Origin of the sequence: Mumia sp. zg.B21, assembly GCF_019550855.1 — a bacterium.
GTDB lineage: Bacteria > Actinomycetota > Actinomycetes > Propionibacteriales > Nocardioidaceae > Mumia.
This window is the reverse complement of record NZ_JAHWCJ010000002.1, coordinates 956,778-1,012,253: the sequence shown is the minus strand read 5'-3', so window position 1 is coordinate 1,012,253 and position 55,476 is coordinate 956,778. Positions and strand designations below refer to the sequence as shown.

Here is a 55,476-nt window from a genome sequence, read left to right as displayed (position 1 = left end):
TTGCGGTGGGTGAGCACCCGCAGCGCCCCGGAGAAGCTGGTCACCGACCCGGCGCGCGTCGCCTCCTCGTGGCGTCGGAGCGCCAGAGGAACGCCGTACGCCACCCAGATGGCGATCACGGCTGCGAAGATCAGACCGGTACCCACAGATGAACCGTACGTGCTGCGGACGGTCACCCCTGCGGACCTCGCCCGGTGTGTCGCGCGGCGGTTCTTGCGGTGTCAGCGATCGACGCCGGCCGCGTCGGCCCTCGCGATGAGCCCGCCGGGCAGAACCTGCTCGGCGGTGATCGCGAACAGCAGGTGGTCGCGCCACGCCCCGTCGATGTGCAGGTAGCGCGGCGCCAGCCCCACCCGGTCGAAACCGAGCTTGTCGACGATGCGCAGGCTCGAACGGTTCTCCGGACGGATCGCGATCTCGATGCGGTGCAGTCCGAGCGCCTCGAAGCAGTGGTCGGTGGCGAGAGCCACCGCCGTGGTCGTGATGCCGCGACCGGCGTACGGCCGCGCGATCCAGTAGCCGATCTGCGCCCAGCGCGCCGAGCCCCAGGTCATCCCGGACACCGTGACCTGGCCGATCATCTCGTCGCCGCCGCCATACGTCGTCACGAACGGGAGCGCCCGACCCTGGGACGCCTGCTGCCGGAGCGAACGGACCGCCGCGCCGTACGAACGCGTCCCGGACGGCGCCGATCGCGGCAGCGTCGCCTCCCACCGGCCCAGCCAGTCGGACGACTCCTGCCGCAGCCGCGCCCACACCCGTGCGTCACCGCGGCGGATGGGGCGCAGGCCGACGTCGCCGTGCTGAAGCGTCGCCGGCCAGCCCGCGCTCAGGACGCACCTCCGGCGTCACGGACGTGGTCGACCCCGGCCACCTGCTCGACGGCATGGACGAGGACGTCGGCCAGCACGGCCAGCCCGTCGCGCACACCACCGCGCGAGCCCGGGAGGTTCACGACGACCGTCTGATCGGCGACCCCGGCCCGGCCGCGCGACAGCATGGCTGTCGGCACCCCGTGGGCGACGCCGTACGCGCGAATCGCCTCGGCCACGCCCGGAAGCTCGCGGTCCAGCACGTTCGCGGTCGCCTCGGGCGTGGCGTCCGTGGGACTGATCCCCGTCCCGCCGGTGGTGACGACGGCCGCGTGACGCAGGTCGACCGCCTCCCGGAGCGCCTCCTCGACAGGTGGTCCGTCGGGCACGACGAGCGGCTCGTCGACGTCGAAACCCCACTCGCGCAGGGCCTGCACGATCATCGGTCCGGTGGTGTCCTCGTAGACTCCGGCCGCGGCGCGGTTGGAGCAGGTGATCACGAGCGCCTTCACGTCGACCAGTCTCCGCTCTTGCCGCCCGACTTCGCGCGGACCCGGACCTCGGCGATCACGGCGTGCTTGTCGACCGCCTTGATCATGTCGACGACGGTGAGGGCCGCGACGCTGACCGAGGTCAACGCCTCCATCTCGACACCCGTCCGTCCCGTCGTCCGCACGGTCGCTGCGATCTCGACGCCGTCATCGACGACGTCCAGGTCGACCTCGACCCCGGTGATCGCGAGCGGGTGGCACAACGGCACGAGGTCGGGCGTGCGCTTGGCCGCCATGATGCCGGCGACCCGCGCGACCCCGAGCGCGTCGCCCTTCGGCACGTCACCGGACCGCAGGAGCGCCACGACCTCGGGGGTCGTCCGGACCATCCCGGTGGCGCGGGCCTCGCGACGGCTCTCGTCCTTGGCGGAAACGTCCACCATCCGTGCGGCACCCTGGTCGTCGACGTGGGTCAGACGCGGCTCGCCCATCAGAAGTCCCTGTCCAGGACGAGGACCTTCGCCGTGTCGCCGACGTGCAGCGCCGTCTCGTCCTCGTCGACGGAGATCAGGCAGTTGGCCCGCGCCAGGCCGGCGATCAGGTGGGATCCGGGGCCGCTCACGGGCGTCACACGGGCGCCGCGGGGTGAGACCTCGAACCAGCCGCGAAGGTACTGGCGGCGACCGGCAGGCGAGCGGATCTCCTCGGTCATGGTCGCCTGGATCAGCGGGCGGCGGTACGGGAGCCTGCCCATCATCCGCCGGAGCATCGGGAGGACGAAGACCTCGAACGACACGTACGACGACACCGGGTTGCCCGGCAGCGTGACGATCGGCGTCCGGTCGTCACCGACGGTGCCGAAGCCCTGTGGCTTGCCGGGCTGCATCGCGACCTCGCAGAACTCGACGGTCCCGAGGTCGGACAACGCGGCCTTCACGACGTCGTACGAACCCTTGCTGATCCCGCCGCTGGTGATGACGAGGTCGGCGCGGACGAGCTGGTCGGAGAGCACGTCGGCGAACTCACGGGGGTCGTCGGAGGTGATGCCGACCCGGTAGGCGATCGCACCGGCCGCCCTCGCGCACGCGGCGAGCATGTAGGAGTTGCCGTCGTAGATGGAGTCGTAGTCCAGGCGGGCACCAGGCTCACGCAGCTCGGTCCCGGTCGACAGGACCACGACGCGCGGGCGCGGACGCGCCTTGAGCCGGGCGAAACCGAGCGAGGCGAGGAGCCCCACCTCGCGCGGGCCGAGCACGGTGCCGGCCTCCGCGACCAGCTCACCCGCGGCCACGTCCTCGCCGGAGGGGCGGACGTTCTCGCCGGCCCGACGGGCCTGGTAGACCTGCACCTCGGCGTCGCCGCCGTCGGTCAGCTCGATCGGCACCACCGTGTCGGCCCCGGACGGCAGCGGTGCACCGGTCATGATCTTGACCGCGGTCTTGGAGGTCAGCGCCATAGGCGTGCTGGAGCCGGCGGCCTGCTCGCCCACGACGGGCAGCCGCACCGGGAACTCCCGGTTGGCACCGTGCACGTCGACCGCACGGACGGCGTAGCCGTCCATCGCGGAGTTCGTGAACCGCGGGAGGTCGATCGGGCTCACGACGTCGTCCACGAGCGGCAGGCCCATGGACTCCAGCAGCGGCTGCTCGTACGGCTGGAGCGGGCCGATCAGGTCGAGCAGCTTCGCGAGGTGCTCGTCGACGGTACGCATGAGCGACAGCCTAAGACCCTTCGAGCACCGTTCCGTCGTCGATCGTCCCCGGTGAGCCCTCGGCGGGCACCGTGACCTCCCCGACGACACGGACGCCGGCCCCGAAGGTCCAGTCCCCCTGCACCGTGAACGCCGTGGCGTCGGCCAGCGAGACAGGTCCACGGGGGAACCGCGCGTCGAAGTCGCGGACCAGCTTGTAGTGCTTCTTGTCGAGCCTCACCAGCGGCGCGTCCTCGCGGCGCGCGACGAGGTGGAAGTCCTCGTCGAGGTCGTAGAAGTCCGACCGGACCAGCAGCAGGTCGTCGGTCGTCTTGACCGGCAGGAAGCGTTCGCGCTCCACCTCGATGGCGACGGCACCGTCGAAGACCTCGACCGCCGCACCCATCGCGGACTCGACCTGGATCACCTCCGGCGAGGTCGGGTCCGTCGGGTCGACGGTCTTGACGTTCTTGATCAGCGGGAGCCCCAGGACGCCGTCGCGCGCCTCGATGACGGCCGCGAGCGCCTCGAGGTCGAACCAGAGGTTGTTGGTGTGGAACCAGCGGTGGCGGGTGGTGTCGTCGGCGAGCGCCTGGTCCTCCTTCGGCGTCTGTGCCGTCTCGCGCAGCACGAGCCGACCGTCGGACTTGCGACGGACGAGGTAGCCGCCCTTGACGTCGGCCGGAGTACGGCGGCACACCTCGGCGGCGTACGGCGCGGAGGACTGCGCGAACCACCCGGCCATCCGCGGGCTGGGATAGCTGCCGAGGTTGTCGGAGTTCGAGACGGAGGCGTAGCGGTACCCGGCCTCGATCAGAGCCGCGAGCGTGCCGGACGCGTCGAGCGCGGTGTAGAGGTCTCCGTGGCCGGGCGGAGTCCACTCCAGAGTCGGGTCCTTCGGCCACGACACCGGCGTGAGGTCGTCGGCACGCAGCTTGGGCTCCTTGTTCTGGAGGAAGTCCAACGGAAGGCCCTCGACCGGGACGTCCGGGTGCTGGGTCAGCGCGTCCAGCGTGTCCTCGCGGGTCCGGAAGCTGTCCATCAGGATCAGCGGGAGGTCGGTGTCGTAGACGCTGCGCACGCGCCGTACCTGCTCCACCACGATGTCGAGGAACGTCCGCTCGCCACGGACCGGCAGCAGCGACTTGGCCTTGTCCATGCCCATCGAGGTCCCGAGCCCGCCGTTGAGCTTGATGACGACCGTGCGCGCCAGAGCGTCGCGCATCTGGCTCTCGTCCACCTGGGCGTCGGCCAGCCTCGGCGGCGGGTCGAGCGGGTCGATGTCGGACTCGTGGATCATGCCGGTCGCGCCGGCCTCAAGCTCGGCGTAGTGGTGGGCGAAGACCTCGATCGCCCGAGGAGGGACTCCCGCCGCCACCATCGTCTCCCGAGCAGCGGTCAGTCCCTGTTCACTCATGCCGCTCATCGTAGGCACTACCGTCGTCGTGTGACGGACAAGAGACTGCTGCGCGAGCAGCTGCTCGAGGCCCGCGCCGACCTCGACGAGGCCGCGGTGGCAGCCGCCGGCACGGCCCTGGGCCGTCGCGCCCACGCTCTCGTCCGCGAGCACGCCGGACGTTCGGTGGCGGCGTACCTGTCGGTCGGTCGGGAGCCGCCCACCTGGCCGCTGCTCGACGCGCTGCTCGCCGAGGACGTCGAGGTCGTCGTCCCCCGGGCGCTCCCCCGCAGGCAGCTGAGCTGGGTCCGGTACGCCGGCCGGGACGCGCTGGTCATCGGTCGGTTCGGCATCCCCGAGCCTCGTGGCGAGGCAGTCCCCGACGCCCTGGCGGGCACCGACGTCGCGATCGTGCCCGCGCTCGCGGTCGACGCCGCCGGGTTCCGTCTCGGCCGCGGCGGCGGCTACTACGACGAGGCGCTCGCGTCGTGCGAGCGTCCCCTGCGGGTCGCGCTCGTCTACGACCACGAGCACGTCGACGACGTCCACCCGGAGGCTCACGACCAACGCGTCGACGTGGCGCTCAGCCCGGCCAGGACCGTCGAGCTGCCTCCGCGCTGACGAGGTCGCTCAGTGTTCGAGCCGGGGCGTCAGCGTCAGCTCGTCGTCGGCCGCCGCCTTGACCTTCTCAGGCGAGAACGGCCAGGCCAGGGTCTTGCCGTCCGCCCACAACGAGGTCTGGTCGACGTAGTTGCCGTGGAACGCGTGCCCGGAGACGCCCGTCAGGTTGATCCACCGTGAGCGGTCCAGGTCGTCGAGGTCGACGACCATCCGCATCGACGGCACCGCGGTCACCTCGTAGCCCTTCGCCGCGTCCCACGCGGTCGCGTCGACGAGACCGGACCCGCCGGCGACAGCGTACGGCCCGCGGTTGAACAGCCGCTCGACGAGCGCGATCCCCGACGTCCCGAGCGTCTGGTTCTCCAGAGTCAGCGTGTGCACCCGTCCCCACGTCCACCGGGTGGGATCCAGCGACTGCAGCCGCGTCATCTCGTCGCGGGCGTCCCGCATCGCCGTCCGAAGGACGTCGTCGCGCGTCTCGCGCTCCCGCTTGGTCGTCCGATCGTCCCACCAGCTGCTGTCGGGTGCGTTGAGGAGCCGGCGGACCACCTCGAACCAGCGCTCGCCACCCGCCGGCCACACGTCCTGGGGCAGGTCGTCGTGGAACGTGCGGGCCAGCAGGTTGCGCCACACCGAGGCGAAGTAGGCAGCGGCTCCGGAGTCGCGGTCCTGCTTCATGTCCCAGTCCCGAAGGAGGTCCTGCCCGTCGGCGTAGTAGCCCGAGCCGAGGTCGACCTCGAGGAGGTACGGCATCAGGGTGTTGGCCTGGCTGTTGTAGGTGTCGTTCTGGATCCGGGACATGTCGTCGACGTCCAGCTTGGACGTCGACGACAGGAGGTCGATGATCCGCTGGCTGCGGTAGCCGGCCGCCTGCCCGGTCCCGATCAGGTACGGGTACTGCCGGCCGATCACCTGCTGGTTGGCCGAGACCACGTAGCCCTCGGCAGGGTTGAGGACCGACGGCAGCTCGGCGTACGGGATGAAGCCCTTCCAGCGGTACGTCGGGTCCCAGCCCGGGACCGGCCACCGACCGTCGCCGCGCGCCCGGATCGGGATCGAGCCCGGCGCCTGGTAGCCGATGTTGCCCGAGCGGTCGGCGTAGACGAGGTTCTGCGACGGCACGGCGAAGTGGCGAGCGGCCTTGCGGAAGCCTGCCCAGTCGCTGGCCTTGCCGATGCCGAAGACGGCGTCCATGGTGCGTCCCGGTGTGAGGGCGGTCCACTGCAGCGAGACGCCGAACTCCGTCCCGCCTCCCTCCCGCTCGGCGACGTCCTCGAGCGTCTCGTCGACGTCGGAGAGGACAGGGCCGTGCCGGGTCTCGCGGACGGTGATCGTCTCCGGCTCGTCCTGGCCCGCGACCTCGAACGTCTCCGTCCGGCGGATCAGCGGACGCCACGTGCCGTCGTACAGATAGCGGTCACCCTCGATCCGCTCGACGTAGAGGTCGGTGACGTCGGCGTACATCGTGGTGAACCCCCAGGCGATGTCGGCGTTGTGGCCGATCACCACCCCTGGCATGCCGGAGAACGTGAATCCGGCGACGTCGAACGGGCAGTCGTCGTCGACCACGCGGCAGTGCAGGCCCATCTGGTGCCAGATGCCGGGCATGCTCGGCGCCAGGTGGGGGTCGTTGGCCAGGATCGGCTGACCCGTCGCGCTGCGCTCGCCGGAGACCGCCCACGCGTTGGAGCCGGTCCCCTCCCCGAAGCCGAGCAACGTCGGAAGGCCCGCGGCGACCTGGGAGACACCCCGCATCGACCCGACGAGGTCCTTCAGGCCGTCGGCGTCGAGTGCGGGGGAGACCGACGACGACTCGTCGACGGCCGCCACCGCGTCCGCGCTGTCCGGAGCCGCCTCCGCGCGGTCGGTGTCGGCGTTGCGTCGGCGACCAGCCGACTGGTCGAACGCGTCACCGTCCACCGTCCCCCGGGTCACGATCGGGTCGTGCCGGCGGAACGGGAAGCCCGGATAGAGGGTGTCGACCTGCGAACGGGTCAGCTTCTCGGTCGAGAGCACCCGGTCGATCTCGTCGCCCATGTTGCTGCGCAGGTCCCACGCCATCGCCTTGAGCCAGGCCAGCGAGTCGACCGGTGTCCACGGCTCCGGCTCGTAGTCGGGACCGGTGAGCGCGAGGACGGAGTACTCGAGGCCCAGCGCCGCGGGCTCGCGATCGCCGACGTAGGCGTTGACACCACGGGCGTACGCCTCGAGGTAGCGACGCGTCGACGGCGACACCTTGGCGAGCTCCTGCTCGGCGACCCGCCGCCAGCCCATCGTCCGTACGACCTTGTCGGTCTCGAGAGCCGACTCGCCGAAGAGCTCGGCAAGCCGGCCGGCCGTGACGTGGCGACGGAAGTCCATCTCGAAGAAGCGGTCCTGCGCGTGGACGTAGCCCTGCGCCAGGAACAGGTCCTCGGCGGTGTCGGCATAGACCTGCGGGATGCCGCGGTCGTCACGCAGGACCTCCACCTCGGCACTCAGCCCGGGGATCTGGACGGAACCGGTGCGGTCGGGGAACGGCCGACGCACGGTCACCACGGCGACCGCCGCCATCGCGACGAGAGCGACCGCGAGGACGATCGCGACGACCACGACGAGGCGCCGGGTCAGGACAGGACGGAGTCGCAGGGCCAGGGCACGCACCTGTGCATTGTGCCGCTCACGTCCCTCCGCCGGCACGGCGGGACGGGTCACGGACCTCGGCGCGGACTTCTCCGACCAGCTCCTCGAGGACGTCCTCGAGCATCACGACCCCCAGCTCGGCGCCGTCGTCGCCCACCACACGGGCCATGTGGGCGCCTCTCTGCTGCATCAGGCGGAGAGCGTCGTAGAGCCGCGACCCTCGGCGTACGGAGCCGAGCGGGCGGATCCACTTCGCCGGGATCGGGCGTGTCGCCTCCGAGACCTCGAGCGCGTCCTTGATGTGCAGGTAGCCGACGAGCGCGTCGTGGGAGTCGGTCACCGGGAAGCGCGAGTAGCCCGTCCGGGCGCAGGCCTCCTCGACGTCGGCGCGGGTCGCCCCGACCGGGACCGCGACGAGCTCGCCGCGTGGCAGCAGGACCCGCTCCACCGTGCCCGCCTCGAAGCCGAGCGCTCCGGACACCAGCTCGTACTCCTCGGAGTCGAGCAGACCCTCGCGGTGCGACTCGTCGATCAGACCGGCGACCTCGTCGGAGGTGAAGGTGCTGCCGACCTCGTCCTTCGGCTCGAGACGGGCCAGGCGGACGGCACCGTTGGCGATCGCGTTCAGCGCGACGACGAACGGCTTCAGCAACCAGATCATCCCGAGCATGAACGGTCCGAGCCACAGCACGGCCCGGTCGGGACCGGCCAGTGCGATGTTCTTCGGGACCATCTCGCCCAGCACGACGTGCAGGTAGGTGACGATCGCCATCGCGATCACGAAAGAGATCGGGTGGACGAGCGCGTGGGGTACGGCGAGCGCCTCGAAGAGCGGCTCGAACAGGTGCGCGATGGCGGGCTCGCCGACGGCACCGAGCCCGAGGGAGCAGAGCGTGATGCCGAGCTGCGCGGCGGCCATCGCGAGGCTGACCCGCTGCATCGCGCGGATCGCCAGCCTGGCGGGTCTCGAGCCCGCGCGCGCCTTCGGCTCCAGCTGGGTGCGGCGCGCGGAGATCAACGCGAACTCGGCGGCGACGAAGAGCGCGTTGAGGGCGAGCAGCACGATGACGAGGAGGATCGCGAGCAGGGGGTTCATCGGCCGTCCTCCTCGTCGTCGTCGACCGGGTCCGCGTCGACGACGAGGATGACGCGGTCGATCCGACGACCGTCCATCCGGTCGACCCGCAGCCGGACCGCGACGGTGGTCACCTGCTCGCCCGCGACCACGGGCACCACGAGCGAGACCACGTCACCGACCGTCGCCAGTCGGCCGAGGTGCTGCACGATCAGGCCGGCGACCGTCTCGTAGTCGTCGCCCTCCGGCAACGGCACGCCGGTCTGCGCACGCACCTCGTCGGGACGCAGCATCCCCGACAGCACCCAGGTGCCGTCGGGCCGTGACCGCAGCTGCGCCGACGCGCGGTCGTGCTCGTCGGAGATGTCGCCGACGAGCTCCTCGACGAGGTCCTCCAGCGTCACGACGCCGTCGGTCCCGCCGTACTCGTCGAGCACGACCGCGATCTGGAGCCGCTGCTCGCGCAGCAGGACCAGCAGCGGATCCAGCTCGATCGAGTCCGGGACCGTCAGTGCGGGCGACGCGAGCTCCGCGAGGCGGACCGTGCGCCGTCGGTCGGGGGGTACGGAGACCGCGTCCTTGACGTGGACGACGCCGACGAGGTCGTCGAGGTTCTCGCCGATCACCGGGAAGCGCGAGTGCCCTGAGGACCGCACGGCGTCGACGAGGTCCTGCGCGGTGTCGCGGCGGTCGAGGAACTTCACCCGGACCCGTGGCGTCCGGACGTCGGCGGCCGTGCGGTCACCGAACTCGATCGACCGGGCGACTAGGTCGGCCGTCGGACGGTCCAGCGCGCCCTCGTCGGCCGACCGCCGCACCAGCGAGCTGAGCTCGTACGGCGAGCGCGCCGACCGCAACTCCTCCTGCGGCTCGATGCCGATGCTGCGGAGCAGCGCGTTGGCGGACCCGTTCAGAGCGCGGATGGGCAGCGCCATCGCGGTCGTGAACCCGCGCTGAAGGCCTTGCACGGCACGAGCGGTGGCCATCGGCGCGGTGAGCGCGAGGTTCTTGGGGATCAGCTCGCCCACGAGCATCGTGACGAAGGTGCTGAGCAGGAGCGCCACCAGGTAGGACGTCGCCGACAGCGAACCGCCGGTGATCCCCGCTCCCTCGAGCGGCCCGCGCAGGAGCTGGCCGATCGCCGGCTCGGCGAGGAAGCCGATCACCAGGTTGGTGATCGTGATGCCCAGCTGGGCGCTGCTCAGCTGGGTCGACAGCGTCCGAAGCCCGCCGAGCAGACCCACGGCCCGCTTGTCGCCGGCGGCGGCGGCGCGCTCGACCGAGGGCCGGTCGACGGTGACGAAGGAGAATTCGGCGGCGACGAAGACGCCACAGGCGAGCATGAGGAGGAAGGAGGTGAGAAGGAGTAACCACTCGGTCATCAGAGAACCAGCGTAGCGGGGCGCCAGGGAATCTCAGGTGGGGCCGACGTTGTTCTCCCAGGTGGCGCCCCGCACAATGGGCGCTGGAATCGGTACGGCTGCCCGCCCGGGGCGGCCGTACGCGCGAGCGCCAGAAGGAACGACCGTGCCGACTTACCAGTACCAGTGCACCGACTGCGGCGAACCGCTGGAGGTGCAGCAGAGCTTCACCGACGACGCCCTGACGGTGTGCCCGTCCTGCGAGGGACGCCTGCGCAAGGTGTTCAACGCGGTGGGTGTCGTCTTCAAGGGCAGCGGGTTCTACCGCAACGACAGCCGCTCGACCTCCTCGAGCGCCTCACCGGCGACACCGTCGTCCTCGTCGAGCGACGGGGGAAGCGGCTCGTCAGGCACCACGACCGACACCGCGTCCTCGTCGAGCACCTCGTCGTCGACCACCTCGTCGTCGACCACCAGCCCCGCCAAGACGACCGCCTGACCCGACCACCTCGTCCGCACCCCGTCTCCCTGTGGAGACGGGGTGCGCGACTGTCGGCGGCTGTGGACGGTGGTGACGGGCGCCACCGTCGTCGCGCCAGAGTGCGGTCATGCCCGCCTCGCGCCTTCTCGACGTCCTGGGACCGTGGCGCCGTCGCATCCGGACTCACCGCCGCCCTCTCGCGGCTGCCTGCGCGGCGGCGTCGGTCCTCGTGGCCATCCACGCGGCGCGCCCTGATCCCGGTCCGACCGCGACGGTCCTGGTTGCGACAGAGACTTTGAGGTCCGGGAGCCGGCTGGGCCCTGGCGAGGTCGAGCAGGTCGCGGTGCCCACCGACCTCGCGCCTGCCGAGGCGCTCTCGTCGCTCGAGGAGGCCCACGGACGCGTGGTCGCGGCTCCGGTCCCGGACGGAGCGGTCCTCACCCGGTTCTCCGTCGTCGGGCCTGGTCTCCTCGAGGGTTACCGTCGTGGCACCGCCCTGGTCAGCGTGCGGCTCGCTGACCCGGCGACGGTGACGCCGGTGCGCGTGGGCGACAGCGTGGACGTGGTGGGCACCGACCCCCGCGGCAGCGCGCCGCCACGAGTGCTCGCCCGGAGAGCGCAGGTCGCAGCGCTCCCCGCGGCCGAGGGCGACGACCGCGCCGTGCTGGTCCTCGCCGTGGATGCGACGACCGCGCGGACGCTCTCCGGTGCCGGCGTCTCCTGGCACCTGTCGGTGACCGTGGTCGTCTGAGGGGGCCGACGGGTCGCCCCAGGGGGGCCGATTGTGGTGAGGTTGGTGCGTCACACCACCGCATTCACGGGAGGCTCCGCATGGCCGGGATGGTCGCAGGGTTCAAAGAGTTCATCATGCGCGGCAACGTCGTGGACCTCGCGGTCGCGGTCGTCATGGGCACAGCCGTCACCCAGCTGGTGACCGCCTTCACCGCGTCCTTCATCGATCCCCTCCTGGCAGCGATCGGTGGGACGGACGCCAACGGGCTGGGCTTCCAGCTCACCGGCTCCGGAAAGGACACGTTCGTCGACGTCGGCGCGTTCATCACCGCGGTGATCAACTTCCTGATCATCGCCGCGGTGCTGTATTTCCTCATCGTGCTGCCGATGAACAGGTTCCGAGAGCGGTTCGCCAAGCCGAGCGACGACGCGCCCCCGCCCGAGGACGTGGCGCTGCTGCGCGACATCCGGGACGAGCTGCGCCTGAGCCGCGAAGGCCGCAACCGCCCGAGTGACGGACCGAGCAACCGCCCGAGCGGCACGCCCGACGCCTGACCGACGAAGGTCGTCAGTCAGCCGCCGTGGTGCGGCGGGACGTCTCGGCGCATCTCCTCGTCACGGCCGCCCTCGCGCTCGCTCCATCCCTCGGCGGTCTCGTCGCGGGTCGTCGCCGGGACGATGTCTCCGAGCAGGCGGGCTGCTCGGAGACGTCGCTGGCGCGCCTGCTCGGCCGTGCGGACCTCGGACGTCTGCCGAGACGTCCGGTCAGGACCAGGGGCGTCCTCAGGCACTCGCGGCCTCCATCACCATCGGTGCGAGCCACCCGGCGTCGAACCGCGGGTGGGCGGGTGTCCATCCGGTCGCGCGATGGAACCGCTCGGAGCTGACCCGCTGCGACCGCGTCAGCCACTCGAGGCGGTCCCCGCCGAGACGGAGCACGAGGCGTCGGTAGAACCCCGCCTGCTCCTGCCCCACCGCCTCGGCGAACGCAGCGACCAGCTCGCTGCGACGGACTGGCTCCGCCCCGACGTTGTAGGTGCCCGACGGCGCGTCGAGGGCGGCGAGCACCGCGCCCCCGATGTCGTCGGGGTGGACGACGTGGGTCCATGACTGCGGTCTGCCCATGCCGACCGCCTGGCCGGCGCGCGCGCGGGCCAGACGCCACCGGGTGACCGCGTCGTCGCCGACGATCGTCCCGAACCGGAGGACCACGGCCGCCCGGTGCGCTGACGCGAACTGGTCGGCGTGGGTCTCGGCAAGGACGACGGGCTCCGCGGCGCACGACACGGCGATGGGGCTGTCCTCGTCGATCAACCGGTTGCCGTGGTCGGCGTACACGAACGAGACGCTCTCCTGGACCAGTCTCGTGACACCGGCCTCCGCTGCGGCCTCGGCGACGTTGCGAGAGCCCTCGACGTGGATGCGGTCGTTCGACTTCCACGCACCGGGCCTGATGCCGGTGGTGCCGACGGGCATGTGCGTGGCGAGGTTGGCGACGGCCTGGCAGCCTCGCATGGCGTCGACGAGACCAGCGCGGTCGAACAGGCTCGCCCGGACGGAGGCGATGCCACGCGCCCGGTGGGTCGCGGCATTGTCATCGCTGCGGGCGAGGGCGACGACCTCGTGACCGGCGCCCTGGAGGGCTGCGGTCACGGAGCGACCCATCACTCCGGTGCCGCCTGTGACGAAGACTCTCACCGTGGTGCTGCTCCAGGTGCTGTCCGGGGCAGATCGGGCCACGAACGGGGGGGTTCCATCACAAAAGGATAACGGACGGGTCGAAGATCGTCACCGCAGGAGGCTCAGGCGTCGCTCGAGCCCGCCCAGATGTTGAGATTCCCGTTCACCGCGTGCTCGTCGATCCGTCGGATCTCGTCGTCGTCGAAGTCGAGCGTCTTGAGCGCGCCGAGACTGTCCTCGAGCTGCGTCACGCTGGACGCGCCGACGAGCGCGGAGGTCACCCGCGAGTCCCGGAGCACCCACGCGATCGCCATCTGCGCCAGGGTCTGGCCCCGCTCCCGGGCGATGCCGTCGAGGGCTCGGACGTGGGCGAGGTTCTCCTCGATCATCTGCGGGTCGAGCGACTTGTCCTCCGCGGCCCTCGACCCGGCCGGGACGCCGTCGAGGTAGCGGTTGGTCAGGACCCCCTGCGCGAGGGGCGAGAAGGCGATGCACCCGACGCCGGCGTCCTCCAGCTCGTCGAGGAGCCCGTCCTCGACCCAGCGGTTGAGCATCGAGTACGACGGCTGGTGGATGAGCAGCGGGGTCCCGAGACCGCGGAGGATCTCGACCGCCTCGCGGGTGCGCTCCGGGCCGTACGAGCTGATCCCGACGTAGCGCGCCTTGCCGGCACGGACCGCGGCGTCGAGCGCCCCCATGGTCTCCTCCAGCGGGGTGTGCGGGTCGAAGCGGTGGCTGTAGAAGATGTCGACGTGGTCGAGACCCATCCGCTGCAGGGAGTCGTCGAGGCTGGAGAGGAGGTACTTCCTGGAGCCGAGGAACCCGTACGGTCCGGGCCACATGTCCCAGCCTGCCTTGGTCGAGATCACGAGCTCGTTGCGGTACGGCGCGAAGTCCTCGGCGAGGATCCGCCCGAAGTTCTTCTCCGCCGCGCCGTACGGGGGTCCGTAGTTGTTGGCGAGGTCGAAGTGCGTCACGCCAAGGTCGAAGGCACGGCGAAGGATCGCCCGTTGGGTGGCCAGCGGCTTGTCGTCACCGAAGTTGTGCCACAGGCCCAGCGAGACCGCCGGCAGCTGGAGGCCCGAGCGTCCGCAGCGGCGGAACGACGCGAGCCCGCCGTCGTCGGGGCCGGCGTAGCGGTCGTCCGACGCGCGGTAGAGGTCGTGCGGGTCCAGGATCGTGCGTCGCTCACTCATGGTCACTCCGGTCGTTGGGGGGCGGGACGACGTCGTCCACGAGGTCGGCGATCGACTCGACGACGCGTGTCGGACGGTACGGGAAACGCTCGATGTGCTCCTGACGGGTCGAGCCGGTGAGGACGAGGACGGTTCGCAGGCCGGCCTCGATCCCCGACACCACATCGGTATCCATCCTGTCGCCGACCATGACCGTGGTCTCGGAGTGAGCCTCGATGCGGTTGAGGGCGTTGCGCATCATCAGCGGGTTCGGCTTGCCGACGAAGTACGGAGCCACACCGGTCGCGCGGGTGATCAGGGCAGCGACGGACCCGGTCGCCGGGAGCGGGCCGGCCGGCGACGGGCCGGTGGAGTCGGGGTTCGTGGCGATGAAGCGAGCGCCCTTGACGATCAGCTGGATGGCGGCGGTGATGGCCTCGAAGGAGTACGTGCGCGTCTCGCCGAGGACCACGTAGTCGGGGCGCGACCGGGTCAGCACGTAGCCGACCTCGTGCAGCGCCGTGGTCATGCCCGCCTCGCCGACGACGTACGCGCTGCCGCCCGGGCGCTGGTCGGAGAGGAACTTGGCGGTCGCGAGCGCAGAGGTCCAGATGTTCTTCTCCGGGACGTCGAGTCCCGACTCGGCCAGCCGCGCCCTCAGGTCGCGAGGCGTGTAGATCGAGTTGTTGGTCAGCACGAGGAACTTGCAGCCCGACTCGGTGAGCCGGCGGAGGAACTCCGCAGCGCCTGGGATCGCGTCCTCCTCGCGGACGAGGACGCCGTCCATGTCGGTGAGCCACGTCGTGACGGGCCGGTTCTCGGTCATGGCCGAAGTATCGCTGTCCGGACCAGGGCGAGCGACCCAGACGCGGCTCCCCGCGGCGAGGGCGAGCTCACGGTGTCGCAGCGGGGGGTGTGGCGAGATCGGCGAGGTGCGCGCGTACGACCGCCCGCGACATCCGTCCTGCGTCGTCGGTCGTCGCGAGGAGCCCGTGCACGATCAGCCCGTCGACGAGCGCGGAGAGCCGCTCGGCCTCCAGGGCAGGGTCGCGCCCCGCGCCGAGCAGGCCGGCACCGGCCAGGTGGTCGACCATCGATCCGAACGCCTGCTCCAGCCGGCGGTTGGTCAGGGCCCGCTGCTCCGCGAGGTGCTGGTCGGTCAGCGACCGGACGGCGAAGGCGATCCAGACCGTGCACTCGGCCCGGCGCTCGTCGTCGAGCGGCAGCATCTCCTCGATCATCGCCGGAACGAAGACCTGCGGGCCCGCACTCCTGTCGACGCCGACGATGCGTCGCTCGATGCGGTCACCCACCAGCTCGAGCGCGAACCCGAGCAGCTCGGAGTGAGATCCAAACGAGTGCCGGAGCGACCCTGTCGACAGGCCTGCCTCGGCGGCGACGTTGCGCACCGACGCGTGGTCGAGGCCGTCGCGCACGATCACCCGCCACACCGCTCGCCCCAGCGCGTGGTGACGCTCCCGCCTGTCGATGGTCCTCGGCATTGACATTTTCTAGCACACCTGTGATGGTCAGGATCTAGCACGGTCGTACTACTACGTTGCCGGGGAGACTCCGATGAGCCAGGAAACCTCAGCCCCACCGGCTCCTGGGGTGTTCACCCACCCCCGACGGTGGATCGCTGCTGCCGCGGCCGCCTGGATCGCCTCGGCGGTGGTCCTGGTGCTGCTCGGAGGGGACCCTCTCCCTCTGGGGGACGGGCACCACGCGCCGTGGAGCACCGCCGAAAGGCTGACCGCGACGACGGTGGTGGCGGTCGACCTCGCCCTTCTCTCCGTCGTCGTCGTCCTTCTCACGCGGCGCCACCCCGGCCGGCTGATGGCCGGTCGCGGCGACATGGCCGGTCGAGCGCGGGCACGTGGCGATCTTCTGCTCCTCGCCGGGTACGCCGTCGTCGCTCAGATCGTCGGCGCCGTGCTCGGTGAGCAGATCGGAGGCACGGCGATCAGCTCCCACCTCGCGGGATCGATCCACAGCAGCGACGCCACACCCACGGTGGGGTCGGTGCTGGCGTGGGTGACGTTCAACGTGACTGCGTACGTCGTCGTCCCGCTCTGGTGGTTCGCCCGGCGCGGATCGCTCGATCGTCGGTGGTTCCACTCCCACGACCGCGGGACGGACGTCCGGGTGGTGCTGATCGTCCTCGTCTGGGAGTCGGCGTTCCAGATGCTCGTGTTCGGGGCCGCGTTCTTCGCGCTCACCGGCCGGCAGATGGCGGTCGGATCCGTGATCGCCCTGATCGTCTCGTTCCTGGGGACGGTGCTCCCGACCTTGGTGATGGTCACCGCGCTGGTGGTGCCCCTCGTCCTGAGGGCGAGCGGCTCAGCCGCCACCGCCGTCGTCTGCGGAGGTCTGGCGTACGCCGCGCTCCACGCCTTCGACGGCTGGACCGACTACCGGTCGGTCACGGCGGCGGTCCTGTCCGTGGCTCTCCTGGTCCTCCAGTACCTGCTGCCCGGCATGTTCAAGGCGCTGCTCACCGTACGGACGGGCAACGTCTGGGTGCATGCGTGGGCGTACCACGCGGTCGCCCCGCACGTCTGGGCGGACACCCCGCTGATGGTCCGCGTCTTCGGCGTCCGGTGACGGTGACGCTCACGCCACCGCGGTCCCTGGGAACAGCATCCGGAGGACGTCGGCGAGGGTGATGACACCGACGGCGCTCTCGTCCGGCCCCGTCACGACCACCAGGTGGTTGCGCCCCTCGCGCATCTGCGCCAGCGCTCGAGACAGCGGCGTCGTCGCCGCCAGCGCGAGGACCGGCCGAGCGACCGGAGCGGCCGGAGCGTCCGCCGGCAGGTCCAACGTGTCGCGGACGTGCACGACCTCACGCAGGTCTGCGCCGTCACCGAGGAGCAGGCGCAGGTGCCCCGACCGCCGGGTGGCGTCCTGCACGTCGGCGACGGTCGCTCCCCGCGGCACGGAGGTGGGTGTCGAGCCGGCGTCGCGCACCAGGTCTCCGAGGGTCGTCGAGTCGAGGTCCAGGGCGCCCGACAGCTGGGCCGAGTACGACGCGTCGAGCGCACCGACGTTCGCCGAGTGCTCGAGCAGCTGACGCAGTGCGCGCGGGTCCTGACCGGAGGCCGCCTCGTCGACCGGCTCGACGCCCACGGCTCGCACGCACCGGTTGGCCAGTGCGTTGAGCCCGATCAGCACGGGTCGGAAGACGGTCATGAACGCACGCATGGGGATCGCCAGCGCGATCGCCGAGCGTTCCGGGTGCGCGATCGCCCACGACTTCGGGGCCATCTCGCCGACGACGAGGTGGAGGAACGTCACGACCACCAGCGCCAGCACGAAGGAGGCGACGTCGGCGGTCCACAAGGGCATGCCCCACGCCTCGAGCACCGGGGTGATCGCGTGGTGGACGGCCGGCTTGGTGACGGCGCCGAGCGCCAACGTGCACGCGGTGATCCCGAGCTGCGAGCCCGCCAGGACGATCGTGAGCTCGGCGGAGCTGCGCAGGGCGGCGCGCGCCGACCTGCTGGATGCCGCCGCATCCTCGAGTCGGTGCCGCTTGGCCGCCAGCAGAGCGAACTCGACCGCCACGAAGAACGCACTGAGGGCGATGATGACGACGGTCGCCACCACGACGACCCAGGGTTGGCTGCTCATCGGTCGACCTCCGGCGTACGAGGCGCGAGCACCTGCACGCGCAGTCGGGACGGGACGTGGCGCCCGACGTCGAGCACCACCAGGCGCAGGACAGCACGCGGCGGGTCGTCGTCGAGAGCGAGCTCGGCGGGGTCTGGCGGCAGGACCACGTCGACCGAGTCTCCAACCTCGGGGAACGCGCCTCGGTAGGCGATCGCGAGGCCGGCGACGGTCTCGAAGTCGCCATCGGGGACGACGTGGTCGACGAGACGTGCCAGCTCGTCCAGCGGCAGGTCCCCGGCCGTGACCCAGATGCCGTCACCGACGGACTCGACGAAGACGTCCACGGGGTCGTGCTCGTCGGCGATCTCTCCGACCAGCTCCTCGGCGAGGTCCTCGGAGGTGAGGACGCCGACGAAGCCGCCGTACTCGTCGAGCACGCACACCAGCTGCTCGCTCCCCTCGACCATGGTGTCGAGCACGTTGGGCAGCGTCATGGAGGTCGGCACGAACAGTGGCCGGCGCATCAGGTCTGCGGCGCTCGCCCGGGCATCCTTCCGGTCGCGCACGAGCAGGTCCTCGAGGTGGACGACACCCAAGACGTCCTGGTCCGCGCCGAGAACGGGGTAGCGGGAGTGTCCGTGGCTCATCCTCGCGCGCACCTCCGCCAGGGAGGCGGACGGGCCCAAGGTGTCGACACGCGAGCGCGGGATCATCGCGTGCTCGGCATCGCGGTGAGGGAAGTCGAGGATGCGGTCGAGCAGGACCGACAGGTGGGGCGAGAGGTCACCGGACTCGCGGGAGTCGGCCACGATGTGCGCGAGGTCTCGTACGGTCGCCGCGTGCTCGACGTCGTGCACCGGCTCGATGCGCAGGGCCCGCAGCAGCAGGTTGGACGCGCGGTCGAAGACGGCGATGAGCCAGCCGAAGATCTTCAGGTAGAGCACCGTCGAGCGCGCCAGCGCGAGCGCGAGCGGCTGGGGCCTGGCGATCGCGAGGTTCTTCGGGAAGAGCTCACCGAACAGCATCTGCACGAACGTCGAGAACACCAGGGCCAGCACCGTGCCGACGGCGATGCCGACACCGCGCGGGACGTCGGCTCCACCGAGAAGGTCGCCGATCGCCTGGCCGATCAAGGGCTCGGCGACGTACCCGACGAGGAGACCGGTCACCGTGATGCCCAGCTGGGCTCCCGAGAGCATGAACGACGTCCGTCGCGTCACGGAGAGCGCACGCTCGGCTGCGGTCGAGCCGTCCGCCGCCCCGGCCCGCAGGGCCGAGCGGTCGACGGACATGTAGGCGAACTCCTGGGCCACGAAGTACGCCGTGACCGCCGTGATCGCGAGGACGACGACGACGCCGGCCAGCAGCGACAAGAACGTCACCACCGCCGTTCACCCCCTCCCAGAACCCGTTCCGGAAGGGGGTCGATACTGCCTGAGCTCATCTCACACTCTCGGTCTGGGGATCGGGCTCATCAGGACGAACGCGCCCCGCGTGACGTTCGTTCCCCGCGCTAGTGTCGGGTTCGTGAGCGACCTCGAGCTGGGCCTCGACACGTTCGGCGACATCTCGGCCGACTCTAGCGGTGAGCCGCTGCCCGCCCCGGTGGTGCTTCGCCAGGTGGTGGAGCAGGCCGTGCGCGCCGACGAGGTCGGGCTCGCGTTCATCGGCCTCGGTGAGCATCATCGCGCCGACTTCGCCATCACCGCGCCGGACATCGTGCTGGCGACCGTCGCCGGTCGCACCGAGCGCATCCGCCTCGGCTCCGCGGTCACGGTCCTCAGCTCGGACGACCCGATCCGGGTGTACGAGCGCTTCTCGACGCTCGACGCCCTCTCGAACGGGCGCGCCGAGGTGATCCTCGGCCGTGGCTCGTTCATCGAGTCGTTCGGGCTGTTCGGGCTGGACCTCGACGACTACGAGGTGCTGTTCGACGAGAAGCTGGACCTGTTCGCACGTCTGCTCGAGGAGAAGCCGGTCACGTGGTCGGGCACGATCCGTCCCCCGTTGACCGACCAGCGCGTCTATCCGCCGATCGAGTCGGGTCGGCTGCGCACGTGGATCGGTGTCGGTGGCACACCGCCCTCGGTCGAGCGCGCGGTGCGCTACCGGATCCCGATGATGCTCGCCATCATCGGTGGTCCACCGCTGCAGTTCGTCCCGTACGCCGACCACTACCGCCGCCGCCTCGCGGAGGAGGGTGTCGGCCCTCTCCCGGTCGGGATGCACTCCCCGGGTTACGTGGCCGAGAGCGACGAGCAGGCACGCGAGGAGCTTCACGACCACTGGATGGCACAGCGCGCGCAGATCGGGCGAGAGCGAGGATGGCCGCCGCCGAGCCGCAACGAGTTCGCCCAGGCAGCGGGCCCCGACGGCGCCCTGTACGTCGGATCGCCGGAGACGGTCGCCCGCAAGATCGCTCGCAACGCCGCCGCGCTCGGCGTGAGCCGCTTCGACCTCAAGTACGCCAACGGCGCGATGCGGCACGACCAGCTCCTGCGGTGCATCGAGCTGTACGGCACGCAGGTCGCACCGCTCGTGTACGACATGCTGGCGTGATGCAGATCCGTCCGGCGCTCGAGGCCGACTGGCCGTCCATCTGGCCGTTCTTCACGACCATCGTCGACTCCGGCGACTCCTACGCCTATCCCCTGGACCTCGACCTCGCGTCGGCACGGGAGCTGTGGATGGAGCGGCCCCAGGGTCGTACGACGGTGGCCGTCGACGACGAGGGCGTGGTGATCGGCTCGGCCACGATGGGACCGAACCGGCCCGGCCGCGGCGCGCACGTCGCGACGGCCAGCTTCATGGTGGATCCGCCGTTCGCCGGGCAGGCGTGGGGCGAGCGCTCGGCGTCGAGATGATCTCCTGGGCACGCGAGGCCGGCTACCGCGCGATCCAGTTCAACGCGGTGGTGGAGACCAACACGGCCGCCGTCGCGCTGTGGCGCGACCTCGGCTTCGAGATCGTCGGGACCGTCCCCGAGGCGTTCGACCACGCGACGCGAGGCCTCGTGGGTCTGCACGTGATGCACAAGCGGCTGGTCTAGCCTGCGTCACCGCGTGACCAACCCCCCGATCCACCGCCGTTGCCGACGGGTCTCCACCGCACGCGGGTGGTAGTGCCGGCGTACCCACGTCACGGCCTCGTCGACGTCCAGTCCGCCCATGACGGCAAGGGCGGCCAGCGCCGTCCCGGTCCGCCCGACGCCGCCTCCGCACGCGATCTCCACACGCTCGACGGCTGCTCGCTCGTGAGCCGATCGCAGCGCCGTCACGGCGTCGACGGTCGAGGCCGGCAGACCGAAGTCGCGCCAACGGACCCAGCGATAGGGCCAGTCGCTGACCCGCGGGTCACGACCGAGCAGGTAGACAGCGAAGTCGGGCGGGGCGACCCCGCGCCGAGGGCGGCGCAGGCCTGTCCCCCGCACACGTCGGCCGTCGGGCAGCTCCACCACCCCGACGACGGCGCCCCAGGAGTCCACGACCCCACGCTAGTCGTGCCCCCGGCTGGATTCGAACCAGCGACACCCGCTTTAGGAGAGCGGTGCTCTATCCCCTGAGCTACGGGGGCGCACCGCCCAAGACTAGCGGGGAGCCTCACCAGTCGAGCAGCGGCACGAAGCGGTACGACCCGTGCTCGCTGACGGCGACCTCCTCGTCCGTCTGACGGACGACACGAGTCATCCGCTCGGCAACCGGGACGACCATGGCACCCTGCTCTGCCAGCTGCTCGAGGAGAGGCGTGGGGAGCGATCGCGCCTGCGCCGACACCAGCACCCGGTCGTACGGCGCGTCGACCGGCCATCCCAGGACGCCCCGCTCCGCCAGCTCGACCCGAGCCTGGTCGAGATGCAGCCTCCCGAGTGCCGCAGTCGCGCGGACGCGAAGCTGGGGGACGAGCTCCACCCCCACGACCTGACCCTCTGCCCCGACCAGGGTCGCGAGAAGTGCCGTCGTCCATCCAGAACCGGCTCCGACGTCGAGGACCCGCATGCCGGGCAACACGTCGAGCAGCCGCAGCATCGCCGCGACGGTCCTCGGCTGCGAGCTGGTCTGCCCCCACCCGATCGGCAGCGGCTCGTCCAGGTCTGCGAAGCGCTTCTGGTCGTCCGGGAGGAAGTCCTCGCGTCGCAGCCGCCCCATCACCTCACTGATCTGATCCCCCATGGCCTCAAGTATGGTTCGGCCCATGGAGACGCTTCGACTCGTCCTGCTCGCGATCCACCTTCTTTCCTGGGCATTCGTGGTGGGGGCGTGGGCATCACGACTGCGGACCCCGGTCCCGATCGCCAAGGGCGTCTGGCACGCCGCGGCGACCGCTCTGGTGACCGGTCTGCTGCTCGTCGGCGTCCGCGAGATGGACGACCTCGACGTGAACCACGTCAAGATCGGCATCAAGCTGGTCGTCGCGATCGTCGTCACCGTGCTCGCGTTCGCGGCCACCCGCAAGGGCGACCGCGCCCCGGTCTGGATGGCGCACGCGATCGGAGGGCTCGCAGTCCTCAACGTGCTGATCGCGGTGCTCTGGCAGTAGCGCCGCCCGCGCGGCCGGGGCCTCCGGTGCTGCGGCTAGTGATCCTCGGCTAGCGGTCCTCGGCATCGCGTCGGCCGTCCTCGCGATCACCGACCTCGGCCTCGAGCAGCTCGGCCTCCACGAGGTCACCGTCCACCCGTTCGTCGTCGTCACCGCCGTAGCGGAAGCGCGCCACGCTGAAGCCGAGCAGGCCCAGCGCGATGACCGAGGAGATCATGAGGCTCAGTCCGGTGCCCCACCCGCTGAACGGCAGCTCCGGGCCGAGCGGTCCCACGGTCGGGACGGCCGGAGCCATCCACCAGATGACGCCGAAGGCCATCACCGAGAGCGCGCCGAGGACGCTCAGAGCGATCCTGGGCCAGGTCGCGACGCCGTAGCGGGCAGCCTCGAAGGCCTTGGCCTTGACCGGCTCGACCCGCCGCCTCGCCCACTCGTAGCGGTTGGACAGGACCGCGAGGCCCCCGAACACCATGAGCAGACCGGGGCCGGGCAGCACCAGCGCGGCGATGCCGGCCACCACGAGCAGCCATCCCAGCAGCTCCGTCCCCGTGGCGCGCAGCCACGAACCGAATCCTCGTACGGTGCTCATCACCCTCCCTCGTCCCACCGGACCAGCATGCCAAAGCGTCTGAAACGGCCGACCGTCCTGCGGCCCACCGTGGTCACCGCCGCCGCAGCGAGGCCGCCCGCGCCCGCTGCCCCGACCAGCGGACAAGAGTCGCCGGACTCATCGGTCCGCCGAAGTAGTAGCCCTGGAGCGCGAGCGTGCGACGCCCGCGAGCACTGAGGTCCGAGAGGACGGCCTCCACCTGCGACCGCCGCTCGATGCCCTCCACGACCGTCTTGAGATTCGTGGCCGACGCCATCTCGAGCATCGAGGTGAGGAACGCCGCCTGCTCCTCGCCCGTGTCGACGTCTCGCGAGAAGACCCGGTCGAGCTTCAGCACCTGCACGGGCAGCCGCATCAACCGTTCGAGCGAGGAGAATCCCACCCCGAAGTCGTCGACCGCCAGGATCGCCCCGCGTTCGACCAGGTCCTCCATCACCCTCGACTCGATGACCTCCTCACTGATCGTCTCCGTCTCGGTGATCTCGAGCGTCAGCGGATGCGGGGCCAGCAGGCCGATGGCGCGATGGATGCGAGCGAGAAACCGCGGCGAGTCGAGCTGACGCGCAGACAGGTTGATCGCGATCGCGGTGTCGGGGTCGAGCGCGTGACCGAGCTGCTCCAGGTCGTCGCAGACCTGGTCGAGCACCAGCTCACCGATCGGCTCGATGAGGTTGGCATCCTCGGCGAGCGGGATGAACTCCTCCGGTGAGACGACCTCGCCGTCCTCGGTCCACCGGGCCAGTGCTTCCACGGCAAGGAGCCGCTGCTCGTCGGCGGAGACGATCGGTTGGTACACGACACGGAGCCGGCGCTCGTCGATCGCCCGGCGCAACCGGTCGACCAGCTCCAAGGACCGCACGCGCTCCTCCCCCATGGCCGCACGGTAGACGACGACGCGGCCACCGCCTTCTCGTTTGGCCACGTACATCGCGATGTCGGCGTTGCGCAGGAGCTCGGAGGCACTCACGCGTTCCGTGTCGGTCCACGAGACGCCGATGCTGGTGGCGATCTCGATCGTGCGGGCGTCCAGCACCATCGGTCGGGCGACTATCTCGCCGACCTGCGCGGCGAGATCCATCGTGCGCTCGCGGAGTCCGACCGCTCCGCTCGCCGACGCCGTCACGAGGATGGCGAACTCGTCGCCGCCGAGGCGAGCCACCCGCACGTCGTCGGGAAGGTCGGCGACGAGGCGGCGCGCGATCTCCACCAGCGCTGCGTCGCCGCTCGCATGTCCCAGCTGGTCGTTGACCCGCTTGAAGCCGTCGAGGTCGCAGAACAGGATCGCGCACGACTGTCTCCCGCCCTCGGCGGACAACGCCTCGTCCACGGTGTCGAGGAAGACCGCGCGGTTGCTCAACCGCGTCAGCGGATCGCGCTCCGCGCTGTCGACGAGGTCACGGTTCATCCGCATCCGCGACAGTGCCTCCTCGGCCTGCTGGGCGATCGACTCCAGGGCCTCCGTGCGTCGGAGCGTCGCGGCCTGCGGGCCACCGGTGCCGTGGATCACGAGCCAGTAGACGTCGTCGCCGGAGATGAAGAGCCGCCGGACGTCACCGGGAGCGGGCAGCTCGCTCCGCAGTCCGGAGCCGGCGGACTTCCCGAGTCGCCGGACCCCCGCGTCGAGCACGGCCAGCACCTCCCCCTCCGTCGAGGCGGAGTGGAGCGCGTTCGCGGTCTCGAACAGCACCTTGAGCCGCCGCGCGGTCTCGCGCTCGCGGGTGAGACCCTTCACCGCCATCAGCACGATCGCCAGCGCAGGCAGGACCGCGAGAAGCGCCCACGGTGACACCGCCCGGTAGAGGAGCACCGAGACGTAGCCCATCGCGGTCACCCCGACGTACAGCCCGTAGAGGGTGAGGACCTCGTATCCCCGCGCCGCGATGCTCCCGGGGTCGGGCGGCTCGGCGGCGTGGACACGCAGCACCGAGACACCGATGTCGATCAGGAACGCGAGCGTGAAGGCCGCCCCGACAACCATCACCTCGCGGTAGCCGGACGTCCCGGTGCCCAGGATCGACACCACGGCGACGGCGACGGCACCGCAGACGATGGAGAGCGACGCGTCGAACGCTCGAGGGGCCCGCGCCACCGGCACGAGCTGGGCCAGCACGACGCCGATGATCCAGAGGGAGAGGGCCTGCGGCCAGTCGAGCGCGAGCGACAGCATCACCAGGACGCAGAACTCGGTGCCCACCGCCAGCCAGTCGTCATAGCGGTCGAGGTAGAGCGGCGCCGCGCTGGTGAGCACGATCGCCGGGACGGCGAGCAGCCACCACGGGTCGAGAGACTCTCCCTGCGCGACGAGCGCCGCCACGGTGAGCACGGTGACCACGACGGCCGCGAGCACCACGGAGGCGCTGAGGAACCAGCGTGCGTGACGCTGCGCTGCGTTCATCGTGTCCCCCCGGTCGTCGGTCGACCTAGCAGCCCGCCGACCTCATGAGCACCCTGCACCATCGGCCCGGCAGCCCGCGAGTCCGAGCGTCGCGGGCACGACGCCGGGAGGAGTCGGAGCCGGGGGCGACGCTCACGGCCGCGTGACGAAGATGTGGCTGGCGGCGTCCGCGTCGATCTCCGCCGTCTCGCCGCCCCGCGCGACGACGACACCGCCGTCGGGCGCCGAGGACACGAGAACGTCGTTGCCGGGGAGCACACCGACGCGACGCAGGACCGACATCGCGGTCGTGTCCTTCTGCAGCTCCTCGCCGATGCGTCGCACCACGAGCCGCGACGCATCACCGTTGGTCGCCAGGGTCGCCGTCAGGTGCATCACGCCGGCCCCGAGGAACGCCTCGGCCTGCACCGCCGCCTCGTCCAGCTCGCCCAGCCCGGGGATGGGCGTGCCGTACGGCGACTCGGTCGGGTGCTCGAGCAGTCGGACCAGCTTGCGCTCGACCTGCTCGGAGATGACGTGCTCCCAACGGCACGCCTCCTCGTGCACGTACTCGATCTCGAGCCCGATGATGTCGGTCAGGAGGCGCTCGGCGAGGCGGTGCTTGCGCATCACCCGCGTGGCGAGCGCGCGCCCCTGGTCGGACAGCTCGAGGTGGCGGTCGCCCTCGACGGTGAGCAGCCCGTCCCGCTCCATCCGCGCTACCGTCTGGCTGACCGTGGGCCCGCTCTGGTGGAGACGCTCGGCGATGCGCGCGCGCAGAGGGACGATGCCCTCTTCCTCGAGCTCGTAGATGGTCCGCAGGTACATCTCGGTGGTGTCGATCAGGTCGCTCACGCGCCTATTGTTCCAGATCGTGCACAGACCCCGTGCACCGTCGAGGATGGGCGGATGCCGATCTCGGTGCTGTGGTTCCGGCGAGACCTCCGCCTCGGGGACAACCCGGCCCTCGTGACGGCGTTGGAGGCCGGCGGCGACGGCGTCGTCCCGCTCTTCGTCCTGGACCCGCGGTTGTGGGACGCGGCCCCGCCGCCGAGACGGGCCTACCTCGCGGGCTCGCTGCGCGACCTCTCCCGACGACTGGGCGCCACGGGACTCCACGTGGTCGCCGGGGACCCTGCGAGAGAGGTGGTCGGGGTGGCCCGCCGGGTCGGCGCGGCCAGCGTGCACGTCGCGGGCGACCACACGCCGTACGGACGCCGCCGAGACACCCGGGTCGCCGACGCCCTCGGCGAGCACGGCGTCGCGCTCGTCCGCACCGGCTCGCCGTACGCGGTCGCTCCCGGCCGGGTGACCAGGCGCGACGGGGGCCGCTACCAGGTCTTCACCCCCTACTACGCCGCCTGGCTCGAGCACGGTTGGCGGGCGCCCGCACGAGACCCCCATGACGCGGTGTGGGTGTCGCCAGGTCCGCCCACCGTCGAGGTCCCCGACGCCGAGCTGCCGGACGGTCTCGCCCTCCCCGTCCCAGGAGAGGTCGCGGCCCGACGGCGGTGGGACGAGTTCGTGGCCGACGGCCTCGACGACTACGCGACCGAACGGGACCTTCCCGGTGACGACCGCACCTCACGGATGTCGGTGCACCTGCGGTGGGGCGAGATCCACCCCCGCACCCTGCTCGCCGGGCTCGGACGTGGCCCGGGCTCCGAGGCGTACCGTCGGGAGCTGGCGTTCCGCGAGTTCTACGCCGAGGTGCTCGACCAGCGCCCGGACTCGGCGTGGGATCCGTGGGTGCCGGCCTTCGCCTCGATGGCCTACGACACTCCCGCGGGCGACCTCGAGGCGTGGAAGGAGGGACGTACGGGGATCCCGGTCGTGGACGCGGGCATGCGGCAGCTGCTCGCGCAGGGGTGGATGCACAACCGCGTGCGGATGATCGTGGCGAGCTTCCTGGTGAAGGACCTGCATCTGGCGTGGCAGCACGGCGCACGCCACTTCGCCGAGCACCTCGTCGACTTCGACCTCGCCTCCAACCAGCACAACTGGCAGTGGGTGGCCGGCTGCGGCACGGACGCGGCGCCCTACTTCCGGGTCTTCAACCCGGTCACCCAGGCGAAGAAGTTCGACCGAGACGGCACCTACGTACGCCGGTGGGTTCCCGAGCTCGCCGACGTCTCGACCCGGTGGGTGCACGAACCCTGGCTGCTCCCGGACCCGCCGGCGAGCTATCCGCCGCCACTGGTCGACCACGCCGAAGAGCGCCGGGAGGCGCTGCGGAGGTACGAGGAGATCCGCTGACCCGCCCTGGTCCGACGGGCGCCGCCGCATGAGAGCGTGGCCCGATGACGACCACGACCATCTCGCGGCAGTTCAACGGACCGGACAGCTCCGGCAACGGAGGCTACGTCGCCGGACTGGTCTCGCACCCCGTCGCCGACCACGGCGCCGCCGTGGTGACGTCGACGCTGCGGGTCCCGCCGCCGCTCGACGTCCCGCTGGACCTCGCCTTCGACGGGCACCGGTCGGTGCTCTCCGACGGCGCGACAGTGGTGGCCGACGCGGTCGCAGGAGCCTTCGACGTGGATCCCGCGCCGTTCGTCGGGGAGGTCCTCGCCCGCTTGGGGAGCGAGGCGTACGAGGGGCGTGTCGAGCATCCGTTCCCGCACTGCTTCACCTGCGGGACGGCGCGGAAGCCCGGTGACGGGTTGCTCGTGTTCTCGGGTCCGGTCGACGACCCGGGGTTCCCCGGCACGGTGGCGGCGAGCTGGACGCCGCACCCGGCCTTCGCCGACGGCGAGGGCCGCCTCGGCACGGAGGTCGTCTGGGCGGCGATCGACTGCCCGGGCGGCTGGGCAGCACACATCGACCAGACCCCGATGGTGTTGGGGCGGATGACCGGTCAGATCCTCTCGCCCGTCGTCACCGGGCACGACTACGTCAGCGTGGGCACGCTTCGCGGCGTCGACGGGCGCAAGCACCGCACCGGCACCGCGCTCTACGGCGTCGACGGGACGCTCGTCGCGCGTGCGGAGCAGACCTGGATCGCGATCGACATCACCGACTTCCGCCGACCGACTCGTCACGTACCCGCCTAGACTTGTCGTGCCCTGCTCGCACCGCTGAGGGCCGCGGACGCGACCGCCGCCCCCCACGGAGGAACCACTCGTGACCCAGTCCTCAGAGTCTGTCGTGCCATGGTGGCGCAACGCCGTCTGCTACGAGATCTACGTCCGCTCGTTCGCCGACGCCGACGGTGACGGGGTCGGCGACCTCTTGGGCGTCACCTCTCGGCTCGACTACCTGGAGCAGCTCAACGTCGACGCGCTGTGGCTCACGCCGTTCTACCGCTCGCCGCAGGCCGACCACGGCTACGACGTGGCCGACTACCGCGACGTCGACCCGCTCTTCGGCACGCTCGCCGACTTCGACGAGATGCTCGCCGGCGCCCACGAGCGCGGTCTCAAGGTCATCGTCGACCTCGTGCCCAACCACACGGCCTCGGCTCACCCGTGGTTCCAGGAAGCCCTCCGGGCGGGCCGGGGCAGCTCGGCACGAGAGCGCTACCTCTTCCGGGACGGCCGCGGACCCGACGGCTCGCTGCCGCCCAACAACTGGCAGTCGGTGTTCGGCGGCCCGGCGTGGACCCGGGTCGAGGACGGCCAGTGGTACCTCCACCTGTTCGACGCCGGGCAGCCCGACCTCAACTGGGATCACCCGGAGGTCGGCGAGGAGTTCGAGTCGGTGCTGCGCTTCTGGCTCGACAGGGGCGTGGACGGCTTCCGCGTCGACGTGGCGCACGGCCTCTTCAAGGCGTCCGGCATGCCCGACGTCGAAGGGCTCGGACCCGCGGGCGAGACGCTCGACGCCACGATGACCGAGTGGGACCGCCCCTACTGGAACCAGCCGGGCGTGCACGAGGTCTACCGCGGCTGGCGCACGGTGCTCGACTCCTACCCCGGTGACCGGATGATGATCGGTGAGGCGTGGGTCGGCTCGGCCGAGGCGATGGCGCACTACGTCCGCCCTGACGAGATGCACCAGGTCTTCAACTTCCACTGGCTCTCGACTCCCTTCTCCGCGCCCGCGCTACGCCGCGTCCTGGACGAGACGTACGCCGCGGTGGGCCCGGTCGGCGCGAGCCCCACGTGGGTGCTCTCCAACCACGACGTCGTCCGTACGGTCACCCACTACGGTGGTGGCGACCTCGGGCTGTCTCGGGCCAAGGCGGCGATGTTGACGATGCTGGCTCTGCCCGGGTCCGCGTACGTCTACCAGGGCGAAGAGCTCGGCCTCCCCCAGGTCGACGTGGCTCCCGAGGACCGGCAGGACCCGACCTGGCTGCGCGGCGGCGGGGTCGGTCGCGACGGCTGCCGGGTCCCGATGCCGTGGTCGGGCTCGGAGCCTCCGTTCGGCTTCTCCCCCGGCGGACCCGGGGAGGTCCGCACATGGATCCCGCAGCCAGACTGGTTCCGTGATTACACCGTCGAGCACGAGACCCGCGACCCGTACTCGACGCTGAACTTCCTCACGTTCGCCCTGCAGCAACGTCGAGAGCTCGTCGGCGGCCTCTCGACGACCTTCGAGATGCTGGAGCGCGGTGACGACGTGGTCGCGTTCCGGCGTGACGGTGTCGACGGTGCGCGTGGTCTGGTGTGCGTCGTCAACTGCGGAACGGTCGACCATCCGGTCGACGATCTCGGCACGCCGGTCGTGCTCTCCGCGGCGCTCGCCGAGGGCACCGGTCAGCTCCTTCCCGACTCGGCGGCCTGGTTCCTGTCCTGACGCCGTTCGCCGAGCCCTTCGTCGAGCCGATCGAGATGAACGCAGGCGCTGCGGCGTGCGCGATTGCGTAACGATATATCGCGTTCTATCATCGATACTCCAACGCTTGCCACAGGAGGATGCCTCGTGCGAAACCCAGACTTCGACCTCAGAGAGACCTTCGATCCCACCTCCGGGCGTCGCCGACCGCGTCCAGGTCGTCGCGACCCGCGCGGCCGCGGTCACGGCCATGGTCCCGGATTCGGCCCTGACTTCGGCCCCGGCTCAGGTCCCGGCTTCGGCGAGCGCCGGCGTGGCGGGCCCCGCGCCCGCCGTGGCGCCGTACGCCTCGCCGCGCTCTCGGTCCTGGCCGACGGCCCGACCAACGGGTACGGCCTGATCACCACCTTCACCGAGCGCACCGAGGGACGGTGGCGGCCCAGCCCGGGGTCCATCTACCCCGTGCTCCGACGGCTGACCGCGGACGGCCTCGTCGAGCCCGTCGATGCGGAGGGCACCCAGTTCCAGATCACCGAGGACGGTGCCGCCTACCTCGCCGATCACGCCGCGGAGGTCGCGCAGGCCTGGGACAGCGGGCGACCCGGCTCGCAGACCCAGGAGGAGCTGCACGTCAGCGCACGCAAGCTCGTACGGGCCGCCCGCCAGGTGGGCGAGGACGGCAGCGACGACCAGCGCGAGCGGGCCGCTCAGATCCTGGACGAGGCGCGCCGTCAGCTCTACGGCCTGCTGGCCGAGTGACTACGGCGACGGGTCGCGTGCGTCGTAGGTGAGGAAGCCCCGCTGGAGGGCGACCGCCACCAGCGTCCCGACGACGCACGCGACTCCGCCGCAGAGCATCGCGACCGCGATCGTCGTGATCTCGGCGAGCGATCCGGCCAGGAACTCGCCGAGGCGCGGGCCGCCGGCGACGACGACCGTGAACAGACCCTGGAGCCTCCCCCGCAGCGCGTCGGGGGCCGCCTGCTGGAGCATCGTGCTCCGGTACGCCGCGCTCACCATGTCGGCCGATCCCGAGAACGCCAGCATCGTCACCACGAGCCACATCAACCCCGGCGCACCGATCGCACTCGCACCCGCGAGCGCCACGGCGACCCCGTACGCGACGACGGCCACCACGATCGCGACCCCGTGACGGTGCACGCGCCCGACCCATCCCGAGAGCATGAACGCCACCAAGGACCCGATCGCCGGCGCGGCCTGCAGCAGCCCGAGCGCCGACGGCCCGCCCGCATAGACCGTCAGCGCGAGCGCGGGGAACAGCGCCCGGGGCTGCGCCAGCACCATCGCGCACAGGTCGAGGACGAACGTCATGCGCAGGTTCGGCGCGCGCCGCAACCACGCCATCCCCTCGACCACCGACCGGAAGCCCGGCACCCCCCGAGGCGCCTCGAGGGGCGGGATCGGCGGCAGGCGCACCAGCGCGTAGACGGCGGCGGTGAACGTCACGAGGTCGATCGCGTACGTCGCCGCCACCCCGAGCCAGGCGATCACGACACCGCCGACCAACGGGCCCACGGTGAAGCCCAGGTTGTACGCCGCCATGCTCAGCGCGTTGGCCGCCGGGAGCAGGTGCGCCGGGATCAGCCGCGGGATGATCGCGGACCGTGCCGGGCTGTTCACCGCGAACAGACCCGACTGGACCGCGACCACGGCGTACAGCAGGACCACCGACTCGAGGCCCACCAGCGCCTGCGCCAACAGCACCGCCGTGCACACCCAGAGCCCGACCGCGGTCACGAGCGCGACCGTCCGCCGGTCGAAGTGGTCGACCAGCGCCCCGCCGTACAGGCCGAGCACGATCAACGGGACCAGGGCGACGATCCCGAGGACCCCGACCGCGAAGGAAGAGTCGGTGATCACGAAGACCTGGTAGGCGACCGTGACCGTCGCCGTCTGCTGACCCAGCTGAGACACCGTGTGGCCGACCCAGAGACGCCGGTAGTCGACCGACTCCCGGAGCGGACGGATGTCGGTGAGGATCCGCCCTACGCCCCGTGGTGCCGTCACGGGAACGATTGTCCCGCCCTGCGGATCACCCTGGGGATCGCCTCTGGAACCGGCCCGGGAAAGGGGTTGGCCCGGGCCGGAGCGCGGCGTAATCTCGTCCGTACACGGGAAGGAGGTGGTCCGAAGAATGATTGACTTCAGGACATGTGAGGTGGCTGTCAGCTAGCCACGGTGCCGTGGGAACGCCAGCACCGTGCGGCGAATCCCAGGCAGCCACCCGACCCGCGGGGGCCGAGAGCAAAGTCCGCTCGGCACGCAAACCCCGCGGGTCGTTCCTGTCTTCACCCTCCTGCGGCCCGGCCCTCTGCCCGGCCTACGGCGCGAGACGCTCGCGAAGCCATTGCCCACCGACGGCACGGAAGCGGATCCGGTCGTGCATGCGGCCCGAGCGTCCCTGCCAGAACTCGATCGAGTCGATGGACACGCGATAGCCGCCCCACCACATGGGACGCGCCACGTCGTCGGGGTACGAGACCTCCGCCGCGTCGTACGCCCGCTCGAGGGCGACCCGGTCGGCGACCACCCGCGACTGGTCGGAGGCGACGGCGCCCAGCTGGGACGCCCGAGGCCGTGAGCTGAAGTACTCATCGCTCTCGCTGTCAGACACCCGCGTCACCGAGCCCTCGATCCGGACCTGCCGCTGCAACGGGTGCCACAGCATCACCAACGCCGCGTGCGGGTTGCCCTCGAGGTCGTCGCCCTTGCGCGACTCACGGTTGGTGTAGAAGACCGCCCCCTCGGCGTCGAAGCCCTTGAGGAGCACGATCCGGACCGACGGCAGCGCACCGGGCGTCGCCGTCGCCAGCGCCATCGCGTTCGGCTCGTGCATCCCCGAGGCGACCGCCTGGTCGAACCACGTCCCGAAGAGCCACACCGGGTCGTGCCCGGCGTCGGCCTCGCTCAGTCCGGATGCCTCGTACTCCTCGCGCAGTGCCGCGATCGCGTGGGACTCCATGGACAGCACCCTACGAGACCTGGCGTTGCGCGGGCGGGGCAGAATGACTGGCATGACTGACGCATCCGAGACGGTGAAGGTCCACGAGGGCCTCGAAGGCGTCGTCGCCTTCGCCACCGAGATCGCCGAGCCGGACAAGGAAGGCTCCGCGCTGCGCTACCGCGGCGTCGACATCGAGGACCTCGTGGGGCGAGTGCCCTTCGAGAAGATCTGGGGCCTCCTGGTCGACGGCACGTACGAGCCGGGCCTCCCGCCCGCCGAGCCCTTCCCCATCCCTGTGCACTCGGGTGACATCCGGGTGGATGTCCAGAGCGCGATCGCACTGACCGCTCCCGCCTGGGGCCTCCGCCAGCTGTACGACATCGATCCTGAGCAGGCTCGCGACGACCTCGCCCGTACGGCCGTCATGGTGCTGTCGTACGTCGCCCAGGCCGCACGGGGCGTCGGTCAGCCGATGGTCCCGCAGACCGAGATCGACAAGGCGAGCACCATCACCGAGCGGTTCCTCACCCGGTGGCGCGGCGAGGCCAACCCCGCTCACGTCAAGGCCATCGACGCCTACTGGGCCTCCGCCGCCGAGCACGGCATGAACGCCTCCACGTTCACCGCACGCGTGATCGCCTCGACCGGCGCCGACGTCGCTGCCGCGCTGTCGGGTGCCGTCGGCGCGATGTCGGGTCCGCTGCACGGCGGCGCGCCGTCGCGCGTGCTCGGCATGATCGGCGATGTCGAGAAGTCCGGCGACGCGCGGACCTATGTCAAGGGCCTGCTCGACGCCGGCGAACGCCTGATGGGGTTCGGCCACCGCGTCTACCGCGCCGAGGACCCGCGCGCCCGTGTCCTGCGCCGGACCGCGCGCGAGCTCAACGCCCCGCGGTACGCGGTGGCCGAGGCGCTGGAGGACGCCGCGCTCGCCGAGCTGCGCGAGCGCCGCCCGGACCGGGTGCTGGAGACGAACGTCGAGTTCTGGGCAGCGATCGTCCTCGACTTCGCCGAGATCCCGCCGCACATGTTCACGTCGATGTTCACGTGCGCTCGCACGGCCGGATGGAGTGCGCACATCCTCGAGCAGAAGCGCACGGGGCGGCTGATCCGTCCGTCCGCTATCTACACCGGCCCGCCGTCGCGCAAGCCGGAGGACGTCGAGGGCTGGGACCCGGCCTGGGCCTGACCTCCCCCTCGTGCATCCCCGATCCGACGGGTTGCGCACCGGATCGGCACGTGATCTCGGTGCACAACCCGTCGGATCACGGGGCGCAGCGGGAGCGGTCAGGGGCGGTCGTAGGCAGCCAGGATCGCGTCCGCGGCACTCGTCGCGGGCATGTCACCGGAGAGCACCTCGGCACGGACCTCGTCGAGCACCCCGCGTACGGCCTCCGAGCGCCGCAGCCGTTGCTCGAGCTCGTCGCGCACCAGCGCCCACATGAACTCGAGCTGCTGTGCCGCCCGCTTGTCACGCAGCCCGCCGGCACCGAGGAACTCGCGGTGCCTCAGCACCCGCATCCACACCGTGTCCACCTCCGTGCCCTCGAGCCCGGAGCAGGTCAGCACCGGCGGGACCCACCCGGTGGTCCCGGCGTGGACGAGGCGGATCGCCCCGGCGAGGTCGCGGGCAGCGACGCGTGCCTCCGGCTCGCGGTCACCGTCGGCCTTGTTGACCGCGATGACGTCAGCGATCTCGAGGATGCCCTTCTTGATGCCCTGGAGCTGGTCACCGGTCCGCGCGAGCGTGAGGAACAGGAACGTGTCGACCATCCCGGCGACGGTCACCTCCGACTGCCCGACGCCGACCGTCTCCACGAGCACCACGTCGAATCCGGCCGCCTCGAGCACGAGGATCGCCTGGGTCGTCGCGCCCGCGACGCCGCCGAGGGTACCGGCCGACGGCGAGGGGCGGATGTACGCCCGGGGGCTCGCCGCGAGCTCCGGCATCCGCGTCTTGTCGCCGAGGACCGAGCCCCCCGTACGCACCGACGACGGGTCCACCGCGAGGACCCCGACCTTGTGGTCGGTCGCGGTCAGGTGGGTGCCCAGCGCCTCGATGAACGTCGACTTCCCGACCCCCGGGACCCCCGAGATCCCCACACGGACAGCGCCACCCGAGTGCGGGGTGAGCAGCGCAAGCAGCTCCCGTGCCGCCTCTCGGTGGTCGGGTCGACGAGACTCGACGAGGGTGATGGCTCGCGCGACCGCAGCACGCTGCCCGGCGCGTACGCGGTCAGCGAGCTCGACGACGTCGACCATCAGTGCTGCAGCGTCGCCCGGAGCTTGTCCAGCAGCTCGAGCGCCGACTCGGCGATGACCGTGCCCGGCAGGAAGACCGAGGCCGCTCCCATCTGCTTGAGCGTCTCCACGTCGTCCGGCGGGATCACGCCGCCGACGACCACGAGGACGTCGGGGCGGCCCAGCTCGGCCAGCGCGTCACGGAGCGCCGGCACGAGCGTCAGGTGGCCCGCAGCCAGGGACGAGACGCCCACCACGTGGACGTCGGCGTCGACCGCCTGCTGCGCCACCTCCTCCGGCGTGGAGAAGAGCGGGCCCACATCGACGTCGAAGCCCATGTCGGCGAAGGCGGAGACGATGACCTTCTGGCCCCGGTCGTGCCCGTCCTGGCCCATCTTGGCCACCAGGATGCGTGGACGTCGTCCCTCGGCCTCCTCGAAGGCGTCGGTCGCCGCGATCACGCGCTCGACGTTCTCGGCCTTGCCTGCCTCGGATCGGTACACACCAGAGATCGTACGGATGACCGCCTTGTGGCGTCCGTAGACCTTCTCGAGCGCGTCGGAGATCTCGCCCACCGTGGCCTTGGCCCGGGCGGCGTCGACGGCCAGCGCGAGGAGGTTGCCGTCGAGCGAGCCGTCCTTGCTCGCCCCACGTCCCGCCGACTCGGTCAGGGCGTGCAGCGTACGGCGGACCTCGTCGTCGTCACGCTCGGCCCGCAGCCGCTCCAGCTTGGCGACCTGCGCGGCGTAGACCGCGCGGTTGTCGACCTTGAGGACCTCGAAGGGTTCCTCGGTGTCGACGCGGTAGGTGTTGACGCCGATGACGGCCTGGTGCCCGGCGTCGATCCGCGCCTGGGTGCGGGCGGCAGCCTCCTCGACGCGCATCTTGGGGATCCCGGCCTCGATGGCCTTGGCCATGCCGCCGGCCCGCTCGACCTCCTCGATGTGCGACCAGGCACGGCGGGCGAGGTCATGGGTGAGGCGCTCGACGTAGTAGGAGCCGCCCCACGGGTCGATCGTCGCCGTGGTGCCCGACTCCTGCTGGAGCAGGAGCTGGGTGTTGCGGGCGATCCGCGCGGAGAAGTCGGTCGGCAGGGCGATCGCCTCGTCGAGCGCGTTGGTGTGCAGCGACTGCGTGTGCCCCTGGGTCGCCGCCATCGCCTCGATGGCCGTCCGCTGCACGTTGTTGAACACGTCCTGCGCCGTCAGCGACCACCCCGACGTCTGGGAGTGGGTACGCAGCGAGCTCGACTTGGGGTTCTTCGGGTCGAACGGGGCGACGAGCCGTGACCAGAGGGCGCGCGCAGCCCGGAGCTTGGCGACCTCCATGAAGAAGTTCATCCCGATCGCCCAGAAGAACGACAGCCGCGGCGCGAACGCGTCGATGTCGAGCCCGACGTCGAGGCCCGCGCGGATGTACTCGACACCGTCGGCCAGGGTGTAGGCGAGCTCGAGGTCGTTCGTCGCTCCGGCCTCCTGGATGTGGTAGCCGGAGATCGAGATCGAGTTGAACCTCGGCATCCGCTGCGCGGTGTAGGCGAAGATGTCGGAGATGATCCGCATCGACGGCGCCGGCGGATAGATGTAGGTGTTGCGGACCATGAACTCCTTGAGGATGTCGTTCTGGATGGTCCCCATGAGCTGCTCCGGCTTCACCCCCTGCTCCTCCGCCGCCACGATGTAGAGCGCGAGCACCGGGAGCACCGCACCGTTCATGGTCATCGAGACGCTCATCTTGTCCAGCGGGATGCCCTCGAAGAGGGTGCGCGCGTCGTAGATCGAGTCGATCGCGACCCCGGCCATGCCCACGTCGCCCACGACGCGAGGGTTGTCCGAGTCGTAGCCGCGGTGGGTCGCGAGGTCGAAGGCGACCGACAGGCCCTTCTGGCCCGCGGCGAGGTTGCGCCGGTAGAAGGCGTTCGACTCCTCCGCCGTGGAGAACCCCGCGTACTGGCGGATCGTCCACGGCTGGGTGGTGTACATCGTCGGGTACGGACCCCGCAGGAACGGCGCGAGCCCGGGGTACGTGTCGAGCGCGTCCAGACCCTGGAGGTCGGCCCCCGTGTAGAGCGGCGCGATGTCGATGCCCTCGGGCGCAGGCCAGGGCTCGGCACCGTCGGCGGCGCGGTCGTAGGCCGCACGGTCGGCCGCGTACGGCTGGTCCGGGTCGAGCGGCAACCCGGCGAAGGACTCGGGGATGCTCATGCGTCTGCTCCGTTCTCGGCCGCGGGTCCGCCCGCGGCTCGCGCCGCGCCGAGGTGCCCGCGCGTCTCGTGCAAGAAGGCCAGGGCGTCGACGCCGGTCGCCGCCGTGGCGTCGACGGCGACACCGTCGACGGGCTTCCCGGCGAGGATCACCCACTGCGCCCCGGCCGCGCGCAGTGCGGTCACGAGGTCGGCGCCCCACTCGGCGTAGGCACTGTCGGGTCCGGCGAGGCAGACCACCGGAGCTCCGTCGTACGCCGCGAGAACGCCCTCGACGCCGGCCGTCGGGCCGGCGGTCACCGTCTCGATGCCGCCCGCGGCCAGGAGGCTGGCGATGAAGGTGACCCGCGCGGTGTGCGCCGAGATCGGCCCCATGGTGGCGAGGAAGACAGGCGTGGGGACGGGGTTGTCCCGCAGCGCCTCGAAGGCCGCGCCGTAACGCTGGACGGGCTCGGCGCCCTCGGGGTACGGGGTGCGCTCGGGCAGCACCTCGCGCAGGTTCGGGAACTCCGACAGACCGGTGAGCGGGCGCTTGCGCCGGGCGATCTGGCTCTCCCGCTCGCGGGCGACGGCGCGGTGGCGCCCGACGAGCGACCCGTCCTCGATCGCGTCGACGACGCCGCCTGCCTCCTCGATGCGGCCGAGCTCGTCCCAGGCCGCGCGGGCGAGGTCGTCGGTGAGGCGCTCCACGGCGTACGCACCGCCGGCGGGATCGGTGACGGCGCCGACGTGCGACTCGGCGGTCAGCAGCGACGACGTGTTGCGGGCGATCCGACGGCTGAACGCGTCGGGGAGCCCCAGCGGGGCGTCGAACGGCAGCACGGTCACCGACGAGGCGCCACCGACGCCCGCAGCGAACGCGGCGACCGTGGTCCGCAGCATGTTGACCCAGGGGTCGTACTTGCTGAGCATCACCCGGGAGGTGACCACGTGCTGGACCTGGCCGCGTGCCACGTCCGCAGCACCGCAGAGCTCGGCGAGGCGGTTCCAGGTGCCGCGTGCGGCGCGAAGCTTGGCGATGGTCGTGAACTGCTCGTCCGTCGCGGCGAACCGGAACTCGATCATCGCGAGTGCGTCCTCGACCGAGAACCCGGCAGCGGTGAGGAGGCGCAGGTACGCCGCACCGACCGCGAGCGCGTAGCCGACCTCCTGCGCCTCGGACGCTCCACCGTCGTGCGCCGCGGTCGCGTCGACCACGAACGCGGCGATGCCACGCTCGGCCGCCTTGCGGGCGCCCTCGACGACCACGGTCTCGAGCACCATCTCACCGGTGTATCCGCGCAGCGAAGCACCGATCGGGTCGAGCCCGAGGTTGGTGCCGGGGGCCGGTGTGACCCCACGCTCGTCGAGGTAGCGGCAGAACGCGTCGGCGGCGCCCAGGCCGTCGGCCCGTGCCTCGACGACGACGGGCGCGAGATCGACGAACACCCGGTCGAGCACCGTGCCGAGGGCAGCGGGGTCGATCGCCTCGGGGCCGAGTCGCAGCCACACGGAGGTGGCGCCGTTCTCGAGGTCGTCGAGCACCGCCTCGGCGGTGTGCGTCGCGTCCGGGTCCTCGTGCAGCACCCGGATGTCCCACGAGCCGTCGTCACGTCGCGCACGGGTCCCGCGGACGTACGGCGCCTGACCCGGCAGTCCGGGATCCGGGAGGCCGGCGGCGAGCTCCGGCGTACCCAGCGGGGTGACGGCGATGCCGTCGAGCGTGCGGGTCGTCAGTGCCTCCCACACCGCGGCGTCGGGCTGGTCGTCCGACAGCCGTCGGGCCTTGCGGAGCACAGCCGCCGCGGCCTTCTCCCACGCTTCGCGGGAGGAGACCGCGCCGCCGCTCAACGACAACTCGCTCATGCTGCGCATCGTACGGATGACGCCGGTGTTACAGCCACCCGCCGGGCGTTGGTGTGACGCACCGCACCCTCGCGGGGCGGGCGGGTCAGATCGTCCGCTTGACCTTCCAGATGCCGACCCACAGGCCGACCGCGCACGTCGCGAGCGCGGCGAGCAGGCCCCACGCGACGGTCGAGTCCCACATCGTGCCGGCGAAGAGCGCGCGCTCGGCGTCGACGATGTAGGTCAACGGGTTGAACTTCGAGACGACCCGCATCCACTCCGGCCCCGCCTCCAGCGGCAGCATCATGCCCGCCAGGAGCAGCAGCGGAAAGATCAGCGACTGCTGAACGCCCCAGAACACCCACTCCCGATTCTTCGAGGCCAGCCCCAGCGCGTACGACAGGGAGCCCAGCCCGATTCCGAAGATGCCCAGGATGAGCAGCCCGAGCAACACGTGCGCCGGATAGAACGCCAGCCCGAACGGGATCGCCACCACCGTGATCAGCAGCGCCTGCACGACCAGCGGCGCGAACTCCTTGAGGGCGCGCCCGACCAGGATCGACGAGCGGTCGAGCGGTGTCGCGAGGATCCGCTCGTACGCTCCGGTCATCAGCTCGTAGAGCAGGTTGCCGCCGACCATGCCGGTCCCGAAGACCGCGATCATCACGAGCACCCCGGGCAGGAACCACTGCAGCGCCGACTCGCCGTCGATCGCCGCGTCCCCCAGCATCCCGTCGAGCAGCGGACCGAAGAGGCCGAGGAAGACCAGCGGCTGCAGCAGCGAGAAGATCAGCGTGAACGGATCGCGCAGCGTCACGAGGATCTCTCGGACGAAGACCGCGGCGGTGTCGTGGAGCCACTTCGCCGAGCGCGACCGCTCCGGCAACGGGCTCGCGACCTGGACGTGGGTCTGGATCGTGGTGGTCATGCTGCCTCCTCGCGCAGGCTCCGGCCGGTCAGGTTGAGGAAGACGTCGTCGAGCGACGCCTGCTTGACGTCCGCCGACCCCACGGTCACGCCCACCGCCTCGAGCGAGCGCAGGACGGTCGGCACGAGATCCGGCCCGTGGTTGGTCGACAGGACGAGCCGGACGGACCCGTCGTCCTCGTGGTAGTCCTCGACGCGGCTGATCTCGTCGGGGAGCACGGAGCGGGCCTTCTCCACGACGACGGCAGTGGTGTCGGCGCCTGGGACGAGCCCGAGCGTCACGACGTCGTCGGCGAAGTCGCGCTTGAGCGAGGTCGGGGTCGCGTCGGCGATCACCGTGCCGTGGTCGATGAGGACGATGCGCTCGGCCATCGAGTCGGCCTCGTCGAGGTAGTGGGTGGTCAGGAGCATCGTCATGGTGTTCTCGACCCGCAGGCGCATGATGTGCTCCCACAGGTTGGCCCGCGCGTGCGGGTCGAGCCCGGTGGTGGGCTCGTCGAGGAACAGCAGGCCCGGATGGTTCATCAGCCCCATGGCGACGTCGAGCCGTCGGCGCTGGCCCCCAGAGAGCGACAGCACCGTGCGCTTCTCCATCCCCGAGAGCTCGAGCGCCTCGAGCAGCTCGCCGGCCCGCCGCCGGGCCACGTCGGCCGGCACCGAATAGAAGCGCCCCTGGTTCTGGAGCTCGTCACCCACCCGGTACGAGTAGCCGCCGGCGTTGCCCTGACCGATGTAGCCGATGCGGGCTCGTACCTCGGCGGGGTCACGCACCACGTCATAGCCGGCGACGGTCGCAGTGCCGGCTGTCGGTCGGAGCAGCGACGTGAGCATCCGCAGGGTGGTCGACTTGCCTGCGCCGTTGGGACCGAGGAAGGCGACCAGCTCGCCGTCCGCGACGTCGAGGTCGACGTCCTTGACGGCCTCGACGACCTCCTTCTTCCGTGTGAAGGTCTTCGTGAGACCTCGTGCAGAGACCATACTTGTCGTACGGCGTACTGAATCTGTCATGCGAGCAACGGTACGCTGTACGATAAAGTCCGGCAAGGCCTTTTCCAGGAGACTCCGATGACCGACGCAGATCCCCCACGGCACCGCTACGCCGCCCTGTGGGAGTCGCCGGTCGCGTCGACCCGGGGCCGACCGGCGAGGGTGAGCCGCCCCCAGGTCGTGGACGCCGCTGTCGCGATCGCGGACGCCCAGGGCCTGGACGCGGTCTCGATGCGGTCGGTCGCCCGGTCCCTCGGTGTCGGGGCGATGACGCTGTACTCGCACGTGCCCGGTCGCGACGAGCTCCTCGACGCGATGGTCGACCGGGCCTACGCCGACGTCGACCTGCCCGAGCCGGGCCTGCCGTGGCGTCCGGCGCTCGAGCGCTATGCGCGCGGCTACTGGCAGCTCCTGCGCCGGCACCCGTGGCTGCTCGACGTCAACCGGTGGCGTCTCCCCCTGGCACCACACGTCTTCGCGTTCGACGAGGCGGGCTACCAGATCCTCATCGACACCGGGCTCGCAGCCAGCCAGGTGATCGACACGATCGGCATCGTGCACGACACGGTCGTCGGGTCGGCCCGCGCTGCTGCGGCCGAGGACGCCGACCGGCGCAGCCAAGGCACCGACTACGCCGCCTACTGGGCGTCCACGAGCGACTTCTGGGAGGAGACCTTCGACCCGTCCAGGTTCCCGGCGATGACGAGGCTCTGGAGCGTGGGGGCCTTCGAGAACGCCGCCACCCCGTTCGACCCCCACATCAAGGGCCTGCTCGACACGCTCGAGCTGCTCATCGACCGTGCACAGGCCGAGGGCGGCAGCCCGATCCCGTCGTTCGAGGAGTGCATGGCGCGCTACACCGCAGCTCTCGACGAGCAGCGGGAGGCAGGTCAGGCCTGACCGTCGAGCACCTCCCGCAGCGCCTTGGCGAAGTCGTCGGGCTGGCCGGTCATCCCGTACTCACCGCCGAGGAAGCCCGCGTGGTCACCCGGGAACACGGTGACCGAGGTGCCGAGCAGGTCGGCCAGGGCGTACGTCGCGCGCGACGCCAGCTGCTCGGCCGACTCCGCCCCGGCGACCAGGACGATGCGCGACAGGACCTCGCGCAGCGCATCGACGTCGGGAGCGAAGTGCGTGCAGGACACGAGGTTCTGGGCGAGCAGGACGTCGTCGCGCGATCCATCGTCCTCCACCGGCAGCCCGAACGCGGACGGCTCCGGCGCGGGCATCCCGACGAACCCGTCAGGGACCGGCCCCTGGTGCGAGACGAGCATGATGAAGCGCACCATCGCGGGTCCGAGACCGTCCTCCAGGTAGGTCCGTCGGATGCCGGTGGTTGCCGCGAGCGCCTGGTCCCGATCCGGCAGCAGCTGGGCCAAGGGCGGCTCGTGCGCCACCAGGGTCCGGATGAGGTCGGGATGCTCGGCCACGAGCGCGAGGGCGTTGACCGCCCCGCCGCTGGTGGCGAACACGTCGACCGGTCCCCCGCCCGTCGCCTCGATGAGTCGGATGAGGTCGTCGGCGTGCTCCGTGGGGGTCGACTCGCTCGCTCCGTCGGTCCGGACGCTGCGCTCGGCGCCACGGGGGTCGTAGGTGACGACCGTCCGGTCGGAGAAGTGGCCCGCGAGCGTACCGAACCCCGACGCGGCCATCGGGGACCCGATGACGAGCAGCGGCGGAACGGAGGCGGAGGGCTGCGGACGGACGTCGTAGGCGATCTCGGCGCCGGGCACGGTCAGTCGGTGGGTGTGAGGCTCGGTCATAGCGGCTCCTCGATCGGTGCTTTGAGGGGGTTGACCGTGCGCCACCACCGAACTCATCCCTGCTCGCCGAGCAGCCATCCGTTCTCCACCGCGATCCGCACCGCCTCGGCACGCGTCCGCGCCGACGTCTTGCCGATCGCGCTCGACAGATGATTGCGGACGGTCCCCTCGGAGAGGGCGAGCACGCGAGCGATGTCAGCCACGGTGCCACCGTCACGTGCCTCCCGGAGAACGTCCGCCTCCCGCTCGGTGAGCGGCGACTCCCCGGACGCCAACGAGTCGGCCGCGAGCGCCGGGTCGACGACCCGCAGACCGCCGTGCACGCGGCGCACCGCGTCCGCGAGCTGCCGAGCGGGCGTGTCCTTCACGACGAACCCCGACGCGCCGGCGGCGAGGGCCCGGCGCAGATATCCCGGGCGCCCGAACGTGGTCACCATGAGGACGCGGCACCCTGGCACGGCCTGGCGCAGCGCCGCGGCCGCCGCGACTCCGTCCATGCCCGGCATCTCCACGTCGAGCAGCGCGACGTCGACCTGGTGCTGCATCGCCGCCGCCACAACCTGCGTACCGTCGGCGACCTCGGCCACGACCGTGAGGTCCGGCTCGAGGTCGAGCAGTGCGGCGAGCGCCCCGCGGACGAGTGCCTGGTCGTCGGCGAGCAGGACCCTGATGGGCTCGGTCACGAGACCGCCTCCTGCTCCGGCGCCGCAGCAGGGACCACGATCGCGACCGAGGTCCCGGCACCGTGGAGGCCAGGCCCGACGACGAGAGTGGCGCCGGCGTCTTTCGCCCGCTGCCGCAGGCCGTGCAGGCCCATCCCGTCCGTGCGGCCCTCGACCAGCCCGCGTCCGTCGTCGGCGACCGAGACACCCTCGGCTCCGAGGCGTACGACGCACCGCGTCGCAGCGCTGTGGCGGATCACGTTGGTGACGCCTTCTCGGACGGTCCAGGCGAACAGCCCGCGCCAGGCCGTCGGCACGTCGTCGGCCACCGTGGGCAGATCGGCTTCGATCCCTGCCGACACCAGCGCCGACCGTGCGGCAGCGATCTCGGCAGGAAGCGAGGCACCCCGGACATCTCGGACCGTCGAACGCACGTCGGAGAGAGCGTCACGCGTGAGGCTGCGGACGTCGGCCAGCTCGGCGCGTGCGCGTTCCGGATCCAGGTCGAGCATCCGTTCCGCGAGCTCTGCCTTCACGGCGATGACGGTGAGCGAATGGCCGAGGATGTCGTGAAGATCGCGCGCGATCCGTGAGCGCTCTTCTTGCAGCCGCGCATCGCTGAGCTCACGCTCGGTGGCCAGGAGGGCCCGCTGCCGACCGACCGCCGCACGGAGGAAGAAGACCGCCACCGACGCGAGGATCAGCGCAAAGCCGTTGCCTCGGTCGGACCAGCCCGGCACGACACGCGCCGAGACCTCGACGATCGCGAGCAGGACGGCGACCCATCCCCACGCCCAGCGCGGCGACAGGGTGCTCATCGCCGCGGCCGCCACGAACACGAGCGCGGTCAAGGCGCGGTCACCCGCACCGGGCACCATCAACGCCGTGCACAGGAGAAGCGTCGCGAGCCAGGGCCAGAGCTCCCAGCGGGGCCCACGCGTCTCGAGGTCGACGAACCGTCGGTTGCGTCCGACGACGCCGAGGTAGGCGGCGACGAACGCCGCCACGGCCGCCAGGCCGAGGAGGCGCTCCCAGCCGTCGGCCCTCAGGAGGGCGGCGACCGGGGACCAGAGGTAGACCAGCCACACCCCGGCGGCGGCGTGCCGCCACCTCGGCGGCCCCTGGACCGGGTCACCTTGCAGGGCCTGTGGTCGCGTCACACCGCCCAGCGTATTCACACCCGGGCCGTGTCCTTCCGGAATCGCCACACCGCGCCGCCGACGAACACCGACGTCCAGGCCACCACGTTGAGCGCCGCAGGCCAGAGAGAGCCGCTGTCACCGAGCGGCGCCCGGACGATCTCTGCCGCCCCGTAGACCGGAGTGACTCTCGCAACGGTTGCGAACAGGTCGCCGAGCTGGTCGGCGGGGACGAACAGGCCACCGGCGAACGCGAGGAGCGCCAGCACGGGACCCACGATCTGCATCACGTTCTCGGTCGGCAGGAGGTAGCCCACGAACAGCCCGAACGCGGCGAACACCAGCGAGCACAACCAGGCCAGCGCCGCGCAGGCGAGCGTGCGGTCCCACGGCAGCGTCGCCCCCGCCAGCCGCCCGACGACGTTGACCACCACGACAGACACACCGCCGAGGACCATGGCCACGCAGACCTTGACCGCGACGTACGCCAGCGGGTTGAGCGGCGTCACCCGCAGCTGTCGGCTCCAACCGAGGGCACGCTCGGTCGCGACCACCGCTCCGGTGCTGGTCGTCGCGACCATCGCGCCGTACAGCGCGAGGCTCACCATCACGTACGCGGTCACGTTGCCCGCCCCCGCCGTCTCCTCCCGGTAGCTGCTGCTGGTGCCGAAGAGGAGGAAGAACACGGCCGGCAGGACGAGGGTGAAGGTCACGGTCCGCTTGTTGCGCAGCAGCCTCCGCAGCTCGAGGCGGACGAAGGTGACAGAGAACCCACCCAGGGGAGGGACACGTCGTTCGAGCGAGGTGGCGGTCATGCGAAGGCTCCTTCGGTCGCCGGGGTCGAGGTCTGACCCTGGTCGGAGGTGAGGGCGAGGAACGCGTCCTCGAGGTTGTGGGAGGTGATCTCCACGTCCCGTGCCGCTGTGCTGGTGAGCAGATAGCGGGCGACCGCGTCGCTGTCCGCCGCGCGGACCGACACGGCGTCGCCGCGGACGTCGATGGACTCGACGCCGGGGATCTGCGCCAGCACCGCGGGGTCGACAGCGGGCAGCGTCGCCCGGACCAGACGGCCCGAGGCGAGTGCCTTGATCTCGGACGGAGTGCCGTCGGCGACGATCCGCCCGCGCCGCACCAGCACGATCCGATCGGCGTACGCGTCGGCCTCCTCGAGGTAGTGGGTCGCGAAGATGGTCGTCCGCCCCCGGACCGCGTCGGCGCGGATCGCGTCCCAGAAGTCCCGGCGCCCTTCGACGTCCATCCCGGCCGTCGGCTCGTCGAGGACGAGCAGGTCGGGGTCGGGCAGGAGCGCCAGCGCGAAGCGGAGCCGCTGCTGCTGCCCTCCCGAGCACCGCCCGACCAGGCGACCGGTGACGTCGGCTATCCCGGCGCGCTCGACGACCTCGCCGACCGGTCGGGAGCCCGGGTGAAGGCTCGCGACGAGCTCGACGGTCTCACCGACGGTGAAGTCCTTCAGCAGACCACCGGTCTGCATCACCGCGGACACGGCGCCTCGCGCGACAGCGGCCCTCGGGGTCGCCCCGTGCACCCGCACGGTGCCCGCGTCCGGGTCGGACAGGCCGAGCATCATGTCGACGGTGGTCGTCTTGCCGGCTCCGTTGGGGCCGAGGAACGCCACCACCTCGCCTGGGCGTACGACGAGGGAGAGGTGGTCCACGGCGGCGACGTCCCCGCCAGGGGCGCGGAACGTCTTGACGACGTCGTCCAGGAGCACCGCAGGGGTGCTGTCGGGATCTTGGGTCTTGGTCATGTCGTCGATCGTCGTCCGGGACGGCCACGTACCCGTACGCCGAACGTCACGACCTTGCCCTGACATCTGTCACGTGCACCCGGGAGAATGAGCACGTGCAGATCCCGAAGAAGCTCCGCCCCTCCGACGGCCGATTCGGCTCCGGTCCCTCCAAGGTTCCTCACGAGGCCATGCAGGCACTCGCCTCCTCCCCGGTGATCGGGACGTCGCACCGGCAGGCGCCGGTCCGCGAGCTGGTCGGGTCTGTCCGCGCCCAGATGCGGGCGCTTTTCTCGCTGCCCGACGACTACGAGGTCGTGCTCGGCATCGGCGGCTCTACGGCGTTCTTCGACGCCGCGACGTTCGGCCTCGTGCGTGAGCGCAGCCAGCACCTGTCGTTCGGCGAGTTCGGTGCGAAGTTCGCGACCGCGACGACCCGCGCGCCTTTCCTCGGCTCCCCGACGGTGATCGAGAGCGAGCCCGGCTCGCACCCCGTCCCGTCCGCCGAGAGCGGCGTGGACGTCTATGCGTGGGCGCACAACGAGACGTCGACCGGTGTCACCGCGCCCGTACGGCGTGTCGAGGGCGCCGACAGCGACGCGCTGGTGGTGATCGACGGGACCTCGGCGGCCGGAGCGCTGCCGCTCGACGTCACCCAGAGCGACGTCTACTTCTTCGCCCCGCAGAAGGCGCTCGCCTCCGACGCCGGGCTGTGGTTCGCACTGATGTCACCCGCAGCCCTCGCGAGGGTCGAGGAGATCGCTGGCTCCGGCCGTTGGATCCCCGCCTTCCTCGACCTCTCCAAGGCGGTGGAGAGCTCGCGCAAGGACCAGACCTACAACACCCCGCCGCTCGCATCGCTGTTCTGGACCGACCACCAGCTGAGCTGGATCCTCGCCAACGGAGGGCTTCCCTGGTCGGTGGCTCGTTGCGAGGACTCCTCGTCGCGGCTGTACGGGTGGGCCGAGCAGTCGTCGTACGCGACGCCGTTCGTCTCCGATCCCGGCAAGCAGTCCGCGACGGTCGTCACGATCGACCTCGAGGGCGTGGACGCCGCTGCGGTCTGCGCGGCGCTGCGCGACAACGACATCGTCGACGTCGAGGGCTATCGCGGCCTCGGGCGCAACCAGCTCCGGATCGCGACGTTTCCTGCGATCGAGCCCGACGACATCTCGCTGCTCACCCAGAGCATCGACTACGTGGTCGAGAACCTCGACGACTAGTCGAGGTCGAAGACCCCGCTCGCCGGCGCGAGCATCGCCGCGCGCTGGTCCTCGGGGAGGGTGATCCGCGTGATCGGCGACGGCAGGCCTTCGCTGCCGACGATGACGGACGTGCCGTCGGGCGCTGCGGCCAGCGACTCGCTCTGACGGGTCTCGGGGATGGCTGCCGACCACGTCTGCTTCCACGTCCGGGCGTCGAGGACGTGCACGCCCGTGTAGGTCCTCAGGATGACCCGGGCACCGTCGGGAAGGTAGTCGCCGTCGGTGACCATGGCTGGGATCTCGGCCTCGGCGACCGGCTCGGCCTCGTTGACACCGGTCGTGCGCAGGGTGCTGGGAAGGCGGTAGACCTGGCCCCCGAGGAGGCCCTTGGACACGATGTACATGCCGTCGCCGGTGGGGTCGGAGAGCAGCGCCTCGGCGTCGGTGTTGCCGTCGGCGTAGCGGACGCGGTAGCGGGTCGGCTTGGTCTGCTTGGTGCCGATGACCGGCTCGTCCAGCGCGTAGAGCGACACGGTCGAGCGGACAGCGTCGTTGTCACCGATGTCGGCCACCCACAACGTGCCGTCACGGTCGATGGTGAGCGCCTCCGGGTCCACGAGCCGGTGTCCGACCAGGCGGGTGGCGCCGACCACCTCGCCGGTCGAGACCTCGATTGCGAAGACCGTCGGCTCGTGGCCCGAGTCGTTGATCGTGTAGGCGAGGGCGGGGTCGCGCTTGCTGAAGACCAACGCGCTCGACTCCGGGATGCGTGCATCGGTGACCGTGCTGAGCCGGTCGACCACGGGATCGCCCTCCGCGGCGCGTGCCTCTCGCGCGAGCGCCGTGACGACCACGATGACGAGCAGGATCACGAGAAGGCCGGGGATGAGGGCCCTGCGGTGTCGCGGATTCATGGACTCCGGGTCACTCCTGCTCGTTGTCGGCGCTGCCCCCGACGGACGAGATTAGCCCCTCGTCCCGTCCGGCGTACAGGCGCGCCGCCTGCACCGGTGGAGAACTAGTCGCCCGACTCCGCAAAACGGCCTGCCAGCTCGTCGAGCAGCTCCTTGCGGCCGTCGAGGGCGAGCGCGGACGCGGTGCCTCGACCCCACAGCCAGAGGTAGAGGTCGTGCGGGCTCCCCTCGATCGTGAGGTCGGCCTCCCCCTCGTCCCCCTGGACCACGACGACCTGCCTCGCCGACAGGTCGAGCGTCCATGCCCTCCCGCCGGAACGGATCCGTACGACGGCGTCGACCGGGTAGGGGGTCTCGTCCCCACCGTCCCACCACGGGCCTCCGACGATGATGGTGAGGAACTCGTCGATGCCGTCGAGCGCCACCTCGTCCTCGATGGGCGTGACCTGCGCCCCGGCCGCCTGCTCGGCGTCGACCCGGTGCACCGTGCCCTCGAGCGCCATCCGGCGGAACCAGAAGCCGTTGGACTGGTCGGAAGGGTTCCAGGTGTAGCGGACCTGACGAGGCCCTCGCTGCTGGAGCTCGGCGAGCAGGGTCGCCGACTCCTCGGCCAGCAGGCGGCGGACGTCGGAGGTGTCTCTGTCGTCGACAGGCCACGGGGGCTCGCTCGCACTGCGGATCGACTCGACCTTGTGCCGGAAGACGAGGGCCACGTGCTCGAGCAGGTCACGCACCGTCCAGCCGGGACAGTTGGGGACCGCCGCGTCGAGGTCGGCAGCGGCCTCGAGCATGCGGTCCACCTCGGTACGGATCACCGTGAGATAGAGATCCCACGGGAGCCGGTTCTCGACGTCTGTCGACACCATGCCCTCCAGGGTGCCACGCGCACCGAGCGGCACCAGGGTTTCGTGCGCCATGGTCATGCGTCGGACCGCGCGCGGGAACGCTGCTCGAGCGGCCGCTCGACCGGCCGGGACGACTCGGACGGCTCGGGGGCGGACTCCCCCGCGTCGAGCCGGTCGGTCTGGTCCAGCGCCCCAGCAGCGTCGGCTCTCCGGTCCGCGGCGGCCGCAGCGCGGGGGTCGCGCGGGACCACCCTGATCCGCGGACGCTGTCGAAGGTCGACCTGCAGGTGCATGCCCGCCCGCAGGAGGTAGAACGCCGTGGCGGACAGGATCCCGACCGCGGCGACGAGGCCGCCGAGGATCAGCGTCCAACGGGCCCCGAAGGTGTCACCGATCCATCCGATCACGGGTGCTCCGAACGGAGTGCCGCCCATGAACACCATCAGGTAGAGAGCCGCCACCCGCCCACGCATCTGGGGCGTCACGGTGAGCTGGATGTAGGCGTTGGCGGCCGTCACCATCGTCAGGGCGCTCAACCCGAGCAGCGGGAGGATGACGGCGAAGGCGAGATAGGTCGGCATCAGGCCGGCCGCGATCTCGACCACCACGAAGGAGAGGGCCGCACCGACGACCAGGCGCCGGGTCGGCAGCTCCCGGCGGGCAGCGACGAGCGCCCCGGCGAGGGAGCCGATCGCCATGATCGACCCGAGGATCCCATACTCGGTGGCGCCCTTGTCGAACACCTCGGTCGCCATCAGCGCCGACGTCATCTGGAAGTTCATCCCGAACGTGCCGACGAAGAAGACCGTCGTCAGGATGAGGACGAGGTCAGGGCGGGAGCGTACGTAGCCGACTCCTGCGCGGACCGCTCCCCTCCCGCGCGGTGAGGGTGTGGCTGGCCGCAGGTCGTGGACGCGCAGGGCCGCCAGGGAGAGGAAGACCGCGGCATAGCTCACGGCGTTCAGGAGGATGACCCATCCGGTGGCCACGACGCCCGAGCCGAGCGCGGCGATCATCACGCCGGCCACCGCCGGGCCGATCATCCGCCCCGAGTTGAACGAGGCGCTGTTGAGACCGACGGCGTTGGCGAGGTCGTCCCTGCCGACCATCTCCACGACGAACGACTGACGCGCGGGTGCGTCGAAGGCCGTCCCGACGCCGAAGAGGAACGCGAGGACGTAGACGTGCCATGCCTCGGCGACGCCGGTGATGGCAAGCACACCCAGGACGGCTGCGGGCACGGCCATCGCGATCTGCGTGACCATGAGGACGCGACGCTTGGGGAAGCGGTCGGCGACGACTCCCGCGACCGGGGAGAAGAGGAGTGCGGGGAGCAGCTGAAGACCGGTCGTGATGCCCAGGGCCGTACCGCTCCCGGTGAGCGCGAGCACGAGCCAGTCCTGGGCGACGCGCTGCATCCACGTCCCGATGTTGGAGACGAGCCCTCCGGTGGCGTAGACCCGGTAGTTACGGACGGACAGCGAGCGGAAGGTGGGGCTCACTCACTCACCACCAGCTTCTCGAGAAGCGCGGTGGCGTCACGGAGCAGCGCGCGCTCCTCGGTGGGCAGGGCGGCGAGACGGGACGCGAGCCAGGAGTCGCGGCGGGCACGCTCGGTGTCCACGACGGCGGCGCCCTCGTCGCTGATCGTGACGACGACCTGGCGGCGGTCGGACGGGTTGGAGGCTCGGGCGACCAGGCCCTTGTCGAACAGGCAGTTGAGCGTACGGGTGACCGAGGGCGGCTGGACGCGCTCGAGCGCGGCGATGGCTCCTGGTGTCAACGGCCCGTGGTTGCGCAGCACCCCGAGCACGCTCATCTGGTTGGGCGTCAGGTCGGAGTGGCGCTCCTGCCGGAGCCGACGGTTGAGACGAGCCACCGACGTCGCGAGCTTCTGGGCATCAGTGGGCATACGACCACGATAGGTCGTTGTCATTGTTAATTAAAGCCGTTAAGGATGTCGTGCGTCACCCCGGGCGGCGTGCGCGCCACGGCCACCGCCCGGGATGGTCGAGATCAACTGATCCAACGCGTGATCGGGTCGATCGCGAAGTAGATCACGAACAACGCCGCCACGATCCACATCAGCACGTGGACCTCACGAGCCTTGCCGCGCACCGCCTTGATGAGCACGAACGTCACGAAGCCGGCACCGATGCCGGCGCTGATCGAGTAGGTGAACGGCATGAGGGCGATGGTGAGGAACGCGGGGATCGCGAGCTCGATGTCGTCCCACGGGATGTCGACGACCTGCTGCATCATCAGGAAGCCGACGAGCACGAGCGCCGGGACGGCGGCCTCGTTGGGGATGTGCACGACGATCGGCGAGAGGACCGTCGCCAGCAGGAACAGAAGGCCGGTGACGATGCCTGCCAGCCCCGTGCGCGCACCGTCTCCGACGCCGGAGGCCGACTCGACGTATGCGGTGTTGCTCGACACGCTGGCCGCGCCGCCGGCGACAGCGCCGAGAGAGTCGACGATGAGGATCCGCTGAGCACCTTCCGGCGTGCCGTCCTCGTCGTTGAGTCCGGCCTCGGCGCCGATCGCGGTCATCGTGCCCATCGTGTCGAAGAAGTCGGCGAGGAGGAGCGTGAAGACGAGCAGGATGGTCGTCACGAACCCGACCTGCTCGAACGACCCCAGGAGGGAGAACTCGCCCAGCAGGGAGAAGTCGGGCACGTCCACGAAGGCGTCGGGGACGGTCGGGACGTTGAGGTTCCAGCCCTTCGACTGCGGGTCGCCCCCCGAGGCGCCGGAGTCGGTGATCGCCTCGACGACGACAGCGATGACGGTGGTCGCCAGGATGCCCAGCAGGATCGCGCCGTGCACACCGCGGGCGTACAGGGCCAGCATGATCAGCAACCCGACGCAGAAGACGAGGACCGGCCATCCGGAGAGCGTGCCCCCGATGCCGAGGCCGATCGGCGGGGAGGCGTTGCCCGTCGTCCGTACGACTCCGGCGTTGACGAGCCCGACCAGGGCGATGAACAGGCCGATGCCCACCGAGATCGCGGTCTTGATCGGCAGCGGGACGGCGTCGAAGACCGCCTTGCGGAAACCGGTGAGGACCAGCACGAGGATGATGAGGCCCTCGAGCACCACGAGCCCCATGGCGTCGGCCCACGTCATCCGGTTGGCGATCGAGTACGCGACGAAGGCGTTGAGACCGAGTCCGGCCGCCATGGCGAGCGGGAAGTTGGCGACGGCGCCCATCAGGATGCTCATGACGCCCGCGACCAGCGCGGTACCGGCCGCTACGAGCGCGAAGGCCTCCGCCTGCGACCCGCCGCCCAGGTAGTTACCGTCCACGTCCTGCACACCGGCGATGATGATCGGGTTCAGCACGATGATGTAGGCCATCGTGAAGAACGTGACGACACCGCCGCGGATCTCGCGGGTGACGCTCGAACCTCGTTCTGAGATCTTGAAGAACCGGTCGAGAGACCCGGTCTCGGTCTGGGTGGACATGACGCTCCTGACAGGACGAATGAGGACGGAATCCGCCGCGGGGTACTGTATGGGCGTGGCGGAAGGCAGGCGGAAGCTCAACTCGGACGCGGCCCCCAAGCGTGGTCGCGGCCGAGCCGAGACCCGTCGCGCCGGGAGCCGCAAGGCTGATCGTGCCGTGCCGAAGGACCGACCCGCAAGCACTCGCCGCGCCGGACAGGCTGTGGCCCCGGTCACGGCTGCACCGGCACCTGAGCCGGTGCGCGCCGAGCCGCCGCCGCAGGCACGTCCCGAGCCGCCCGGGCCACGCCACGAGCCGCAGGCAGACCCACCACCGCCTCGTCGTCGGGCCCACGGTCTGGACCGCCCAGAGGTCACCGAGCTGGAGATCGGCAGCACGGTCCACCGCGTGGTCCCCGACCCCAAGCCGCTCGACGTCGACGGCATCCGCACAATGACGGTCGGATCCATCCTGTGGCTCGCTGCAGGGCTGGCGCTCCTTCCCTTCCTCGGCACGCTGCAGCGCAACGGTGACGTGTGGTGGCTGTGGACCTGTCTCGCCGGGTTCGGGCTGGGGCTTCTCGGCGTCGAGTACTGCCGCCGACGCAAGCTCGCGCTCGAGGCCGACGATCTGGCCGACGAGGCCGAGTCGAGGCGCTGACCCCGTACGACGAGGAGGGCCGCCCCCGGTGGGGGCGGCCCTCCTCGCGCTCACGCGGGTGTCAGCGTGTGCCGACGGTCTCCGAGACGACGTCCTCGGCCTCGACGTCGTGCTTGCGCACGGTGGTCCGCAAGGGGACCTCCTTGATGAAGATGACCGCCAGGAGCGCGACCAGCGCGACGCCCGCGGCTACCAGGAAGACCTCGCCCGTCGCGTCCCCGTACGACATCCTGACCACGTCGGCGACGGGCCCGGGCATGCCGTCGAGGTTGAGCGTGCCGCTGCCGCCGGACTGAGAGGCGGGGATGCCCAGCCCCGCCAGGCCGACGCTGATCTTGTCCGTGACGCTGGAGGCGAGGATCGCACCGAGGACGGAGACGCCGACGGTGCCGCCGAGCGAGCGGAAGAACGCGACGGCGCCGGAGGTCATGCCTACCTCGGTGATGTCGACGGTGTTCTGGACGGCGAGCACCAGGTTCTGCATGAGCATGCCCATGCCGAGACCCATCAGCGCCATGAAGGTCCACAGGTGCCAGAGCGCCGTTGCGTGATCGATGGTGCCGAGCAGTCCGAGCCCGGCGATCAGCAGGGTGGCGCCCCCCACGAGGAAGCCCTTCCACCGCCCGTAGCGGACGATCAGGTTGCCTGAGCCCACCGTGCCGATCAACGAGCCGATCATCATCGGGATGGTGATCAGGCCGGCCTCCGTCGGCGTGTAGCCGCGGGCGACCTGCAGGTACTGGCCCAGGAACACCGAGCTGCCGAACATCGCGATGCCCACGGCGATGCTCGCGACGATCGCGAGAGCCGTGGTCCGGTCGCGGAAGACCTTCAGCGGGACCAGCGGCTCGGGGACGATCGACTCGACCACCACGAACGCGACGGTGGCGACGATCGTGCCGCCGATGAAGAGCGCGCTGGTCCAGGAGACCCAGGCGTACGAGTTGCCCGCGAAGGTGACCCACAGCAGCGGGAGGCTGGCCGCGACGGCGATGAGCACCGCGCCGGCGTAGTCGACCTTGACGTCCTTCACGAGCGTCGGGAGACGCAGGTAGCGCTGCAGCACGAAAAGGCTGAGCACCGCGAAGGGCACGCAGACGAAGAAGGTCCAGCGCCAGCCGAGCGGGGAGTCGACGATCACGCCGCCGACGAGCGGTCCGCTGATGGTCGCGAGCGTCATCACGGCGCCCATGTAGCCGCTGTAGCGACCGCGCTCCCGCGGCGGGATGATCGAGCCGATGATCGCCTGCGCGAGTGCTGTCAGGCCACCCATCGCCAGCCCTTGGAGGGCTCGCGCGGCGAGGAGCGTCGGCACGTCGTGGGCGAACCCGGCCAGCACCGATCCCACCACGAAGGTGACGAGGGAGATCTGGATCAGCAGCTTCTTGTTGAGCAGGTCCGAGAGCTTGGCCCAGATCGGTGTCGACACCGTCATCGCGAGCAACGACGACGTCACGACCCAGGTGTACTGCGCCTGGGTCCCGTCGAGGTCTCCGATGATCGTGGGCAGTGCGTTGGCGACGATCGTCGTGCTCAGCATGGCGGTGAAGAGCGCGGCGAGGATGCCGACCATCACCTCCATGATCGCGCGGTGGTCGAGCTCGTCGTGGCTCTGGGGTGGAGCTGTGGTCACGAGGTGAGGTTCCTGTCGGTCGTACGGTCGGGGGATGCGGCGACGGCGGTCGCTGCATCGGTGTCTGAGGTGAGGTGGCGGTCGAGGACCCGTTCACGCTCGTGGACCAGACGCTCAGCGAGCTGGCTGATGAGGTCTGCCACGCGCTCGGTCTCGGTGTCGTCCCAGTCGGCCAGCGCCGACTGGACGACGCCGACGGAGCGGCGCGTGACCTGCTCGAGCCGGGCGCGACCGAGATCGGACAGACGGATCAGGCCCACGCGGGCGTCGGTGGGATCGGCGCGTCGCTCGACGAGCCCGTCCTGCTCGAGGGTCGTGAT

The 55,476-nt window shown here is 70.9% G+C and carries 57 protein-coding genes and 1 tRNA gene (2 of these 58 running past the window's edge); 17 read left to right on the top strand and 41 right to left on the bottom strand.

Annotated elements, in window-relative coordinates; translation table 11 throughout:
- The 6 genes from KV100_RS13740 to KV100_RS13715 form a co-directional block, all read right to left on the bottom strand.
- Window positions 1-146, bottom strand: the 5' portion of a protein-coding gene (locus KV100_RS13740) for a hypothetical protein (RefSeq protein ID WP_220343585.1). It extends 742 nt beyond the left edge of the window; only the first 146 of its 888 coding nucleotides appear in the window; it begins with the start codon at window positions 144-146; the stop codon falls past the left edge of the window.
- Between the two features lie 75 nt (window positions 147-221).
- Entirely contained in the window at window positions 222-788 is a 567-nt protein-coding gene (locus KV100_RS13735) for a GNAT family N-acetyltransferase (RefSeq protein ID WP_255560885.1), read from the bottom strand.
- 41 nt (window positions 789-829) lie between these two features.
- Complete coding sequence (locus KV100_RS13730) at window positions 830-1,324, bottom strand: molybdenum cofactor biosynthesis protein B (protein WP_220343584.1); 495 nt, start codon at window positions 1,322-1,324, stop codon at window positions 830-832.
- Entirely contained in the window at window positions 1,321-1,794 is a 474-nt protein-coding gene (gene moaC, locus KV100_RS13725) for a cyclic pyranopterin monophosphate synthase MoaC (RefSeq protein WP_220343583.1), read from the bottom strand. Before moaC ends, KV100_RS13730 begins: the two co-directional genes overlap by 4 nt.
- Window positions 1,794-3,014 carry a gephyrin-like molybdotransferase Glp gene (gene glp / locus KV100_RS13720; RefSeq protein WP_220343582.1) on the bottom strand — a complete coding sequence of 407 codons (1,221 nt, stop codon included), beginning with the start codon at window positions 3,012-3,014 and terminating at the stop codon, window positions 1,794-1,796. Before glp ends, moaC begins: the two co-directional genes overlap by 1 nt.
- Window positions 3,015-3,024: 10 nt before the next feature.
- Window positions 3,025-4,410, bottom strand: a complete 1,386-nt coding sequence (locus tag KV100_RS13715) for a UTP--glucose-1-phosphate uridylyltransferase (protein ID WP_220343581.1) — start codon at window positions 4,408-4,410, stop codon at window positions 3,025-3,027.
- Window positions 4,411-4,440: 30 nt separating this feature from the next.
- Here KV100_RS13715 and KV100_RS13710 point away from each other — a divergent pair, with 30 nt between their 5' ends.
- Complete coding sequence (locus KV100_RS13710) at window positions 4,441-5,010, top strand: 5-formyltetrahydrofolate cyclo-ligase (protein WP_220343580.1); 570 nt, start codon at window positions 4,441-4,443, stop codon at window positions 5,008-5,010.
- A 9-nt stretch (window positions 5,011-5,019) separates the two neighbouring features.
- Here KV100_RS13710 and KV100_RS13705 read toward each other — a convergent pair whose 3' ends face one another.
- From KV100_RS13705 to KV100_RS13695, 3 genes are read right to left on the bottom strand one after another with little or no spacing between them, the layout of a single operon-like run.
- Window positions 5,020-7,653 (bottom strand): penicillin acylase family protein, encoded by a 2,634-nt coding sequence (locus tag KV100_RS13705; RefSeq protein ID WP_308291440.1) that lies wholly within the window; start codon window positions 7,651-7,653, stop codon window positions 5,020-5,022.
- 16 nt (window positions 7,654-7,669) lie between these two features.
- A complete protein-coding gene (locus KV100_RS13700; RefSeq protein WP_220343579.1) occupies window positions 7,670-8,728 on the bottom strand; it encodes a hemolysin family protein in 1,059 nt (352 codons plus the stop codon).
- Entirely contained in the window at window positions 8,725-10,089 is a 1,365-nt protein-coding gene (locus KV100_RS13695; RefSeq protein ID WP_220343578.1) for a hemolysin family protein, read from the bottom strand. Before KV100_RS13695 ends, KV100_RS13700 begins: the two co-directional genes overlap by 4 nt.
- 145 nt (window positions 10,090-10,234) lie before the next feature.
- Here KV100_RS13695 and KV100_RS13690 point away from each other — a divergent pair, with 145 nt between their 5' ends.
- The 3 genes from KV100_RS13690 (at window position 10,235) to mscL (ending at window position 11,836) form a co-directional block, all read left to right on the top strand.
- Complete coding sequence (locus KV100_RS13690; RefSeq protein WP_220343577.1) at window positions 10,235-10,567, top strand: FmdB family zinc ribbon protein; 333 nt, start codon at window positions 10,235-10,237, stop codon at window positions 10,565-10,567.
- A 109-nt stretch (window positions 10,568-10,676) separates the two neighbouring features.
- Entirely contained in the window at window positions 10,677-11,300 is a 624-nt protein-coding gene (locus tag KV100_RS13685) for an SAF domain-containing protein (RefSeq protein WP_220343576.1), read from the top strand.
- 80 nt (window positions 11,301-11,380) lie between these two features.
- A complete protein-coding gene (mscL, locus tag KV100_RS13680) occupies window positions 11,381-11,836 on the top strand; it encodes a large conductance mechanosensitive channel protein MscL (RefSeq protein ID WP_255560606.1) in 456 nt (151 codons plus the stop codon).
- Window positions 11,837-11,853: 17 nt separating this feature from the next.
- Here mscL and KV100_RS13675 read toward each other — a convergent pair whose 3' ends face one another.
- From KV100_RS13675 to KV100_RS13655, 5 genes are all read right to left on the bottom strand, one after another.
- The gene (locus KV100_RS13675) at window positions 11,854-12,072 is read right to left on the bottom strand and encodes a hypothetical protein (RefSeq protein WP_220343575.1); all 219 of its coding nucleotides are present in this window, start codon (window positions 12,070-12,072) and stop codon (window positions 11,854-11,856) included.
- Window positions 12,065-12,979, bottom strand: a complete 915-nt coding sequence (locus KV100_RS13670) for an NAD(P)-dependent oxidoreductase (RefSeq protein ID WP_301022296.1) — start codon at window positions 12,977-12,979, stop codon at window positions 12,065-12,067. The genes KV100_RS13675 and KV100_RS13670 overlap by 8 nt, the downstream gene beginning before the upstream one ends.
- A 104-nt stretch (window positions 12,980-13,083) precedes the next feature.
- The gene (mgrA, locus tag KV100_RS13665) at window positions 13,084-14,157 is read right to left on the bottom strand and encodes an L-glyceraldehyde 3-phosphate reductase (RefSeq protein ID WP_220343573.1); all 1,074 of its coding nucleotides are present in this window, start codon (window positions 14,155-14,157) and stop codon (window positions 13,084-13,086) included.
- Window positions 14,150-15,043, bottom strand: coding sequence for an HAD-IIA family hydrolase (locus KV100_RS13660; RefSeq protein WP_374226668.1), 894 nt, complete (start codon window positions 15,041-15,043; stop codon window positions 14,150-14,152). The genes mgrA and KV100_RS13660 overlap by 8 nt, the downstream gene beginning before the upstream one ends.
- Complete coding sequence (locus KV100_RS13655; RefSeq protein WP_220343571.1) at window positions 15,030-15,638, bottom strand: TetR/AcrR family transcriptional regulator; 609 nt, start codon at window positions 15,636-15,638, stop codon at window positions 15,030-15,032. Before KV100_RS13655 ends, KV100_RS13660 begins: the two co-directional genes overlap by 14 nt.
- 73 nt (window positions 15,639-15,711) lie before the next feature.
- Between KV100_RS13655 and KV100_RS13650 the strand changes: the two genes are divergently transcribed.
- On the top strand, window positions 15,712-16,740 hold the full coding sequence (locus tag KV100_RS13650; RefSeq protein ID WP_220343570.1) for a hypothetical protein: 1,029 nt from the start codon (window positions 15,712-15,714) through the stop codon (window positions 16,738-16,740).
- Between the two features lie 9 nt (window positions 16,741-16,749).
- Here KV100_RS13650 and KV100_RS13645 read toward each other — a convergent pair whose 3' ends face one another.
- The gene (locus KV100_RS13645) at window positions 16,750-17,769 is read right to left on the bottom strand and encodes a CNNM domain-containing protein (protein ID WP_220343569.1); all 1,020 of its coding nucleotides are present in this window, start codon (window positions 17,767-17,769) and stop codon (window positions 16,750-16,752) included.
- A complete protein-coding gene (locus KV100_RS13640) occupies window positions 17,766-19,136 on the bottom strand; it encodes a hemolysin family protein (protein ID WP_220343568.1) in 1,371 nt (456 codons plus the stop codon). The genes KV100_RS13645 and KV100_RS13640 overlap by 4 nt, the downstream gene beginning before the upstream one ends.
- A 142-nt stretch (window positions 19,137-19,278) precedes the next feature.
- Here KV100_RS13640 and KV100_RS13635 point away from each other — a divergent pair, with 142 nt between their 5' ends.
- The 3 genes from KV100_RS13635 to KV100_RS19670 are packed head-to-tail and all read left to right on the top strand — an operon-like array spanning window position 19,279 to window position 20,800.
- On the top strand, window positions 19,279-20,310 hold the full coding sequence (locus tag KV100_RS13635) for an LLM class flavin-dependent oxidoreductase (protein ID WP_220343567.1): 1,032 nt from the start codon (window positions 19,279-19,281) through the stop codon (window positions 20,308-20,310).
- A complete protein-coding gene (locus tag KV100_RS19675) occupies window positions 20,310-20,615 on the top strand; it encodes a GNAT family N-acetyltransferase (RefSeq protein WP_255566144.1) in 306 nt (101 codons plus the stop codon). Before KV100_RS13635 ends, KV100_RS19675 begins: the two co-directional genes overlap by 1 nt.
- Window positions 20,612-20,800, top strand: coding sequence for a GNAT family N-acetyltransferase (locus tag KV100_RS19670; protein ID WP_255566143.1), 189 nt, complete (start codon window positions 20,612-20,614; stop codon window positions 20,798-20,800). The genes KV100_RS19675 and KV100_RS19670 overlap by 4 nt, the downstream gene beginning before the upstream one ends.
- Before the next feature lie 6 nt (window positions 20,801-20,806).
- Here KV100_RS19670 and KV100_RS13625 read toward each other — a convergent pair whose 3' ends face one another.
- From KV100_RS13625 to KV100_RS13615, 3 genes are all read right to left on the bottom strand, one after another.
- Complete coding sequence (locus KV100_RS13625) at window positions 20,807-21,235, bottom strand: protein-tyrosine phosphatase family protein (protein ID WP_220343566.1); 429 nt, start codon at window positions 21,233-21,235, stop codon at window positions 20,807-20,809.
- Window positions 21,236-21,251: 16 nt separating this feature from the next.
- Window positions 21,252-21,324: transfer RNA gene (locus KV100_RS13620), tRNA-Arg, on the bottom strand.
- Window positions 21,325-21,350: 26 nt separating this feature from the next.
- Window positions 21,351-21,920, bottom strand: coding sequence for a protein-L-isoaspartate O-methyltransferase (locus KV100_RS13615; RefSeq protein ID WP_220343565.1), 570 nt, complete (start codon window positions 21,918-21,920; stop codon window positions 21,351-21,353).
- 22 nt (window positions 21,921-21,942) lie between these two features.
- Between KV100_RS13615 and KV100_RS13610 the strand changes: the two genes are divergently transcribed.
- The gene (locus KV100_RS13610) at window positions 21,943-22,287 is read left to right on the top strand and encodes a hypothetical protein (protein ID WP_220343564.1); all 345 of its coding nucleotides are present in this window, start codon (window positions 21,943-21,945) and stop codon (window positions 22,285-22,287) included.
- 49 nt (window positions 22,288-22,336) lie between these two features.
- On the opposite strand, the gene KV100_RS13605 is transcribed toward KV100_RS13610, so the two are convergent.
- The 3 genes from KV100_RS13605 to KV100_RS13595 form a co-directional block, all read right to left on the bottom strand.
- Window positions 22,337-22,876, bottom strand: coding sequence for a PGPGW domain-containing protein (locus KV100_RS13605; protein ID WP_220343563.1), 540 nt, complete (start codon window positions 22,874-22,876; stop codon window positions 22,337-22,339).
- Between the two features lie 73 nt (window positions 22,877-22,949).
- Window positions 22,950-25,292, bottom strand: coding sequence for a bifunctional diguanylate cyclase/phosphodiesterase (locus tag KV100_RS13600; protein WP_220343562.1), 2,343 nt, complete (start codon window positions 25,290-25,292; stop codon window positions 22,950-22,952).
- A 132-nt stretch (window positions 25,293-25,424) separates the two neighbouring features.
- On the bottom strand, window positions 25,425-26,126 hold the full coding sequence (locus KV100_RS13595; protein WP_220343561.1) for a metal-dependent transcriptional regulator: 702 nt from the start codon (window positions 26,124-26,126) through the stop codon (window positions 25,425-25,427).
- A gap of 54 nt (window positions 26,127-26,180) precedes the next feature.
- Here KV100_RS13595 and KV100_RS13590 point away from each other — a divergent pair, with 54 nt between their 5' ends.
- From KV100_RS13590 to KV100_RS13575, 4 genes are all read left to right on the top strand, one after another.
- Window positions 26,181-27,527 carry a deoxyribodipyrimidine photo-lyase gene (locus KV100_RS13590; RefSeq protein ID WP_220343560.1) on the top strand — a complete coding sequence of 449 codons (1,347 nt, stop codon included), beginning with the start codon at window positions 26,181-26,183 and terminating at the stop codon, window positions 27,525-27,527.
- A gap of 44 nt (window positions 27,528-27,571) precedes the next feature.
- Window positions 27,572-28,324 (top strand): hypothetical protein, encoded by a 753-nt coding sequence (locus tag KV100_RS13585; protein WP_220343559.1) that lies wholly within the window; start codon window positions 27,572-27,574, stop codon window positions 28,322-28,324.
- A gap of 70 nt (window positions 28,325-28,394) precedes the next feature.
- Complete coding sequence (locus tag KV100_RS13580; RefSeq protein WP_220343558.1) at window positions 28,395-30,011, top strand: glycoside hydrolase family 13 protein; 1,617 nt, start codon at window positions 28,395-28,397, stop codon at window positions 30,009-30,011.
- A gap of 126 nt (window positions 30,012-30,137) precedes the next feature.
- Entirely contained in the window at window positions 30,138-30,749 is a 612-nt protein-coding gene (locus tag KV100_RS13575) for a PadR family transcriptional regulator (RefSeq protein WP_220343557.1), read from the top strand.
- Here KV100_RS13575 and KV100_RS13570 read toward each other — a convergent pair whose 3' ends face one another.
- Together KV100_RS13570 and pdxH are read right to left on the bottom strand one after the other, a co-directional pair.
- Window positions 30,750-32,018, bottom strand: coding sequence for an MFS transporter (locus KV100_RS13570; protein ID WP_220343556.1), 1,269 nt, complete (start codon window positions 32,016-32,018; stop codon window positions 30,750-30,752).
- A 313-nt stretch (window positions 32,019-32,331) separates the two neighbouring features.
- Complete coding sequence (gene pdxH, locus KV100_RS13565; protein WP_220343555.1) at window positions 32,332-32,973, bottom strand: pyridoxamine 5'-phosphate oxidase; 642 nt, start codon at window positions 32,971-32,973, stop codon at window positions 32,332-32,334.
- 52 nt (window positions 32,974-33,025) lie between these two features.
- Here pdxH and KV100_RS13560 point away from each other — a divergent pair, with 52 nt between their 5' ends.
- Window positions 33,026-34,144 carry a citrate synthase 2 gene (locus tag KV100_RS13560; protein ID WP_220343554.1) on the top strand — a complete coding sequence of 373 codons (1,119 nt, stop codon included), beginning with the start codon at window positions 33,026-33,028 and terminating at the stop codon, window positions 34,142-34,144.
- A gap of 98 nt (window positions 34,145-34,242) precedes the next feature.
- Here the strand turns inward: KV100_RS13560 and meaB are convergent, their stop codons facing one another.
- The 5 genes from meaB to KV100_RS13535 all read right to left on the bottom strand — a co-directional run bounded on the left by meaB (window position 34,243) and on the right by KV100_RS13535 (window position 41,161).
- Window positions 34,243-35,217: a methylmalonyl Co-A mutase-associated GTPase MeaB gene (gene meaB / locus KV100_RS13555; protein WP_220343553.1), complete on the bottom strand. Its 975-nt coding sequence runs from the start codon at window positions 35,215-35,217 to the stop codon at window positions 34,243-34,245.
- A complete protein-coding gene (gene scpA, locus KV100_RS13550; RefSeq protein WP_220343552.1) occupies window positions 35,217-37,400 on the bottom strand; it encodes a methylmalonyl-CoA mutase in 2,184 nt (727 codons plus the stop codon). The genes meaB and scpA overlap by 1 nt, the downstream gene beginning before the upstream one ends.
- Window positions 37,397-39,244: a methylmalonyl-CoA mutase family protein gene (locus tag KV100_RS13545; RefSeq protein ID WP_220343551.1), complete on the bottom strand. Its 1,848-nt coding sequence runs from the start codon at window positions 39,242-39,244 to the stop codon at window positions 37,397-37,399. Before KV100_RS13545 ends, scpA begins: the two co-directional genes overlap by 4 nt.
- Before the next feature lie 85 nt (window positions 39,245-39,329).
- Window positions 39,330-40,154, bottom strand: a complete 825-nt coding sequence (locus tag KV100_RS13540; RefSeq protein ID WP_220343550.1) for an ABC transporter permease — start codon at window positions 40,152-40,154, stop codon at window positions 39,330-39,332.
- Window positions 40,151-41,161: an ABC transporter ATP-binding protein gene (locus KV100_RS13535; protein ID WP_255566141.1), complete on the bottom strand. Its 1,011-nt coding sequence runs from the start codon at window positions 41,159-41,161 to the stop codon at window positions 40,151-40,153. The genes KV100_RS13540 and KV100_RS13535 overlap by 4 nt, the downstream gene beginning before the upstream one ends.
- Before the next feature lie 57 nt (window positions 41,162-41,218).
- Between KV100_RS13535 and KV100_RS13530 the strand changes: the two genes are divergently transcribed.
- Window positions 41,219-42,040 carry a TetR/AcrR family transcriptional regulator gene (locus KV100_RS13530; protein ID WP_220343549.1) on the top strand — a complete coding sequence of 274 codons (822 nt, stop codon included), beginning with the start codon at window positions 41,219-41,221 and terminating at the stop codon, window positions 42,038-42,040.
- On the opposite strand, the gene KV100_RS13525 is transcribed toward KV100_RS13530, so the two are convergent.
- Genes KV100_RS13525 through KV100_RS13505 form a run of 5 tightly spaced genes read right to left on the bottom strand, consistent with a single transcriptional unit; the run spans window position 42,031 to window position 46,472 of the window.
- A complete protein-coding gene (locus KV100_RS13525) occupies window positions 42,031-42,903 on the bottom strand; it encodes an alpha/beta fold hydrolase (RefSeq protein ID WP_220343548.1) in 873 nt (290 codons plus the stop codon). The two genes, KV100_RS13530 and KV100_RS13525, sit on opposite strands and share 10 nt — an antisense overlap.
- Window positions 42,904-42,956: 53 nt before the next feature.
- Window positions 42,957-43,586 carry a response regulator transcription factor gene (locus KV100_RS13520; RefSeq protein ID WP_220343547.1) on the bottom strand — a complete coding sequence of 210 codons (630 nt, stop codon included), beginning with the start codon at window positions 43,584-43,586 and terminating at the stop codon, window positions 42,957-42,959.
- Window positions 43,583-44,725 carry a sensor histidine kinase gene (locus tag KV100_RS13515; protein WP_220343546.1) on the bottom strand — a complete coding sequence of 381 codons (1,143 nt, stop codon included), beginning with the start codon at window positions 44,723-44,725 and terminating at the stop codon, window positions 43,583-43,585. Before KV100_RS13515 ends, KV100_RS13520 begins: the two co-directional genes overlap by 4 nt.
- A gap of 14 nt (window positions 44,726-44,739) precedes the next feature.
- Window positions 44,740-45,519 carry an ABC transporter permease gene (locus KV100_RS13510; RefSeq protein ID WP_220343545.1) on the bottom strand — a complete coding sequence of 260 codons (780 nt, stop codon included), beginning with the start codon at window positions 45,517-45,519 and terminating at the stop codon, window positions 44,740-44,742.
- A complete protein-coding gene (locus tag KV100_RS13505; RefSeq protein WP_220343544.1) occupies window positions 45,516-46,472 on the bottom strand; it encodes an ABC transporter ATP-binding protein in 957 nt (318 codons plus the stop codon). Before KV100_RS13505 ends, KV100_RS13510 begins: the two co-directional genes overlap by 4 nt.
- Before the next feature lie 95 nt (window positions 46,473-46,567).
- Here KV100_RS13505 and serC point away from each other — a divergent pair, with 95 nt between their 5' ends.
- The gene (gene serC, locus KV100_RS13500) at window positions 46,568-47,674 is read left to right on the top strand and encodes a phosphoserine transaminase (protein ID WP_220343543.1); all 1,107 of its coding nucleotides are present in this window, start codon (window positions 46,568-46,570) and stop codon (window positions 47,672-47,674) included.
- Here serC and KV100_RS13495 read toward each other — a convergent pair.
- From KV100_RS13495 to KV100_RS13475, 5 genes are all read right to left on the bottom strand, one after another.
- Window positions 47,671-48,570: an esterase-like activity of phytase family protein gene (locus KV100_RS13495; protein ID WP_220343542.1), complete on the bottom strand. Its 900-nt coding sequence runs from the start codon at window positions 48,568-48,570 to the stop codon at window positions 47,671-47,673. The genes serC and KV100_RS13495 overlap by 4 nt on opposite strands.
- 104 nt (window positions 48,571-48,674) lie before the next feature.
- On the bottom strand, window positions 48,675-49,487 hold the full coding sequence (locus KV100_RS13490; protein ID WP_220343541.1) for a maleylpyruvate isomerase family mycothiol-dependent enzyme: 813 nt from the start codon (window positions 49,485-49,487) through the stop codon (window positions 48,675-48,677).
- A 2-nt stretch (window positions 49,488-49,489) separates the two neighbouring features.
- A complete protein-coding gene (locus tag KV100_RS13485) occupies window positions 49,490-50,917 on the bottom strand; it encodes an MFS transporter (RefSeq protein ID WP_220343540.1) in 1,428 nt (475 codons plus the stop codon).
- Window positions 50,914-51,327 carry a MarR family winged helix-turn-helix transcriptional regulator gene (locus KV100_RS13480; RefSeq protein ID WP_255566140.1) on the bottom strand — a complete coding sequence of 138 codons (414 nt, stop codon included), beginning with the start codon at window positions 51,325-51,327 and terminating at the stop codon, window positions 50,914-50,916. Before KV100_RS13480 ends, KV100_RS13485 begins: the two co-directional genes overlap by 4 nt.
- A gap of 104 nt (window positions 51,328-51,431) precedes the next feature.
- Complete coding sequence (locus tag KV100_RS13475; RefSeq protein WP_220343538.1) at window positions 51,432-52,883, bottom strand: NCS2 family permease; 1,452 nt, start codon at window positions 52,881-52,883, stop codon at window positions 51,432-51,434.
- Between the two features lie 55 nt (window positions 52,884-52,938).
- Here KV100_RS13475 and KV100_RS20200 point away from each other — a divergent pair, with 55 nt between their 5' ends.
- Window positions 52,939-53,523, top strand: a complete 585-nt coding sequence (locus KV100_RS20200) for a DUF2530 domain-containing protein (RefSeq protein ID WP_308291439.1) — start codon at window positions 52,939-52,941, stop codon at window positions 53,521-53,523.
- A 61-nt stretch (window positions 53,524-53,584) separates the two neighbouring features.
- Here KV100_RS20200 and KV100_RS13465 read toward each other — a convergent pair whose 3' ends face one another.
- Both KV100_RS13465 and KV100_RS13460 read right to left on the bottom strand, forming a co-directional pair.
- Window positions 53,585-55,156, bottom strand: a complete 1,572-nt coding sequence (locus KV100_RS13465) for an MFS transporter (RefSeq protein ID WP_308291438.1) — start codon at window positions 55,154-55,156, stop codon at window positions 53,585-53,587.
- A protein-coding gene (locus KV100_RS13460; RefSeq protein ID WP_220343537.1) for a MarR family winged helix-turn-helix transcriptional regulator crosses the window boundary here: on the bottom strand, window positions 55,153-55,476 show its 3' portion. The gene runs 210 nt beyond the window's last position; the window shows 324 of its 534 coding nt (coding positions 211-534); its start codon lies off the right edge, out of view; it ends in the stop codon at window positions 55,153-55,155. The genes KV100_RS13465 and KV100_RS13460 overlap by 4 nt, the downstream gene beginning before the upstream one ends.

What these genes read in the sequence shown, in the direction of transcription:
- KV100_RS13560 (WP_220343554.1), top strand. Translation starts at nt 33,026, where the DNA reads ATGACTGACGCATCCGAGACGGTGAAGGTCCACGAGGGCCTCGAAGGC.
- KV100_RS13600 (WP_220343562.1), bottom strand. Translation starts at nt 25,292, where the DNA reads ATGAACGCAGCGCAGCGTCACGCACGCTGGTTCCTCAGCGCCTCCGTG.
- KV100_RS13645 (WP_220343569.1), bottom strand. Translation starts at nt 17,769, where the DNA reads ATGAGCAGCCAACCCTGGGTCGTCGTGGTGGCGACCGTCGTCATCATC.
- KV100_RS13700 (WP_220343579.1), bottom strand. Translation starts at nt 8,728, where the DNA reads ATGAACCCCCTGCTCGCGATCCTCCTCGTCATCGTGCTGCTCGCCCTC.
- KV100_RS13610 (WP_220343564.1), top strand. Translation starts at nt 21,943, where the DNA reads ATGGAGACGCTTCGACTCGTCCTGCTCGCGATCCACCTTCTTTCCTGG.
- KV100_RS19670 (WP_255566143.1), top strand. Translation starts at nt 20,612, where the DNA reads ATGATCTCCTGGGCACGCGAGGCCGGCTACCGCGCGATCCAGTTCAAC.
- mscL (WP_255560606.1), top strand. Translation starts at nt 11,381, where the DNA reads ATGGCCGGGATGGTCGCAGGGTTCAAAGAGTTCATCATGCGCGGCAAC.
- KV100_RS13650 (WP_220343570.1), top strand. Translation starts at nt 15,712, where the DNA reads ATGAGCCAGGAAACCTCAGCCCCACCGGCTCCTGGGGTGTTCACCCAC.
- KV100_RS13535 (WP_255566141.1), bottom strand. Translation starts at nt 41,161, where the DNA reads ATGACAGATTCAGTACGCCGTACGACAAGTATGGTCTCTGCACGAGGT.
- KV100_RS13605 (WP_220343563.1), bottom strand. Translation starts at nt 22,876, where the DNA reads ATGAGCACCGTACGAGGATTCGGTTCGTGGCTGCGCGCCACGGGGACG.
- KV100_RS13540 (WP_220343550.1), bottom strand. Translation starts at nt 40,154, where the DNA reads ATGACCACCACGATCCAGACCCACGTCCAGGTCGCGAGCCCGTTGCCG.
- KV100_RS13475 (WP_220343538.1), bottom strand. Translation starts at nt 52,883, where the DNA reads ATGTCCACCCAGACCGAGACCGGGTCTCTCGACCGGTTCTTCAAGATC.
- KV100_RS13530 (WP_220343549.1), top strand. Translation starts at nt 41,219, where the DNA reads ATGACCGACGCAGATCCCCCACGGCACCGCTACGCCGCCCTGTGGGAG.
- KV100_RS13685 (WP_220343576.1), top strand. Translation starts at nt 10,677, where the DNA reads ATGCCCGCCTCGCGCCTTCTCGACGTCCTGGGACCGTGGCGCCGTCGC.
- KV100_RS13695 (WP_220343578.1), bottom strand. Translation starts at nt 10,089, where the DNA reads ATGACCGAGTGGTTACTCCTTCTCACCTCCTTCCTCCTCATGCTCGCC.
- KV100_RS13525 (WP_220343548.1), bottom strand. Translation starts at nt 42,903, where the DNA reads ATGACCGAGCCTCACACCCACCGACTGACCGTGCCCGGCGCCGAGATC.
- KV100_RS13545 (WP_220343551.1), bottom strand. Translation starts at nt 39,244, where the DNA reads ATGAGCGAGTTGTCGTTGAGCGGCGGCGCGGTCTCCTCCCGCGAAGCG.
- KV100_RS13590 (WP_220343560.1), top strand. Translation starts at nt 26,181, where the DNA reads ATGCCGATCTCGGTGCTGTGGTTCCGGCGAGACCTCCGCCTCGGGGAC.
- KV100_RS13480 (WP_255566140.1), bottom strand. Translation starts at nt 51,327, where the DNA reads ATGCCCACTGATGCCCAGAAGCTCGCGACGTCGGTGGCTCGTCTCAAC.
- KV100_RS13505 (WP_220343544.1), bottom strand. Translation starts at nt 46,472, where the DNA reads ATGACCAAGACCCAAGATCCCGACAGCACCCCTGCGGTGCTCCTGGAC.
- KV100_RS13655 (WP_220343571.1), bottom strand. Translation starts at nt 15,638, where the DNA reads ATGCCGAGGACCATCGACAGGCGGGAGCGTCACCACGCGCTGGGGCGA.
- KV100_RS13490 (WP_220343541.1), bottom strand. Translation starts at nt 49,487, where the DNA reads ATGGCGCACGAAACCCTGGTGCCGCTCGGTGCGCGTGGCACCCTGGAG.
- scpA (WP_220343552.1), bottom strand. Translation starts at nt 37,400, where the DNA reads ATGAGCATCCCCGAGTCCTTCGCCGGGTTGCCGCTCGACCCGGACCAG.
- KV100_RS13615 (WP_220343565.1), bottom strand. Translation starts at nt 21,920, where the DNA reads ATGGGGGATCAGATCAGTGAGGTGATGGGGCGGCTGCGACGCGAGGAC.
- KV100_RS13510 (WP_220343545.1), bottom strand. Translation starts at nt 45,519, where the DNA reads ATGACCGCCACCTCGCTCGAACGACGTGTCCCTCCCCTGGGTGGGTTC.
- glp (WP_220343582.1), bottom strand. Translation starts at nt 3,014, where the DNA reads ATGCGTACCGTCGACGAGCACCTCGCGAAGCTGCTCGACCTGATCGGC.
- KV100_RS19675 (WP_255566144.1), top strand. Translation starts at nt 20,310, where the DNA reads ATGCAGATCCGTCCGGCGCTCGAGGCCGACTGGCCGTCCATCTGGCCG.
- KV100_RS13585 (WP_220343559.1), top strand. Translation starts at nt 27,572, where the DNA reads ATGACGACCACGACCATCTCGCGGCAGTTCAACGGACCGGACAGCTCC.
- KV100_RS13715 (WP_220343581.1), bottom strand. Translation starts at nt 4,410, where the DNA reads ATGAGTGAACAGGGACTGACCGCTGCTCGGGAGACGATGGTGGCGGCG.
- mgrA (WP_220343573.1), bottom strand. Translation starts at nt 14,157, where the DNA reads ATGAGTGAGCGACGCACGATCCTGGACCCGCACGACCTCTACCGCGCG.
- meaB (WP_220343553.1), bottom strand. Translation starts at nt 35,217, where the DNA reads ATGGTCGACGTCGTCGAGCTCGCTGACCGCGTACGCGCCGGGCAGCGT.
- pdxH (WP_220343555.1), bottom strand. Translation starts at nt 32,973, where the DNA reads ATGGAGTCCCACGCGATCGCGGCACTGCGCGAGGAGTACGAGGCATCC.
- moaC (WP_220343583.1), bottom strand. Translation starts at nt 1,794, where the DNA reads ATGGGCGAGCCGCGTCTGACCCACGTCGACGACCAGGGTGCCGCACGG.
- KV100_RS13495 (WP_220343542.1), bottom strand. Translation starts at nt 48,570, where the DNA reads ATGAATCCGCGACACCGCAGGGCCCTCATCCCCGGCCTTCTCGTGATC.